A 57472-nucleotide genomic window follows, 5' to 3' on the forward strand; every position below is an offset into this window, starting at 1 on the left:
ATCTGCACTGGCGGATATGCCGGATCATACTTTTTTAGCCATCAATATCTCCCCTCAATGGTTGCAGTTGATGGAATCCCCGGAGCATGTCGTAACACTGGACCTGCTGAAGCAGGTTGGCGGTGACCCTGCTCGGGTGATAATTGAAATCACCTCGCTGGAAGGCGATATTGATCAGCTTCAGCGGTTGGTTGAACGTTACCGGGCTGAAGGCTTTCGCATTGCGGTGGATGATTTTGGCAGCGGTTTCTCACAACTGGATCGGGTTGCCCGGCTGCAGCCTGACATTATTAAGCTGGATACTTCACTGCTCAAAGATGGTGCGCTCGGCGAAAACGGCTACCCAATAGTGCAGAGTCTTGGTGAAATGGCATCCCGTCTAGGCTCCAAAGTGTTGTTTCAGGGTATTAGTACTAAGGAGGAGTATTTCCTCGCGTTGAGCTGTGGTGCTGTCTATACCCAGGGTGAATTGTTTGGTGCTGCCAGGCCTGAACCGGTCGCGATAGACAGCGTGACCACAACCGTACAGGAGTTGCTGGGCCATTATCGTGATATGGCGATCGAAGCGACATCCCGCAACCATTGGCGTGCCGAGCGGGTTAAGTCAGAGCTGCTTGCGCTGCGTGAACTGTTGAGAACAGCGCGCCAGGAAGCTGAACTGGTCAACTTTGTGCCAACCGATCTGCTGTTGCGGTTTTACATCTGTGACCGCAGTGGGAATCAGATTTCGCCCAACTATGAGAACAGTGAGCGTGGCTGGGTTATTGATGAAAAGCCTCAGGGCCTCAACTGGAGCTGGCGGCCCTATTTCTTTGAGTTACTGGGAGCCAATGACATTCAGCAGCGCTTGGTATTCTCTGAGCCGTATCAAGATATTCATACCGGCCAGCGGGCTCAAACTGCAGTGCTGTTTATCGATGAATCACGCATATTGTTGGCGGACCTGCTCAACGACAGTGGCAGTACAAATCTGTTCTCTGGTTTCAGTGGTATGCCGGCGAGTTGGATTCCAGAACTGGAATAGTAAGCAATAGACTGGCGAATGCCAGTCGCACTTAATCAGGGCGGGTTATCTGTCACCAGCTTCTGCAGTAACAGCGTATACTCTTTGCCCTTGTCTTCGACATGATGCAGCTTGATGATCTGATAGTTAAGCTCAGGGGCAAACCAGATCAGGGTTTTTCGATCACTGTCTTCATCATGAATTCTGTCAACACGGACCGCGTTGAACTTACCAATGGGTGCGGTGATAATTTCTTCGCCATTGACGGCAAAGCGGTATTGCTTGAGGTGACCGCCATCCGCCACATCAAATTCAAACTCGGTTTTCCCCTCGGCCAATAGCTGTTGCAGTAAAAGCTGGTAGCTCAACTTGTCCTGCACCTGATCACTGACGGGCATTTTCCAGGGTTTATTTTTGACGGTATTGGTGGCTTCTTGTTTGGCCCAGTCGAAGCTAATGTCGACTTTGCGCTTTTTGCCCAACACGCTGCGGCGGTATTGGTAATTCAGCGGCCGAATCCGTTGCTTGTGCCATTCAACCTGAGTGGTTTCTTCGATACCGGCCAGCAACGATGTGGCACTGGATTTAAACTGCCAGGTCGTTGCTGTTTGTTGTTTCAGGCTGCGCATGGTGGTGCCGCTCATCGCCAGACCGCCATTCCAGTCAATAGTGTAGTCAGCGACAAAGGGCTGCAGTACGGCAGGCAGAGGTGCAGCTGACAGCGATAGAGGCAGGTTGCACACTACCGCCAGTAGGGGGAGTAGAAGTATACGGCGCATAACATCCATTATATTTATCCGTTGGACAGTTGGTAGCCTTCAGCGGGCAAGCGGCGTTGGTCCAGCTCAATGCCTTCCGGTGTCCACTTTAACCGGTCAGCGCAGAACCATTCAACTGCTAGCGGGTAGATCTGGTGTTCTACCCGGTGCACTTTCTGCTGCAGGCTTTCTACCGTATCTTCCTTATCTATGCTGACCCTGCCCTGAACAGCCAGCGGGCCACCGTCCAACTCTTCGGTAACAAAGTGCACCGTACAGCCATGGTGCTGGTCACCAGCTTCCAGTGCCCGTTGATGGGTATGCAGGCCTTTATATTTTGGCAGCAATGAGGGATGAATATTAAATAACCGGCCTTCGTAATGACGGACAAATTGCGGCGTTAAAATACGCATAAAACCGGCCAGTACCACCAGGTCCGGCTGATGCCGATCAATTTCAGCGATCATCGCCTGATCGAAACTCAGACGGTCGACAAAGTTCTGGTGGTTGATGGCGACGGTATGAATGCCTGCTTTACGTGCACGCTGCAAGCCATAGGCATCTGCTTTGTTACTGAATACGGCGGCGATACGGCCGTTGATCCGACCGTTTGTCACCGCATCAATGATCGCCTGCAGGTTGCTGCCGCTGCCGGAGATCAGTACCACAATGTTTTTGCTCATGGAGGATCAGGTGTCCTATCCGACCAATTCCACTTGTTCTTCGTCAGGGGCAGCACTGGCGATATGGCCAATGATCCAAGCCTGCTCACCGGCTGCGTTCAGCAGTGTCAGTGCCGCATGTTTCTGCTCAGCAGGCACGCAGATAACCATGCCAACACCGCAGTTGAAAGTACGGTACATTTCACGGCTGTCGACATTGCCCTGTTCCTGTAGCCAGGTGAAGACAGCAGGCATCTGCCAAGAGTTAATATCAATGACCGCCTTAGCATTATCCGGTAGTACGCGGGGGATATTTTCCAGCAGGCCGCCACCCGTTATGTGAGACAGGGCGTTGACCTGGCATTCGCGGATTAGTTTCAGCAGCGGTTTAACGTAGATGCGGGTCGGTGCCATGAGTGCATCAGACAATGGCTGGCCGTCCAGATCACTGTCCAGGGCTGCGCCACTGACTTCAATTATTTTCCGAATCAGGGAGTAACCGTTGGAGTGTGGGCCGGAGGAGGCGAGACCGATCAGGGCATCCCCTACGGCGACCTTGCTGCCATCGATGATGTCGTCTTCTTCGACAATGCCGGTACAGAATCCGGCCAGATCGTAATCTTCACCTTCATACATGCCTGGCATCTCAGCGGTTTCACCGCCCACCAGTGCCGCGCCAGCTAATTCACAGCCCTGACCGATACCGCTGACTACATCCGCAGCGGTTTCGACATTCAGTTTGCCGGTGGCATAGTAATCCAGGAAGTAGAGTGGCTCAGCACCGGCAACGACCAGGTCGTTGACACACATGGCCACCAGATCGATACCGATGGTGTCATGCTTGCCCAGATCCATCGCCAGGCGCAGTTTGGTCCCAACACCATCTGTACCGGATACCAGCACGGGTTTACGGTAGCCTTCGGGAATCCGGCAGAGAGCGCCAAAGCCACCGAGACCGCCCATTACTTCGGGACGAGCAGTGCGCTTGGCAACACCTTTGATACGTTCAACCAGTGCATTGCCGGCATCAATATCAACGCCGGCATCCTTGTAGCTCAGCGAGCTGTTGTCAGAACCATTAGACATGGGTAAATAACCTTTAACCTGCAAGGGGAGGTGAGAAAATATTGCGCGTATTCTAACGGTTATGGCCAGTGAATACACGTCCAAATCTGTCTCATAAAAGTAAACAGGCACTGCGCCGCAGGTTGGATGTGGTAGAGTAGCCCTGACAGGCTGAAACTGACGGAGTGCAGGTGTCCGGGAGGTGTTCAGCCTTGAGGTAAACGGGCAGGATTGACCGGGTAAACAAGGAATTTGCATGAAAAAAAGATCCCTATTGTTCGCGTTGCTGGCACTGTGCCTGAGTAGCCTTGCTCAGGCGGGCATGGTTTCTCAACTCTATCAGGCCAAATTACTGGTGCCGGAACAGAACACCGCGCCGGAAGCCGGACACTTGCGCGAGGGGTTAAGTCAGGTGTTGGTGAAGGTATCCGGCCAGCGTGGCTTGCTGGGTAAACCGCTGTTGCAACAGCAGTTAGCGAGTGCGTCAGCCTACCTGGAGCGCTATGCCTACCAGACAACCACCCAAATCAGCCAGAATGAGCAAGGCACGCAACGGTTGCAGCAATTGACACTGGAGTTCTCGGCAGTGGCAGTGAACGACTTGCTGCAGCGGGCGGGCGTGGCATTGGTGGGCGAGCAGCGCCCCACGGTATTGTTGTGGCTGGCATCTGATCTCTATGGCAATCCTGAATTGATGGGGACTGACAGTCGTTACTATCCGACTCTGCAACAGGTGGCTGCTGAACGAGGGGTTCCTCTGCAGTTGCCGTTACTGGATTTGGAAGATCAGGCCAGCCTGCCGGTCAGTGATCTTTGGGGGTTGTTCGCCACTCCGGTCGAGGATGCGTCATTGCGTTATCTGCCCGATGTTGTGCTGGCTGCACGGCTACAGTATCAAGCTAATGGCAGCACTGAGCTTAGTTGGATACTGATTAACCGAGGCACCCCGCAGCGTCAGAGCACCAGTGGAACCCCGGAACAGGTACTATCGGAGATGCTGCAACAGACCGCCGATCAGTTATTTGCGCCGATGGCGCAGGCAGATTTGAGTTTTTATCAGTCCGGCGTCGCTTTGCAGGTGAGCAATGTATCAACTTTTGATGCGTATCTGAGGCTGGTAGATCTGTTGCAGAGCCTGCCATTAGTCAAGGCAGTGAACCCTGCTGAAATCGGCAGCGGCATGGTAACCCTGAGGTTGCAATTGGAAGGCAGTGAACAACAGTTACAGCAGGCGATCTCTCTCGACAGCCGGCTGGTTTTGCTGGATATCCTGCGCAACAGTGATGGTGCCCAAACTTACAGTTATCGCTGGCAGGAGTAGATGATGTTGCAGTATCAACATGGTTTTATGCTCGCTGTGGGACTGGTGGCTGCCGGCCTGATCTATCTGTTATCCCCTATTTTGACCCCTTTTTTGGTAGGCGCGTTACTGGCATATCTGGCTGACCCTGCAGCTGACCGACTAGAGGCAGTCGGTTGCAGCCGAACCAGTGCGGTGGTTGCGGTATTCATTGTGTTGACGTTGGTACTGGTCGGATTGGTGCTGGTGCTGTTACCGCAGCTAAGTTACCAGATTCGGGTACTCATCGAGCGGACGCCGCAACTGTTGCAGTTGTTCGAACAACAGGTTCTACCCTGGCTGGTCAGCAACTTTGGTGTTGATCCTGCGACTTTCCAGATTGCTACTTTGAGACAGATTCTGGTGGCAGAGTGGCAAACCACAGGAGACATACTGGCGCAGCTGCTGGCTCAGATCACTCGTTCAGGTATGGCCGTGGTTGCCTGGACGGCTAACTTGGTACTGATTCCGGTGGTGACCTTTTATCTGTTGCGTGACTGGGATGTGATGATGGAAAAAATTGGTCACCTGTTGCCGCGCAGTGTTGAGCCCCGCATAGCGCTTTGGGCCCGTGAATCTGATGAAGTACTCGGTGCTTTTATGAAAGGGCAGCTGCTGGTTATGGTGGCGCTGGGCACAGTTTATTCAATCGGTTTGTGGCTGGTAGGGCTTGATTTGGCGCTGTTGGTGGGTATGATCGCCGGCCTTGCCAGTATTGTGCCTTACATGGGTTTTATTATTGGCATCGTAGTGGCGGTAGCGGCGGCACTGATGCAGTTTCAGGACCCAACGGTGCTGGTATGGGTCGGCCTGGTATTTGTAATCGGTCAGATGCTGGAAGGCATGCTGTTGACACCCCTGCTGGTGGGCGACCGTATCGGTTTGCATCCGGTTGCCGTGATTTTCGCGATTATGGCCGGTGGTCAGTTGTTTGGTTTTGTCGGGGTATTGCTGGCACTGCCGGTGGCGGCGGTGATTATGGTGTTACTGAGACATCTGCATGATGACTACAAAAATAGCGCCCTGTATCACACAGCTTCAGGATCTGCCCAGCCCGACCTGGTGGTGCCTGGTACAGCACCGGATGAGCGTGTCATAGAAGAGCAGGTAGAACCGCAACGTGAAGTCGACTGAAACTCCATTTCAACTGCCACTGCATATCAGTCTGCGGGATGATGCTCGTTTTGCTAATTTCTGCGCCACTGGTAATGAGCTGGCCTGTAATCAGTTACAGCAGTCGGCCAGTGGTGAGGGTGAAACCTTTCTTTATCTTTGGGGTGGTCTGGGCTGTGGTTGCAGCCATTTGCTTCAGGCCAGCTGTCACCTTGCTGAGCCACTGGGCCGCAGTGCTGCTTATCTGCCGCTGGAAGAGCTAAGCGCACTGGGACCCGGAGTGCTGGAGGGGATGGAGCATCTCGATCTGGTGTGTATTGATCATCTGCAACACGTGGCAGGTGATCCGGCATGGGAGGAAGGCTTGTTTCACTTCTTTAACCGGATTCGGGAACAGGGTAATACCTTGTTAATTGCCGCCAATGCCGCCCCGCGCCAGTTAGCCATCAACTTACCGGATTTGGCATCCCGCCTGAGCTGGGGTGTGGTGTTTCAGTTACAGCCACTGGCGGACGAGGATAAACTTAGCGTGCTACAGCAGCGCGCGGCTGCCCGGGGTATGACCTTTTCTGATGATGTTGCACGCTACCTGCTGCATCATGCCAGCCGGGATATGAAGGACCTGTCGCTGTTAATTGATCAGCTGGATCAGGCTTCATTGAGTGCCAAGCGCAAAGTTACTATTCCCTTTGTCAAAGAAGTCACCGGACTGTAATCGGCGAAGACTGTCATTAAAAATTCATCTAAGTTGCTTTCAAATGCTAGCTTGTATCTGGATACTGCGGCCTGTCGCTAACCGCATCTATGAGGTGGCTATGAAAAACCGGCATATACCTGAGAAATACCTAAAAAAACTGAAATTAGAGGGTATTCTCATCGCAGAACCTGAAGTCCGTTTTACCCTGGCTTATCTGGATAAAAAGGATCGGCTGCTGGGGCGTGATTGGTACAAGGGCAGTCTGGTGCTGAGTGAAAAGCGCATAGTGCTGTTGTCCAAACAGGTCAAATTTCTGAATATCAAACGTAAGGATGAACGGTTTAGCCAGTTCCGTGTGAATGAAGACAATGCTGCTTGCCTGACACTCGTCTATACTGCCGGGCACGATGATCTGTCTAAGGCTGACGCAGCCAAGGTGGTGATTCAGGTATTTACCCCGCAAGCACCTGACCTGCTGCAACAGCTGAAGGATCGGGCGAAGTAATAGCCTTCGCTTTGGTTGAATTTGCTTACGTCCTGCCGCATTATGCCGTTTTTTAACGGACCTGCCTGTGTACCGAATTATTCAAGAAACTGCAGACTTCCTGGTGGTGGATAAAGCCCCCGGTGTCGCTATGCATAAAGATCAGGCAGAGTCTGGTCTGGTTATGCAGATCAAGGCTGATCTGGCATTGTCGGCATTACTGCCGGTACACCGGCTGGATAAGGTGACATCTGGAGTTTTATTGTTTGCCAAACACCCGCAAGCAGCATCGCTGCTGTCGCAACAGTTTGCCCGCCGTGAGGTGGAAAAATTTTATCTGGCAATTTCTGATCAGAAGCCCCGCCGTAAGCAGGGTTTGATTGTTGGTGATATGGAACGTAGCCGCCGGGGTGGCTGGAAGCTATTACGCAGTCGGGAAAATCCTGCCATTACGCAGTTTTTCAGTACCTCTTTATCTTCCGGCCTGCGCCTGTTTTTGCTTAAGCCCCATACCGGAAAAACGCACCAGTTACGGGTGGCTTTGAAAAGTGAAGGTGCGCCTATTTTGGGTGATTGGCAGTATCACTCTGCATCGCAGGGGATCGATAGAACCTATCTGCATGCCTACAGTCTGCAGTTTCACTGGGATGGACAACCGGTCACCGTATGCAGTCCGCCCAGTAATGGGCAATACTTTGATCAGTCTTGTCGGACGCTGATTGAACAGCATTATGCCCAGCCGTCAGCGCTGGACTGGCCGACCATACCGCGAGGACATTCATGACCATGACTGATGATAGCCGCGTTGAACGCGATTTTTACGCCCGGGATGCTGAAGAACAACAGGCGTTTTTGCAGCAGACTTGGTGTGATCACTGCCAGGGGGTGGATCTGGGGATGACCGATCCGGTTGAGTATGAGCAGAAACATACCATTTTTATTGAAGGGCGCTGCACGGGTTGCGGTCAGCCCGTGATCACTGAGCTGACCGATGAGTCGTTTTAGGAGCAGGTTTTGACGAGTGATTACGATAACCGCTTTGGCGGTATCCGTCGCCTCTATGGCAGTGACTGCACTGACTATTATCGTCAGGCGCATGTCTGTGTTATCGGTATTGGTGGTGTGGGTTCATGGGCAGCGGAAGCTCTGGCGCGTAGCGGTGTAGGACTGCTTACCCTGATCGATCTGGATGATATCTGTATCACCAATACCAATCGTCAGATACATGCACTGGATGGGACGATTGGCCGGCCAAAAACAGAGGTGATGGCAGAGCGTATTCGATTGATTAATCCGGCGTGTCAGGTGCATGAAGTTGAAGACTTTATCACCCGTGACAACCTCGCTGAATTGGTCGCCACCGGGTTTGATTATGTGATTGATGCGATCGACAGTGTGAGGGAAAAAGTCGCCTTGATCGCGCATTGTCGCTATCACAAGATTCCGTTGATTACCGTGGGTGGCGCCGGAGGCCAAATTGACCCCACCAAAATTGAGATTACTGACCTGAGTAAAACGCAACACGACCCACTGGCGGCCAAGGTGCGTTCGCTGTTACGCAGGGAGCACGGTTTCAGTAAGAGTGGTCGCAAGTTTGGGGTCGAATGTGTGTTTTCCCATGAACAACTGGTCTACCCGCAACCGGATGGCAGTGTCTGCCAGCAGAAAAGTCTCGAAGCGGGGCAGGTAAGGCTGGATTGTGCCGGTGGTTTTGGTGCCTCTACCTGCGTCACTGCCAGTTTTGGTTTTGCTGCCGCCGCTCGGGTACTGTTCAAATTGCAGCAAAAACAGTTACGTCAGCAACAACAGTCGCAGCAGCAGTAGCCCATGTCTGATAACACCCATCTGCCCGTGATTCCCGCCGTTATTCTTTCCGGTGGACTGTCGCGTCGTATGGGGGGGGTCGACAAGGCTTGGCTGCCGCTCAAAGGGCAACCCCTGATCAGTCATGTTCTGCAGCGGATCGAGCCACAGGTGCGCCGCTGTCTGATTAATGTGAATCGAAATCCCGAGTCATATCAGTCTTTGGGTTGGCCGGTAATCTCTGATCTGAATGATCAGTATGAGGGGCCACTCCAGGGGTTCGTCAGTGGTTTGATGCACACCGAAGAGCCCTGGGTGTTGTTTGCGCCCTGTGATATGCCGCAATTGCCCACTGACCTGCTTAGCCGCTTATGGCAGGCTTCAGGTCGTGAGCAGTGCTCTGTCGTCGTGGCGCATGATGGTGAACGGCTGCAGCCGGTCGTGGTGTTGTTACGGCGTGATGTACTGGCCAGTCTGCAACAGGCCTTGCACAATGGCGAGCGCAAAGTGGGGCGCTGGGTCATGGACCAACACCCGGCGGTGGTGGATTTTTCTGATCAGGCAGATGCTTTTATCAACCTTAATCGGCCTGAAGAGCTCGCCGCATTAGAGGGTTGAGGTTGCCTCAGGTTTGCCGGGGCAAGGCGATTGAAAGCATTGTCGTCAGCATTAATAAGCCAGCTGAGATCAGTAGGCAGGCTGCTAACCCCCAATATTGAAACACCACACCGGACAGTACGGTTCCCAGTAAGCGACCACCGGCATTCGCCATATAATAAAATCCCACATCCATCGACACGCCTTCGACACTGGCATAATCCACAATCAGGTAGCTGTGCAAGGCGCTGTTAATGGCAAAAACCAGCCCGAACAGTGCCAGACCACCAAGTAAGATCAGTTGCGGTTGCCAGTCCAATCCGATAGCAATCAGTAGCGGAACCAGACTCAGTACCGCAGCCCATAGAGTAGCGGCGCTGCCATCCGTTTTGCTACGTGAACCGAGCAGCCAAGGCGAGAGTGACTGCACCGCACCATAGGCAATGATCCACAATGCCAGAAAGCCACCCACCTGCCAGAAATCCCAGCCGAATGACTGGTGCAGGTAGATTGGCAGGGCGACTACAAACCAGACATCCCGCGCGGCAAACAGGCATAGCCGTGCTGCCGACAGTTGATTGATTGCCCGGCTTTTCGAGAATACCTCACGGAATTTGGGTTTGTTTTTGGCCTTGCCAAGATCCTGTTGTAACAGCAACAGACTGCCAAGCCACACCAGCATCAAACCGGTAAACATCAGCCATATTGCCCCATTAAAGCCTGCCAGTTGCAGCAGTAAAGCCCCCATAAAAAAACCGCAACCCTTCAGGGTATTTTTGGACCCGGTTAACACCGCCACCCACCGGAATAACTGGTTTTCTGCATTGCCAGCGAACAATTTAACGGCGCTTTTGGCGCTCATCTTATTCAGGTCTTTGGCGATCCCCGAGAGCGCCTGTGCTGCCATCACCCAGGCGACACTGAGCCAGGTGTTGGGCAGGGCGAGCATCAACAGCGCGAGCAGTTGCAGGCCAAGGCCAATATTCATGGTTCTGTTGAGTCCGATCCGGGCACCTAACCAGCCACCGACCAAATTGGTTACCACGCCGAAAAATTCATAAAACAGAAACAGCATGGCGATCTGCAAGGGGCTGTAACCCAACTGATGAAAGTGCAGCAGCACCAGCATCCGCAAGGCACCGTCGGTCAGGGTAAATGCCCAGTAATTTGCTGTCACCAAAAGATACTGACGCATTGCATGTGTGGTTCGTTGCAGCATGTTTAGGCCAGTTGGTCCAGATGGACGACTTTCCTCACCAGCTCAGCCGTACGGTTGGCATAGCCCCATTCATTGTCATACCAAGCGTAAATTTTGACCTGAGTGTTATTTACCACCATGGTGGACAGGGCATCGATAATGCTGGAGCGAGGATCCGTTTTGTAATCGATGGATACCAGCGGTCGCTCTTCGTAGCCCAGAATATCTTTGAGTTCGTTCTCCGCCGCTGCTTTAAACAGGGCGTTCACTTCTGCTGCGGTGGTGGCGCGTTCTACCTCAAAAACACAGTCGGTGATAGAGGCATTGGCCAGTGGCACCCGGATGGCATGACCATTCAGCTTGCCCGTCAGTTCAGGGAAAATATGCGTAATAGCAGTTGCTGAGCCGGTAGTGGTGGGGATCAGGCTCATGCCACAGGCGCGGGCGCGGCGCAGATCCTTATGTGGGGCATCGAGTATGGTCTGGGTATTAGTGATGTCATGGATCGTGGTCATGCTGCCGTGCCGGATACCCAGGTGCTGATGAATGACTTGCACCACTGGCGCAAGGCAGTTGGTGGTGCATGACGCCGCAGTCACAATGCGGTGCTGCGCGGGATCATAGAGGTCATCATTCACACCCATAACGATATTAAGTACGCCTTCCTCTTTGACGGGTGCAGTGACGACTACGCGCTGCACCCCTTGATCCAAATAAGCCTGCAGCAGTGCTTTGCTTTTCATCTTGCCTGAGGCTTCAATGACTAGGTCACAAGCGGACCAGTCACCTTCGGCAATGGTCGAGAACTGGCTGACCTGAATACGTTGCCCGGCTATCACCATATGGCTGTTTTCAGCCTCGGCTTCATGTTGCCAGCGGCCATGCACAGAATCGAAATTCAGCAGGTGTGCGAGGGTTGCGGCATCGCCTGCGGGGTCATTGATACTGACGATCTGCACATTGGTGTGGTCGAATAACGCCCGCATGGTTAAACGGCCCATTCGGCCGAAGCCGTTAATACCGACTTTTATGGTCATAGTGCTCTCCGTAATATGAGTGGTTATCGTTGGTAGCGATTATTTGGCATGGTGGCTGGCTCGGGTAAACCAGTGTTGGGTGCGGTTGGCAAACGCCACCAGTGACAGCATTACCGGCACCTCAACTAATACGCCAACCACGGTGGCCAGGGCAGCGCCTGAATGCAGGCCGAATAATGAGATCGCTACCGCGACTGCCAGCTCGAAGAAATTTGAAGTGCCGATCAGGCAAGCGGGTGCTGCTACCTGGTAGGGCAGGCGTAGCCAATAAGCGGCGGCATAAGCGATGACAAATATGCCATAGGTTTGTATCAGCAACGGTATTGCAATCAGCACAATGGTTTGTGGTTGACTGATAAGGGTACCTGCCTGAAAACCAAACAGCAGTATCACTGTTGCCAATAAGCCCAGTATTGACCAGGGTTTTAGCCGCTGCAGCAAGGCGTTCAGCTGCTGGTCATCACCACGGCGTTCCAAGTGACGGCGGGTCAAGACCCCGGCGGCCAGTGGCAGTACCACATACAGCAGCACCGACAAAAGCAGGGTTTGCCAGGGGACATGGATATCACTGACCCCTAGCAGGAATGCGGCGATGGGAGCAAAAGCAAAAACCATAATGATGTCGTTTACTGACACCTGAACCAGTGTGTAATTCGGATCGCCTTTGGTCAGCTGGCTCCAGACAAACACCATAGCGGTGCAGGGAGCAACGCCTAACAAAATCATACCAGCGATGTATTCACCGGCAGTTTGTGGATCTACCCAGCCGGCAAAAACGACTCTGAAAAACAACCAACCTAATGCTGCCATGGTGAAAGGTTTGATCAGCCAGTTTATCGTCAGAGTCAGGAATACCCCTTTAGGTTTTTTACCGACATCCTTGATGGCACTGAAATCGATCTGCACCATCATGGGATAGATCATGATCCAGATAAACAGCGCGACCACCAGGTTAACGTGGGCCACTTCTAAGCTGGCAACCGTGGCAAACAAACCAGGGATAAGGTTGCCCAGTATGACTCCGGTCAGGATGCAGAGTCCGACCCAAAGGGTCAGATAACGCTCGAAAATACCCATGAAAATCCCTCTGATCGTGCGCTTTTTTGTCTTGGTAAATTTTGTCTGATTAGTCGCAGCAATTAAGCTGTCTGGCAATTGCCTGTTGTTGCTGTAACCACTCGGAATGGTTCTGCGCCGCTGCAGCGATAACCTGTTTGCACCAGTCAGGTAGTGCTGGGTGCAGCCGGTAAAATACCCATTGCCCGCGTCGTTCATCTTGTAATAGCCCAGTAGTGCGTAGCAGAGCTAGATGCCGGGAGATTTTGGGTTGGCTTAACTGCAACCTTGCTGTCAGTTCACAGACGCATAATTCATCCAGCACGGATACCAGTAGTATCACCTGCAGGCGGGTGGCATCGGCCATGGCTTTAAAAAAAGGCACACTATCGTTCATGCAATATTCCAATATACGGATAACCATATATTAATCTATACAGGGTAGCAGACAAGTTTTTTTTGGCGTTATGTGGCGTGTTCTGTCCGGCGGGGTGACTGCGTAAGCGCTTGTGCCGGCAAGGTCGGTGGTACTCTACGTCGTCTGACTCAAGCAGTAGGCTGAATGCGGATAAAAAAACCCCTCACGGGGAGGGGCTAAAATGCGTTAACTCGTGGCGATGCCAGAGTTGAAGATGGGATGCAGATGAGCTCTTGGCCGCGTCATGTCCAGAACGGCCAAAGCTTAAGTGCAGTTTTAGTATCGAGTTTTTTTGTGCGCCGCAATATGAAACTTTTGTACTGAAAGCAGGGTAAGGGTTTATACCTTGGTATAACTCGATCAACCTGTATTTGTGTAAGGTTTACCGATGTATAAAAAATAAACAGGGTTTTCTATTCCTCGATGATCTGATCCCGTTGTAGCCGGAATGGGTGCCATGGATAGGTACCCAGAATCCTTACTTCTTTGGCAAAGAAGTCTAGTTCCTGCAGGGCATAGCGCATCGCTTTGTCATGGGGGTGGCCTTCCACATCCAAATGGAAGCTGGAAACCTGCATGGTATCTGACGCCATATAACTTTCCAGTTTCAACATATTAACCCCGTTGGTGGCAAAACCGCCCAGTGCTTTGTAGAGGGCAGCGGGGATGTTGCGCACCGTAAACAGCAGGGAGGTCATGAAACGGATATCCGTTTCTAATATCGGCATGTGGCTGTCACGCGCCAGAATCAGGAACCGAGTGGTATTGCCCGATTTATCCTGGAAGTTGTCGCGTAGAATTTTCAGGCCGTACAGCTCGGCTGCCAGGCTGGACGCAATCGCGGCCTGAGAGGTATTGCCGGACTGACTGAGTTGTTCTGCCGCACCGGCTGTATCCAGGCTGGCAACTGCGTCAAGGCCTAGCTCGGTAGTATGTTGCAGGCACTGCGCCAGGGCCTGGGGGTGAGATGACACTGATTCGATAGTCTGCAGCGTGCTGTCCGGCAGGCCGAGCAGGCAGTGGTTCACCGGCTCAAAATGCTCACCGACAATATGCAGTTTGCTTTGGGGCATCAGCCGATAGATCTCTTCAACCCGGCCCGCTGTAGAGTTTTCCAGCGGAATCATCGCCAGCCGTGCTTCACCCCGTTCTACCATAAACATGGCGTCGGAAAAGGTGTTGCAGGCGTATGGCTGCAGTTCCGGAAAAGCCGTGCGGCAGGATAGATGAGAGTATGCTCCGGGTACACCCTGATAAGCGATGATGGCTGGCAGATCGGTCATGGTCAGGTCTTCACAATTATTTAGGCGCCTATTATGGCACAGGCCTGTGGGATGGGGCGATATCTGGCTGTGGACGAAACGTTAACTCCGGTATAATGCTGCCTTCCCCGGCGACTGGATAACCCCGTCATGACACCGCAACGCTTGGAAACTTTGCGCCAGCTTCTGCAACGCCGCCAAATCGATTTCACACTGATTGCTGATCAGGTGAATAAACCGCGTAACCTGTCTGCTTTGATGCGTAATGCTGATGCGGTGGGTATGCACCTCATCCATACAGTGGTGCCAGAGGTCGGTTATCGCAATTATCGGGGCACAGCTTCAGGCAGCGATAGGTATGTAAAGTGTCAGCAACATGACACTTTTCAATCGGCCTATGACAGGATCAAGGCTCAGGGCATGACCTTGGTCGCGGCACATTTTTCGGAACGCGCCATTGCGTACCGATCGTTTGATTATACTCAGCCCTGCGCGCTGTTATTGGGGGCGGAGAAATTCGGTGTCAGTGAACGGGCAGCCGAGTTGGCGGATGTGCATGTGGTGATTCCTATGCTGGGTGCGGTACAGTCACTGAATGTATCCACAGCGGCAGGCATTATTCTGGCTGAAGCTCAGCACCAGCGCATGGTGGCAGGCTGCTATGACAGCCCCAGTTTATCGGATGATGAGATACAGCGTTGCCTGTTTGAATGGGATCACCGAGAACTGGCGCGTTTCTGTCGCCAGCATGAGCTGGCCTATCCACCCTACAATGCAGAGGGTGAATTGGTGGATGCGCCGCGCTGGCATCAGGCGGTACAGGCGGGGCAGGCTGCCCGGTTTGATTGGTCTCAAGAGCCAGTCTGAAACAACCTCCAATTGGGTGTCACTTAAGAAGGAAGTCACAATTGAATACGCATAAGGCGTTGTATGATTTTTTGATTGTCGGTGGTGGCATTCTCGGGCTTGCCACGGCCTGGCAGTTGCAACAGCGCTATCCCGATCGCTCTGTTCTGTTGCTGGAAAAAGAAGCGGCGTTAGCCAGCCACCAGACCGGTCGCAATTCCGGTGTTATTCATGCCGGCGTTTATTATGCCCCAGGTAGCTTGAAAGCGCGCTTCTGCAAACAGGGTAATGCGGAAACCAAAGCCTTCTGTCGTGAGCATCAGATTCCGTTTGATGAATGCGGTAAATTGCTGGTGGCAACCACGGCTGATGAGCTGCAACGGATGCAGGTGTTGCAACAGCGTTGTCACGACAATGACATTGCCATCGAAGTATTGGACCAGCAGGGCCTTGCTGCCCGGGAGCCCAACGTCACCGGGCTGGGGGCGATCTTTGTGCCCTCTACCGGCATTGTTGATTACCGCACAATCACCGAAAAACTGGCGGAACTGTTCTGTGCCGCTGGTGGTACCATTGAATATGGTAAACAAGTGGCACGGTTAGAGCAGTTTCATGACCGTATCACGGCGTATTGCGGTAATGAACGCTATCAGGCGCGTTATATGGTGGCCTGTGCCGGACTGCATTCTGATCGGCTGGTCAGTATGTTGGGACAAAAACCTGAGTTTCGTATTATTCCGTTTCGGGGTGAGTATTACCGCCTGGCAGAACAGCATAACCAGATCGTTAACCATCTGATCTATCCGATACCAAACCCCGCGTTGCCGTTTCTGGGAGTACACCTAACCCGTATGATTGATGGCAGTGTTACGGTGGGGCCTAATGCGGTGCTGGCGCTGCATCGGGAAGGTTATCGGCGGGGGCAGTTTGAGTTGTCCGAGGCGCTGAGAATTCTGACCTATCCCGGTACCCTGCGCCTGGTGCTGAAGCATTTCAGAACCAGTATGGCTGAGTTGAAAAACTCCCTGTCCCGGCGGGGGTATCTCAGTCTGGTGCATAAATATTGTCCGCAACTGACGCTGGATGACCTGCAACCCTATCCGGCCGGTATTCGTGCCCAGGCAGTACGCATGGATGGTACGCCGGTGGATGACTTTCTGTTTACTGAAACAGCGCGGGCATTAGTGGTGTGTAATGCCCCTTCACCGGCGGCTACATCGGCCTTGCCAATTGGGCGGCATATCATTGAGCGGCTGGAAAAGTTGGTGGAGTTTTCACGCGGGCCATAGGTTGATAAAAAAAACCAATCACCTTGCTTAAAACTATCAATTTCTTAAATTCAATAAATTATTTTAATCTCTCTTCTGTCGAAACGATTCATAGCGCTCACAGGAGAGAGAAACATGTCACAGTCTTTAATCAACACGGAAATCAAACCTTTCAACGCGTCTGCATTTAAACGTGGCGAGTTCATCGAAGTCTCTGATGAAAATCTGAAAGGTAAATGGTCAGTTGTGTTCTTTTATCCCGCCGATTTCACTTTTGTTTGCCCAACTGAGCTGGGTGATCTGGCCGACAATTACGCCGAGTTTCAGAAAATGGGTGTAGAAATTTACTCAGTATCCACTGACACCCACTTCACCCACAAAGCGTGGCACGACACTTCCGACACTATCGGTAAAATCGAGTACACCATGATCGGTGATCCGACCGGCACCATTACCCGCAACTTCGGTGCCATGCGTGAAGATCAGGGTCTGGCTAATCGTGCCACCTTTGTGATTGATCCTGACGGTATCATCCAGGCCGTAGAAGTGACTGCAGAAGGTATTGGTCGTGAAGCCAATGATCTGATTCGCAAACTGAAAGCGGCTCAGTATGTGGCAGCTCATCCAGGTGAAGTCTGTCCGGCCAAGTGGAAAGAGGGCGAAGCGACTCTGGCGCCTTCCCTGGATTTGGTTGGCAAAATCTGATCTCCAGCAAGCAACAAACCTGGCCCCGGGCACGGGGCCTTTTTTTGACCGGTAACGACTCAGGATTTGATCATGTTAGATAATACTTTGAAGCAACAGCTGGACACATACCTGCAGAAAATCGTTAATCCGATAGAGGTTACCGTGTCGAGCCATGACAGTAATAAAGGGCAGGAGCTGCAGGCACTGGCAACAGATATTGCAGGCCTGAGCGATAAGATTTCCCTGCAGGTGGATGAACAATCACAGGGCCGGGCGCCACAGATGGCGATTGCTCCCCAGGGGGAAGTGTCCAGAATCGCTTTTGCCGGTATTCCGATGGGGCATGAATTTACGTCGCTGGTACTGGCACTGTTGCAGTCCGGTGGTCATCCATCTAAAGAGAAAGCGGAAACCATCGAGCAGATCCAAAGTTTGCAGGGTGAGTTGAAGTTTGAAACCTATATTTCACTGTCTTGCCAGAACTGCCCGGACGTGGTGCAGGCGCTGAATTTAATGGCGATATTAAATCCCAATATTAGCCACACCATGATTGACGGTGCCCTGTTTCAGGATGAGGTGTCAGAACGCAATATTATGGCGGTACCGTCTGTATACCTGAATGGTGAGCTGTTCGGTCAGGGCCGTATGAGTTTGGCGGAAATTCTGAATAAGCTGGACAGTGGTGGCGCCGACCAACAGGCGGCGGCACTGGCAGCAAAAGCACCCTATGACGTGCTGGTGGTCGGCGGTGGCCCTGCCGGGGCAGCTGCCGCCATCTATGCGGCGCGCAAGGGTATTCGTACCGGTATTGTGGCAGAGCGTTTTGGTGGCCAGGTGATGGATACCATGGCGATCGAAAACTTTATCTCAGTTAAGGCAACTGAAGGCCCGAAACTGGTGGCAGGATTGGAGCAGCACGTTCTGGATTACGATGTTGATCTGGTCAACGGCCAGCGGGCAACAGGACTGACGCAGGGGGACCTGTTGGAGGTTGCTTTGGCAAGCGGGGCCAGTCTGAAAAGCCGTGCTGTTATTCTAGCGACCGGAGCACGCTGGCGCGAGATGAATGTACCGGGAGAACAGGAGTATCGTGGTAAGGGCGTGGCTTACTGCCCGCACTGTGATGGTCCGTTATTTAAAGGCAAAAAGGTAGCGGTGATCGGTGGGGGCAACTCCGGTATCGAAGCAGCGATTGATCTGGCCGGCCTGGTTGAGCATGTCACCGTGCTGGAGTTCAGTGACCAGTTACGGGCTGATGCAGTATTGCTGCGCAAAGCCCGTTCCATGGCCAATATCAGTATCATTAAACAGGCCCAGACCACCGAAGTCCTGGGTGATGGTCAGCGGGTGACCGGGTTGCAATATACCGACCGCAACAGTGGTGAATCACATTCACTGCAGCTGGCGGGTGTGTTTGTCCAGATCGGTCTGGTACCGAATACTGAATGGCTCAAGGATACCCTGGAGCTGTCTGAGTATGGTGAGATTGAGATCGATAGCCGGGGTCAGACTTCCTTGCCGGGGGTATTTGCGGCAGGGGATGTGACAACCGTGCCTTATAAACAGATTATTATTGCGATGGGGGCGGGAGCCACGTCGTCCCTGGCGGCGTTTGACCACCTGATTCGCAGTTCTGTCGATGAGACGCAAGAGGCAGCAGCTTAACCGACCAACCCGGCTCTAGCCGGGTTTTCTTGTTGTTATCTAAGACTTTCTCCTAAACGGCACTATCACGGGACTTCCCGGCACTAAGGTTCTGGACAGTTCACGCGTGTTTCATCTAGGCTAGAGCTAAAACCGGCCTGACGGCGTGTCTGACGCCCGGCTATTCAGTTCGAACACCGGAGGCACTCGCCGATGACGCTGTCAAAGCAGCTACTGTTGCTCATCTCGCTGATTTTTTTGGCTATTTTCTCGGTCAACTACATCACCAGTATCAACAATATACGTGAGTATCTGCAGGTTGAGTCAGAAGTCCACGCGCAGGATACCGCTACGTCGATGGGACTGTCTCTGAGCCCTTATATTCTGGATGAAACAGATCCGATTCTGGAAACCATGGTCAACACCATTTTTGACCGTGGTTACTATCTGGAAATTTTACTGGAGAGTAACAAAGGCAAGGAGTTGGTGCGTAAAACGAACCCCAAATCCTTTGCTGAAGTGCCCGAATGGTTTACCAACCTGTTACCGATGACCACCGCCACAGCGCAATCTGATATCGATGCAGGCTGGATACCCGGTGGCACCATTTATGTCACCATTCATCCTGGCTTTGGTTACCTTAAACTCTGGCAGCAGGCCAAGCGGAGTCTGGCTTATTCTGCCATTGCTTTTGCCGTGTCAGTGTTACTGTTGATTATTATGCTGCGCTGGGTGCTTAGCCCGTTATCCCGCATCAGCAAACAGGCACGTAATATTGCCGATGGTAAATTTGAAACCATTGATAACCTGCCCTGGACCACAGAAATTCGCTATGTGGCGGAGTCGATGAACTTGATGTCGGGCAAGATCGAGAAAGTCATCACCAACCTTAATAGCCGGCTGGAAGAAACCGGAAAACGGCTCCGGGTGGATGATCTTACCGGCCTTGAAACCCGCAGTACCTTTGAAACCGAAATGAAAGAGCGGTTTATCAGCAGAGGGCAGGGGCATATCTTCCTGGTTCGTATTGCTGACCTGGGTGGTTTTGCCAGCACCCGTAGCTCGGGTCAGGTTGATGATTTTATTCGCGAGTTTGTTGATGCGGTGCGCCATGGACTGACGGATGCTGGTGTTAGCGGTGACTGTCTGTATCGTATTGTCGGCGCAGAATTTATCTTAATTGCCGACTGTGCTGATCAGGCAGCAGCAGAAGGGCTGTGTCAGAAAATTCTGGCGCGGATGGAACAGCTGGGCAGTCGCTATGATAAAGCCGATGTGGCACATATGGGTGGCGTGGCCTTTGATCCACACAGTACTACAGCTGCCATGGTGGCTGCAGCAACCGAGGCGTATGAAAAAGCATTGCTGATCGGTGCCAACAGCTTTGCCATCAATCAGGATAGCGGCAATGCCCGCGGCCTGGATGAGTGGAAAGCGCTGGTGAGTAAGGTGATCAGTGAGCGGCGCATCGAGATTGAATATGCGCAACAGGCATACTCGCTAGCTGACGGTAGCACTGACCAGTTAGTGCTGGAAGAGGCGATGTCCAGCGTGCAGGATGACAATGGTCAGGCACTGCCGATTGGTACATTTGTGTCAGTTGCAGAAACGTTGGGTGAAATCGTTACCTTTGACATGTTTGTGGTGCGCACGGTACTGGAGCAGATCCGTTCGCGGCAGATACAGCATAGGGTGGCGGTCAACCTGTCGTTTACCACCCTGTCTAACAACAATTTCCGCTCAGAGTTGTACCGCTTGCTGCAGGACAATGCAGATATTGCCGGCAATCTGGTGTTCAGTATTACTGCATATGCCGCAACTAAGGATCTGACAGCCTTCAAATCCTTTATCGACTTTGCGCATCGTAGCGGTGCGAAAGTGATTCTGAAACGTTTCGAAAGTCGCTTTATATCGCTGGATACCATTAAAGAATATCAGCTTGATTATATCCGTCTGGCTCGAGCTTACACTGAACAGATCAGTCGAGATCCGGAAAAACGTAGTTGGGTTGAAGCGTTGAAAGAGTTGGGCGAATTGCTGAATATTGAGATTGTTGCCGAGGCGGTTGAGACAGACGCGGATTATCAAACCGTCAAGGAAATTGGCATTACTGCGGCCAGCCGATGAGGAAACAATCCATGTGGCGACGGTATCATCGGCTATTCAGAGCTGCCTTTGGCGCAGCCCTGCTGGCTGCTGTGCCGCTGGTGCAGGCGGGAAACCTGGTTAACTTTAGCGAGGGTTTGCTGTACCGGGTCGAGAAAAAATTTGGCCAGACGGCAGTATTGCGGCTTAACGCGCTGGCCAAACTGGTGCGTGAAAACGCTGACCTCAGCGAACTGGACAAAGTTCGGGAGGTGAATGATTTCTTCAACCTCGTGCCTTACTACACTGATTTACAGCACTGGGGCGTTAGCGATTACTGGGCGACGCCGTTTGAAAAGCTCACCACTTTTGGCGGCGATTGTGAAGATTATGCTATCGCCAAATATTTCACCCTGCGTGAGCTGGGTATTGGTGATAAAAAACTGCGCATTACCTATGTTAAAGCACTTAACTGGAATGAAGCACATATGGTGCTTACCTATTATCCGGTTGAAAATGAAATTCCGCTGGTTCTGGATAACTTGAACCCGGAACTTCTGCCAGCGAGCAAACGTCGGGATCTGGTGCCGGTATACAGTTTCAACGGTGATGGTTTGTGGCTGGCAAAAGGGCGTGGTACCGGTAAACGTGTGGGGGGCTCCAGTCGGCTTAAACTGTGGAAAGACCTGCAATCACGTATGGCGAAATAGTGCGGCTGATTTACGCCGAATCGATGTTGCCTGGCGCTGGCAGTACTTTGTTGCGGCCACTCTCTTTTGCTTTGTACAGCAGGTCATCGGCCCTGGCGATTAAGTAAGACTCCCGTTCACTTTCAATGTACTGAGCGACGCCGAAACTGGCGGTTACCGGGAAATGGTGACTGAACTCGTGGTTTTCTATCAGGCTGCGTAGCTTCTCAGCCAGGGTCACTGCCTCCACGAGCGTGGTTTCCGGTAAAATCACCAGGAACTCCTCACCCCCCCAACGGCCAACCATATCGACCAAGCGGGTTGAATCTGTCAGTAGTCGGGCAATGTCCTGCAATACCCGGTCACCCGTGGTATGCCCCTGAGTATCATTAATCAATTTAAATCGATCAATATCCAGCAGCAGCACAGAAAAGGGTCGCTGGTAGCGGTTGGTCAAAGCAATATTGCGCTGTAATTCATGCTCCAGCGCCTGGCGGTTGGCCACTTGTGTCAGGTGGTCTGTGCTGGCGAGAGCTTCCAAGTGCTGATTAAGTAACGCCAGGGTCGCGTTCTTTTGTTGCAGTTCCTGCGTTGCCTGGCGGCGCTGTTGCCACAGCAGGCCAATATACAGTGCTGCCAGTGTTGCCATTACCAGTGTCAGACTGAATATGCGCCACATATGAGCCTGCAGTGGCTGATGCTTCGCTGCTATCGCGTTTTGCGGTATATACCGCACGACGTACCAGTGGTTGAACTCACTGCGTAGTGGCAGGTAATCACTGGCGATCCGCTCTAGGGGTTTAAAGCGGTTTGTGGTTAGCAAACCATCAGGCAGCTTGATTGGTGTGTCTGCCTTGCTGTCTTGCACTTGCTGCCACAGGTGGGAGAAATCCTCCTTGATACCGGAAAATTTGGCCTCGGGAAATAAAAATTGCCAGTCACGTTTGGGGTCCGGGCCCTTGAGCCAGCCGCCGTCCTGAGTTACTAACCAGAGGTCACTGGCTCCGAAACTGGAGATACGCTGGAACAGGTCTCTGCCATCATAGTGAATGACCACAATACCCAGGACTTCGTTGTGCGGGCCATGCAGTGCCGCGGCAAAACGCACAGTGGGCTGGTAAGGCTGAATAAGCTCACCGAATGCGGCGTCCAGGTCAAAACGTGACAGGTAGATTTCGCCGGGTGCAAGGTTCAGAGCTTGCTGAACGTAATATTGGCCGCTTTTGTTTTCCAGCATGCTCGAAGGAACGATGCGCGCTTTGCCATTATTGTATTCGGTGCGTGAGGTTTCCTGGCCTGTCGGCGCGATCAAGCTGATTTGGGTGTAAAGGCCGGCACGAGAGTGCAGCAAACGCAGAAACAGTTCTTCAATCAGTTGCTGCCGGGTGCCGCTGGCTTGCTGTTGCTGATACATGTCGCTGAGGTGTGCCGTTAGAAACTGAACATCCTTGGCTGCCCAACGCATCCGTTTACCCAGGGCAATGCTGACATTTCTAATAATCAGCGTTGATTCCGCCGCGGTCAAGTGGTCTATTTCAGCGACTTCCTGTTTATAAATATACCAATTGGCCAGCGATAACATACCGGCCAAAATCAACCAGCTGATGATAAAGTAACGGTGTAGAAACAACCGAGTAATGTAAGCAAAAAGGCTGGTAACCTGTGCCATTCAGTATGCCTGACCGATAACAAAGAGCGGATACCGCATTACAACATAAAAGGCCGGTTTAATCAGGTCTTAAGGGGTGTTTTGTGTTTTGCTTTGCAGGAAAAGAATAAATCGTTGCCAGGATTTACGGTCTGCATCCGCCCGGTATCGCGATGAACCAAATACAGTGAATGCATGGGGTGCCGCACTGTAGGTGATCATTTCGTGGCTTACTCTCGCTTGTTCTAGTTCTTCTGCCAGGTCGGCAAATTGTTGTAGGGTGATATTGCCATCGGCGCTGCCATGAAAGATGATGATAGGCCCTTGCGACTGTTGATAGTTCTGTCCTTCCGGTGTGGTGAGGCCGCCGTGAAACGAGGCAAACCCCTGTAATGTTTCCCCTGACCGCGCCAGCTCCAGCACAGCGGCACCACCAAAGCAGTAGCCTATAGCCACGGCATTGTTGCGATTGCCCCCCAGGGTTGCCGCCGTGGTGAGGGCTGCCTGCATCAGCCGCCGCATTTTCTGGCGATCTTTATATAGCTCCCCGGTATGTTGTCGCCGATCTTCAACGCGTTCTGGCCGAATGCCCTTACCAAACAGGTCGGCGGCAAAGACCGCATAGCCCAGGGTATTGAGCATCTGTGCGCGGCGAACTTCGTAATCGGTCAGACCATCCCAGTCATGTAATAACAGCACCAACGGTGATTCTGCTGTTGCCGAGAGAAAATAACCCTCATAGACGTCATCGTCGACTAGGTATTCAACAGTTTTTGCCTGTAGCTGCCATGAAACAAGCAGGGTAGCGATCAGCGTAAAGATACGCATGCTGGTCCTCCTAATCCTACGGTTGGGTGTATGAGTATAGTGGATCAGCGCCTGGCAGCACTGTCGTTGGGCTGCGGTTTACCCGGATGGGTGTCGGTTAGGTCAGGTATGGCCAGCTGTAAGTTGGCTGCGGGGCGCATGGCTTTCCAGAACGCTTTTGCCCAATAGGGGTTATCCAGTCGGCTGAGCATAACGCCGCGACTGGTAGAAGCATGCAGGAACACCTGATCTTGCAGATAGACGCCGACATGACGTTGACGCCGCCAGCCGGTACGGAAAAAAACCAGGTCACCGCTGGTCAGTAGATGCGGTTTGATCTGCCAGCCTGTCCGGGCCTGATCTTGAGTGGTACGGGGTAGTTGCAGATTAAACAGTTTGGCAAAGGTTAGTTGCATAAAGCCGGAACAGTCGACACCTTGCTTGCTCTGTCCACCCAGACGATACGGCGCTCCCCGCCACTGTTCAAAATGAGCCACCAGTGCACTATGAATATCCGGCGCTTGCGAGGTTGGGAATATGCTAGGCTGAGGTTTGGCTTCTGAGGCAGCCGATGAAGCAGTTACACTCTGCTCTGCTACTTCGGGTAGTTTGGATTGGATCGAGGTGGCGCAGCCGGATAAACCCACCAGGAACAGGGTACACAATAGCCCTGTTGTCAGCCTATATGCCGGTCGAATGACAGGGGGTTGAGGGTTGCGCAGCACTTAAGTTTCCACCAAACATGACATTGCCATCTACAGTTACTATAAAGAGCGTAACAAGGGAAGAGAGGCTGAAAAAATCAGCGGTATATTGGCATTCCCTCTGTGGTTCGCCTATCATCCGCTCGCCTTCTGTCACTCCTGCTGTGTTACACAGTTTCAAGCGTTAGAGTTTTGTTAATGAAAGAAAATTTTGCTGTTGGTCAACGTTGGTTCAGCCATGCTGAAGCGGAACTTGGGCTGGGAATTGTGACGGAGATAGCTTCGCGGCGGGTTGAAATCTTTTTCCCTGCCATAGAGGAACAGCGCATATATGCTGAAAAAAATGCTCCGCTGAGCCGCATTATCTACCCCATCGGTGACTGGATTACCGACCAGGATGGCTTGTCCCTGCAGGTAGTCGAACATGAGTGGGTTGCAGACTGTGTGCTTTATCATGGTGAGACAGACAACGGCGAAATTCAGTCGATTCATGAATGTAGTCTCGAAAGCCAGGTCCATTTCAGTAAACCATATGAACGCTTGTTTGCCGGGCAGATTGATAAGCTGCGTCACTTTGAACTGCGTCTGGAAACGCTGGACCTGCAGTATGAACATCAGCAATCCGCTGCTTATGGCTTGATTGGTCCTCGGGTACAGGGCTTGCCGCATCAATTCTATATCGCCCGGGAAGTGGGTAGCCGAATTGCTCCCAGGGTCTTGTTGGCGGATGAGGTGGGTCTGGGTAAAACCATAGAAGCTGGTCTGATTATCCATCAGCAACTGATTTCAGGGTTGGCCAGCCGGGTGCTGATTGTTGTGCCCGACAGTCTGGTATTGCAGTGGCTGGTAGAGATGCTGCGCCGTTTCAATCTGCGCTTTAGCCTAATGGATGCAGCACGCTGTGAGGCTGAAAGCGGCAACCCGTTTAGTAATGAACAGCGGGTGCTTATTCCTTTGTCGCTGTTAACCAGAGATGACCAGTTATTGCAGCAGGCAGAAGCTGCGGGTTGGGATCTTATGGTGGTGGATGAAGCGCATCACCTGGGTTGGAGTGAGGCTGGTGCCAGCCATGCCTACCGCTGTATAGAGCGCTTATCACAGCAGATCCGCGGTCTGCTGTTGCTGACGGCGACCCCGGAGCAGCTTGGGGTGGCAGCACATTTCTCCCGACTGCGGTTACTCGATCCGGAGCGATACCATGACTTGCAGCAGTTTTTGCTAGATGAACAGCAGTATGGCCAGATAAGCCATTTGATTGAGCGTCTATTAGCTGAGGACAGTGGCCATCAGGCACTGCAGGATCAAGCATTCTGTCTGGCGCTGGCTGAGCGTTTGGGTGATGCGCATTTGCAGCAACTGCAACAAGCGGCGGCTGAGCCAGAAACGTTGCAGCTTGAGGTAAAACAGACGGTTCAGCAACTGCTGGATCAGCATGGCACTGGACGGGTACTTTTCCGTAATACCCGTGAGGGTGTGCAGGGCTTTCCTAACCGTGAACTTAAGCCCCACCCGTTGCCAGCCCCACAGGGTTTTCAGTCACATGCGCAACAGGCCAGCATTGATCAGCTGTTACACCCAGAATTGTTGTTGGGTGAAAACTGGGTCGCTGAAGATCCCAGGACGGATTGGCTGGTGAAGTGGCTGCAGGTACATCGCAGTGAGAAAGTTCTGTTGATCTGTGCCAAAGCGGAGACTGCAGCGGCGCTGGAGAAACAGCTGCGCCTGTATCAAGGTGTCAGGACCGCGTTATTCCATGAGGGCATGAGCCTGCTGGAGCGTGATCGCGCGGCTGCATATTTTGCGGAAACAGAGCACGGAGCCCAGATCCTGCTCTGTTCTGAAATCGGTAGTGAAGGCCGCAACTTTCAGTTTGCCCACAATATGGTGATGTTTGACCTGCCGCTTAACTCTGATCTGCTTGAACAGCGTATCGGCCGGTTAGATCGTATCGGTCAACGCCATGATGTGCTCATTCACGTTCCCTATTTTGAGCAGAGTGCGCAGCAGGTGCTACTGAACTGGTATCACCAGGGGCTGAACGCATTTGAACGGGTCTGCCCGGATGGCCAGATATTGCTGCAGCAATTTGCTGATGCGCTACAGAGTGCCATGCAATCCCCTGGAGACAATGCCATTGTCGATGCGCTGCTGGCGCAAACACGTGATGCCCACACTGAACTGAAAGCAACCATGCAACAAGGACGTGACCGGCTGCTGGAACTGAACTCCTGTGATGCAGATGCTGCAGCTGAGGTGCTGGACGCTGTAGAAGCTGCATCGCAACCCTCCCGCATGGCCGGGTACATGTCGCGGATATTTGATCATTTTGGTGTTGAACAGGAAAGCTACGGCAGTCATGGTCTGGTGTTGCACCCCGGTGATCACATGATCTGTCACAACTTTCCCGGCCTGTCCGAAGATGGTGCTACTGTGACGTTTCAGCGCAATGAAGCCCTGTCCCGAGAGGACCTGCAATACCTGACCGTTGAGCACCCGATGGTGGCTGGTGCCATGGAGATGATGTTACAGGGCGGATACGGTAACGCTACGATTTGTACCATGAAACTGCCCCCGCTGAAGGAGGGTAGTTTATTGGTTGAGGCGGTATTTAGCTTACACCTGCCAGCGCGACGGGGCTTGCAGTTACACCGTTATTTGCCAGCCGCTACGGTGCGTAAGGTGATTGACAGTAACGGCAATGATCTCAGTCAAATCATCACATTGGCGCATTTTCAGGCACTGGCAAAACCGGTGGGTAAAAATCTGGGACTGAAGCTGATCTCACACGCACGTGCTGAGATTCAGGCACTGGCACATCAATTAGAAGCTGGTATTGGGCCAGAACAGCAGGCCTTATTGACTGCCGCCATTCAACAGGCTGAGACTGAACTGCAAGCTGAGGTTGAACGGCTGCGACAACTGGCGCGAGTGAATCCGAATATCCGGGATCAAGAAATCGAGGACCTAGCCGACTTCCAACAACAGGTAATGGAAGCATTACAAAACGCCAGCCTGGAGATGGATACCATCAGAATTGCTGTCGTGACCCATGACGGCTAAGCAACCTTCTGCTTAAATTCATACCATTCGTGTTTGCACTTCCGGGGGAAGTTTCATGATAGACAGTCTAATGCGTGCCCTTGGCTGTAAAACGGCCAAGCGTCAGTTTACTTTGGTGTATGGCCTGATTTTTTTGCTGGCGGTTGCATCCGGGATTTCGCTGTATATGAGTCTGGCGGTCGATCCGCAAAGCATCAACATGGCGGGCCGGCAACGCATGTTGAGCCAGAAAGTGGCGAAAGAGGCCTTGCAGGTGCGCGCAGATGTTGAGCAGCTCGCGACCTTGCAAAAAACCATCTCGTTATTCGAGGCCAGTCATGAGCGTCTGCTCAATGGCGATCCGGAAACCGGTATGACGCCTATTAGTAATTCTCAAGTGCGGGCTCAGTTGGAGCATGTTTGGGGCTTATGGCAGGAATACCGCGTCTCGGTTGACCAGTATGTCGCAACCGGCGATCACTCGGCGTTAGTGGCATTGACGCAGCAGTCACCCCAGGTGCTGAAAAATATGAATCAGGCCGTGGTGATGTTAACCGAGCAGTCTAAGCAACGTGCGACGCATCAGCTGATTTTTGCGTTGCTCTGTATTGTCGGCACCCTGCTGTTAATTGTCATCTCCTATAAAGGGACGGTGCAGCTACTGATGCAGAATATCCGGCGTATGCAGCTGCGGATGAATGAAGTCGGTGAGGGTGATTTTTCCCACCGGTTTCAGTTGACCCATAGCGATAATGAAATTGGCCAGATGTATCAGGCGTATAACCTGATGTTGGAACATATCGGTACAGTGCTGCAGCAGGTGCAACGGGTGGCCCGGAACACCGAACGCCATGTGCAGAATGTGGTACATGCGATTGGTGATACTGAACGCGGCGTAAATCTGCAGTATCAGGATATCGAACAGGTCGCCACAGCAATGACCGAGATGAGTTCGACGGTGCAGGAGGTAGCCTCTAACGCAGTGTCAGCTGAGCGTTCTGCTGGCGATGCCGATCGTCATGCCAAATCCAGTGGTGGCATCGTTGGCGAAGCGCAGGACCAGGCGGAACAGATGGTCGCTAAGCTGCAGGATACGGCACGCATCATTCAGGCGCTGGAGGAAGAAACCCTGGCGGTGGGTAATGTGACTTCGGTGATCAATGGCATTGCCGAGCAAACTAATCTGCTGGCCCTGAACGCAGCCATCGAAGCGGCACGTGCCGGTGATCATGGCCGCGGTTTTGCGGTGGTGGCTGATGAGGTCAGAACCCTGTCCCAGCGTACCCAGCAATCTACCAAGGAGATTCAGGGCATCATTGAACGGTTGCAGAAGCAAGCAGAGGGTGCTGTCCAATCCATGTCTTTGAGCACCGATATTGCCCAGCGCAGTAGTGAGCTGGCAAAAACAGCGGCCGGCTCTCTGTCGCATATTATTGAATCTGCAGAAGCCATATCTTCGATGAACACCATGATTTCCACCGCCACTGAAGAACAGAGCAGTGTGGCGACTGAGATTGATAGTCGGGTGGTGAGTATTTCCGATGTGGCGCGTCAGACGCGGGATGACACCCAGCGGGTGGTGGGTGCGACGGATCAGATTCGTCAGGAGATTCATGACCTGAACCAACTGGTGGCCCGCTTTAAGCTCTAATTTATATACCAGCAGCACCGCAGGCGTAAGGCTGCGGTGCTGTAATGGTTATTGACGAATCCCTTCAATGTTCAGCGTGAGGTAAACCGTTTCAGCAGCGGGTCCCAGGTTGAATGTCAGACCAAAATCTTTTGGTTTAATTTCAGCGATACCACTGAATCCGGCACGATAACCGCCCCAGGGATCAGCACCTTCACCGACTTTATCCACCTCAATTTCAATCGCTTTGGTAGTGCCATACAGCGTCAGCATGCCTTTCATCACACCGCCGCCGTCGGTATCAGGGGAAAAGCTGCTGCTGACAAAGGAAGCGTCGGGAAACTTGTCAGTATTCAGGTATTTTTCACCCCGCAGGTGTTTATCTCGCTCAGCATGATTAGAGTCGATGGAGGTTACATCAATGTCGACGTTAACAGAGGCATTCTCCGGCTGAGCGGCATCGTAATCAAACGAGCCAGAAAAACTATTAAAACGGCCTAATAACCAACTGGTGCCGAGGTGGCTGATACGGAACTGGATAGAGGCATGCGCACCCTTGGTATCAATCAGATATTCAGCTGCATTAGCAGTTGTTGCTGTCATCAGTGCAGCGAGACTGGCTGCTGCCAATAAGTTACGTTTCTTCATTACTGTCCCTCGTTATTTGCCTAACATACGTTTCAGGGTGTTATCCCGATCGATAAAGTGGTGTTTTAGCGCTGCCAGCATATGTCCGCTGGCCAGCCCTAGAATCAGGGTGGCAGCGATAAAATGTATTTCGCCTGCATACTCTTCCATATCCTGTACGGTCAGGGGTAGCGCTGGAATGGCAATATCGCCCGGCAGAATCAGGGGTTTGCCTTCCGCAGTGACAATCAGATAGCCGCTGATCACCGTTACCAATAACAGCAGGTAGAGACCGAGATGGGTCAGTTTGGCTGCCCACTGCTGGAGACCAGGTGATGCTAACGGCTCAGGTGCTGGAGTAATGACCCGTACGACCAGCCGGCCCAGCAGCAATAGTGCGATCATAACCCCTAATGCTTTGTGCCATTGAGGCACAGTCAGATACTGCGGATCGTAGTAATCCAGCGCTTCAATATACAGCCCCAGTGGATACAGAATAACGACTCCAATTGCCACCAGCCAATGCATAACGATAGTCAGCAGACCATAGCGGTGGGGGGTATTCAAAAGAGGTGGTTTTCCGGCCATAAGTGTTTATCCATCAAGGTGATACAGTAGTATATACATAGCCAATATTGCGACGCAGCACGCTTTACCCATCTTTACACATCGATTTGCGGCTACAGTGATTTGCATACGATTTGAGTGCTGTTATACTGCGCCCCTGCCTGCAAACAGTCGTTTTTCAGGCAAGGTTTGGACACTGCTCCAGCCACGTTATGGTGGTTCTGCCGGTCCTTCCGCAATGATACATCGTGAACCTGGTCAGGCCCGGAAGGGAGCAGCCACAACGATCGACTCATGTGCCGGAATGTGGCTGGTGGGGCCACCCCCAGTTTTTCCGATATGCTTCATTCTGTTTATAGTACTCAGCTGTTTCTGCTGCGGTGCCTATCTGTTTATTTGCATTGATCTGAGCAACCCATTACCTCGTAACAGCACAGAGGGAGTTGCCTGCTATGTCAAAAAATATCTGGATTAATTTGATCGGTTTCCAGCTGGCCTGGTGGCTCTGCGTGCTGCTGGGTAATACTGCAGTGTTATGGGTGCTGGTGTTGCTGGTGTTGCATATTCAGTTCCATCCTCAACCAGTGCTGGAAATCAGGATTATATTACTGAGTGCCGGATGTGGGATTATCGTTGATAGTTTGCTAACGCTGGTTGGGGTTTTTCAGTTTACTGATGCTGACTGGATCCTGCCATTATGGTTGGTTGTGTTGTGGCTGGCCTTCTGTACCACGCTCCGGCAGGGGTTAAGTTGGTTTCAGCGGCATTATTGGCTGGCATCTGGTTTAGGGGGGGGCTCTGCGGCCTTGACCTATCTGGGCGCAGCCCGGCTGGGTGCGGTACAGTTGGGGTTGCCTGAGTGGCAGGTGTTTATTTTATTGGTCTTGATCTGGTCGGCCTTGTTTCCACTGTTGTTGTGGATCAGTCAATTTACGGAGCGTCGGTATGTTTGTCAGGCATCCTAGGCTATTTCTGGTCATGCTTTTTATAACCACGCTGTCTGCCGCTCAGGAGCGGCAGCCTCCGGTTTGGCCAGAGGTTGGCCGGGTACAGCTAGAGGTGCTCTGGTTCGATATTTATGAAGCCTCATTATTTGCTCCGAACGCTAAGTTCAGCGGCTTTAGCGCGCCATTATTGCTTCAGGTGGAGTATCTGCGTGATTTTAAAGCCGAAATGATTGTGCAAGAGACCGATAAGCAGCTTAAACCCTTCGCCAGTCAGGAGCAGCGCCAGCGTTGGTTACCCCAGCTCAGTGAGCTATGGCCGGACATTCGTCAGGGGGATCAGCTGGCCTTTGAGATTGCTGCTGATGGTCACGGCCATTTCTACTTTAACCGGCGCTGGTTGGGGCATATATCAGAGCCCGAATTTGTTGAAGCTTTTGTCAAAATCTGGCTGTCTCCCGATGGGGAATATCCTGCCCTGGCAAGCCAATTGAGGGGAGAGCAGTAATGAAATATTTCAGTCTGATCTGCTGGGTGTTGTTAGCGGGTTGTGCAGCGAACCTTGAGGATTACCAAGGCGAGCAGCCGGAATTAGTATTGAGCGAGTTTTTTAATGGCCACCTTGAAGCCCATGGCATGGTGCAGGACAGTTCGGGCAAGGTGGTCCGGCGTTTTCGGGCTGACTTACTTGGACACTGGCAGGGTGAGTTAGGTGTGCTGGATGAGCAGTTTTATTTTGCCGATGGTGAGCAGCAAAGCCGCTGTTGGCAGCTGCAGCGTGAGGCGGATAAGTATCGGGGACAGGCTGCTGATGTAGTCGGTACGGCAGTAGGCCAGGTAGCGGGTAATGCATTGCACTGGAACTACCAGCTCAAAGTGCCGGTTGATGGTACTGAGTGGGTACTGACCCTGGATGACTGGATGTACCAATTGGATCAGGCGCACCTGATGAACCGGACCGGGATGTATAAATTTGGCATCAAGGTGGGAGAGATCACGCTATTTATTCGCAAAGTCTCGCACACTGCACACCGGCCATTAACTGCTGGCTGCCACTTGGGTGAGGTGGCTGCATGAACCTGCCCTGGCAACGGGTCTGGATTACCGGAGCCGGTCGCGGAATCGGTCGGGCGCTGGCAAGGTTGTTGGCCGAGCAAGGGGCACAGGTATATGTATCGTCACGCACGTTGCCTGAACTGCAGGCGCTGGCTGAGGAGTGCCAGGGTTTGGCTGGCAGGATAGTGCCAGTCGCTATGGATATAACCGACTTGGAACAGGTGCGTGAGTGCTGGCGTCAGTGGCAAACGAATCAGGGTCCCCCTGAACTGGTGGTGCTTAATGCGGGGACGCATCAGCCGGTTTCTGCACAGCAGTTTTCTGCGGATATCTGCCAAAACCTCTGGCGCGTGAACCTGCAGGGTACAGTCAATTGCCTGGAACCGGCATTACAACAGATGTTAGCTGATCAACGCGGGCAGATTGCCGTCATGGCCTCTGTGGCGGGTTACAGAGGGCTGCCTACCGCATCTGTGTATGGTGCCAGCAAGGCTGCGTTGATCAATATGTGTGAGGCGTTGCGCCTGGATCTGACGGGCAGTGGTGTGAAACTGCAAGTGATTAATCCGGGCTTTGTGCGCACGCCATTGACCGACCAGAACCGCTTCCCAATGCCATGCCTGATGGAACCGGAGGTGGCAGCTCAGCGCATATTAAAAGGCTTATTAAGCAACCGGTTTGAGATAACCTTTCCACGCCGGTTTACATACTGTCTGAAACTGTTACGTTTATTGCCTTACCGACTCTATCTGGGCCTAATTGCTCGGACGGTGGTGCCCGAAAAGCCTGCACAGAGACATAACAATGAATCCACAGGATAACTGGTTGCAGCACTACGCTGATCTGTTACAAACCTTATCGGTGGCAAATCTGCAGGAATTAAGAGAGATAGCGGCCGAGGGTATCTGTTTTCGTGATCCGTTTAACGACATTCGTAATCGCGATGATTACATTGCCTTGATGGCAGATATGTTTGACCGTCTTGATCAGGTTGAGTTTGATGTGCATCAGGTGGTGCAGCAAGAGAATCAGGGGTATCTGTTCTGGACCTTTTCTGCCACTAGTCGCCTGACCGGACAGGTGTCGGTACAGGGGACCAGCCGAGTCGAAACAAATGCGGCGGGCCTGATATGTTTGCATGAAGACTACTGGGACGGTTCACGGTTGATGCAGACCCTACCGGTGATAGGTCGCATCATTGCCTGGTTGCGTCATAAGCTGGCCTGCCCGGCTTAATGTGATTCGTCTTGAAAGACTCTTGCTGTTTTTACCTACCGTACTTTTTACCTACCGTACTTTTTACCTACCGTACTCTTTACCTTGTTAACGTCTGCAATATAGGCGTTTTTGTCTATCCCCGTTGTACGCCGCGTGTAGTGTTTTCACGAGGTAATATCGTACGAACTTCGAATTCCTCCGTTCGGAATTCGTACGTTTCCCCTGATTATGAATAAGCTGTTTGATAATTTTATTATTTAAATCAACACTTTAATCCCATTCAAGTCATTTGGCACAGTAGTTGCGATATCTCACCTGCTAATGAAACCCAGAAGGACGAAAGTGCTTCATAGCGGTTTTTTTCATTAGAGCCTGAACACTAGACCAAATAACAAGTAGAAATTGTGGGATGTTATAGTGAAAAAAAAAAATAATATGATGGTCGGGGCCGTTCTCGCGGGTGCCGGTCTGTTAATGGGGTCAGCAGCGACTGCTGGTGAAGGAGACTACAGTATCAACTTCGGTGGGTACTTAAGAGCTCAAACTGCAATGTTCCTGGAGGATCAGGAGGAAACAGAAGGAGATGATACCGGTGATCTGGGTATGGCGCGCATGTCGCTTCAGCTCGAAATGGATGCCAAAACCGGTAACCTGGCCTGGAAAGCAATAGGTCGGATCGATAAAGAGCATCAGACCAGTTATCTGGATGATCTTGAAGATATGACCCGAGTTCAGTCTCCGGGCGGCTCAGCAACCACAGAAGACTATCTGGACCAGTTCCAGACCGACAGCTTCGAAGATTTCCTGCGTGAATTTTATGTCGATTTCTCCTTGGGAGATCGGGTCGATGTGCGTCTGGGTCGTCAGCAGCTAGTGTGGGGCGAAAGTGACTTCTTTCAGGCGATGGACCTGATTCATGGTTACGATTACCGCAAACGCCTGTTCTTCGAAAACAATGAAGACTGGCGCAAACCGCTGACGCTAGCCAACTTCAATATTGATGTCAGTGAGCTGGATGGCAGCCTGAACCTATTTGTACGTCCCGGTGGTATTGACCGGGATGAAGATATGGGCAGCAACTTCAATCTAGAAGGCGGTCGATGGATTCCCCACCCCTACCGTGGTGTCGATTTCACAGCGTTCACTGACTACAACACTGATCATAAAGATGGCGACTGGGATGACACCACATATGGTATCCGCTGGAATGGCTTTGCCGGTTCAGTGGGCTACTCATTCGCTTATCTGAAAACGTTTAATCCACAGCCGATCATGAACCCTGCAGCGAATTCAGTTGTGCCGGGTTTGTTTGGTGTGACCTCAATGCAGTCTTACGGTGAGCTGGCCACCAATCAGGTACTGGGTGACTGGGTATTTCCTGAAATTGATGTGTTTGGCCTGACCGTGAATGGTTACAGCGTGACGCTCGACTCGACCCTGAGCGCCGAATTCGCCTTCATTCCCGATAAGCCATACAACTTCGGTAACCTGCAGTCGTCGCTGCCTGGCTGGGGTGGGGTAATTGAAAAAGACACCTTGGTCACCATGCTGCGGCTGGATAAAGAGCTGCGGTTGATGGATTGGCTGGGTACTAACCGTCCTTCTCTGAGCAGCATTCAGTTGTTTGATACCTGGATTATGGATTACGACAAGGATGATGAGATTGTCGAGTTTGCATCTTTTGGTGCGCGCAAGAAAGAGCACACCACTTACCTGACCTTGTTCACCCTGCTGAACTTCAAACGTGACACCATCAACCCGTCCTTCGTGATTGGTACGGACCTGAGTAATGGCGGTGGCTTCGCGATCCCTGCAATTGAGTTCGTGTTCGGTGATGACTGGCGTCTGAAAGCTGAGGCAGACCTGTGGTGGAACGATGGTGATAAAAAGCACGTTGCTCCTGGCGAAGTTGGCCTGCGTAACCCGCTGGGTACCAGTGAAAACTCGGCATCACTCTTCGACTGGTTTAGTGATGATAACCAGTTGGTCTTCTCATTAACCCGCCAATTCTAATAAAACGAGGCAAATGGAATGAATATGACATCATTAAAACAAGTGTCAGCCGCGGCACTGTTCTTGTGGGCTGCATCCAGCCCTCTCCATGCAGCTGGAGAGATGGCTGCAGGAACCGTAATTTCAAAGGATAACTTTGAAACGGTGAAGGATATGTTGTTCGAAGGGAAACGAGTCGGCGACATGATTCCTGAGCGTATGCAATGGATGATCAAAGAACGTGGTTTGACCATGAAGATCCGTCACTCTGAAAAGATCGAGATGGACCCGAAATACATGGAAGCCACTCAGCAGGGAAAGGGTAAGGTCAAGTTTGATCCTGCTACCCGTCAGGTATCCGGCTGGAACTCAGGTATGTTCTTTGACCCCCAGGAAATTGATGCAAAGGATCCCTATGCCGGGGATAAGATTATCTGGAATCTGCGTTCACCTACCTACGGTGCAACCATGGACTTGCGAGATATCTCCTTTGTATTTATCGATGGTGAAAAAGGCGTAGAACGTGTTCAGCGCTGGTGGTCACGTCGTTACTACATGGAAGGGCGCCTGGATGGTGGTCCAACCACAGAGGGTGATGGCGATATCATGCAGAAAACCATTCTGGTGGCACAAAGCCCGCAGGATATCAAAGGGCTGGGTACTTTCTCTATTCGTTACAACGATCCAAGTGCAGCTAAGCCAGATGATACCTGGGCATACCTGAAGTCCGTTCGTCGTGCTCGCCGTCTTACAGGTAGTGCCTGGATGGACCCAATTGGCGGGACGGTACAGCTGTACGATGATTGGGATATCTGGGATGCGATCCCTACTAAATACCAGTCTACCAAGTTGCTGGAAACACGTTGGGTGTTTGCTATTGCCCACAGCCCCGAGCTGAGTGTCGATAAATCGAAAGAAGGTTCCTTGGAAGAGTTCCCAAGTGTTGCGTTGGGTGAAGCACCATACTATTACCCCGCCAAACACATCGAGTGGGAGCCTCGCGAAGTGTTTGTCGTAGAGGGTACGCCGCCGGAAGGTCATCCATACAGCAAGAAAATCGTGTATATGGAAAAAGACTGGCCACGCCCATATCTGGGAGAAGCCTATGACCAGAATGGTAAGTTCTGGAAATTCTTTATCTTCCAGAACCGTCCGGACATTGGCGATGACGGCTATAAGGCAGTCATGCCTGTCGTGGGGCATGTTATTGACTACAAAGCTAACTATTCAACTACCTGGTCTTCAAATATGAAGTCTAACCCAGAGGGTGTTGAAGAAGCCGATGTAAGCTTAAAACAACTGCTTAAGATAGCGAAATAAAGCGTAATTATATGCATCAAACTTCCTCTTAACTTTTGCTGTTAAGTAGTGTGAAAACGCTACTTAACAGTTTTCTTCATGGGTTGATGACATGTCAGTAAATTATTGCATTGACAGAGCGCCTGTTGCTGAAAAGGCGTCAATAAATATAAAAAAATCAGTAATCTCTGTTGTGCCTTGGGCTATTGTAGGTGCGTTGTTGTGGGCAGGTATTTTTGTAAAACCGACTGTGGCAATTGAAGAGGTTATTAAACCTGCGATTGAAGCAAGGGATAAAATATATGGACTTCACTTAATCGATAGCAACAATATTTGGTTATGTGGCAATTATGGAAAAATACTTAAATCTGATAATGCAGGACAATCTTGGGTCATACAAAAATCAAATACACAACAACATCTGCAGGATATTGCAGCCTGGGATGAAAGTAGGGCAATTGCAGTAGGCAATGAAGGTGTTCTGCTGATGACAGAAGACAGTGGCAACACTTGGATTGAAATGAATGTACCAAAAACGGAGGTGGCCGATAAATTGATCCGCGTGCATACCTACCCAGAAGGTGAAGCTTGGGCGGTGGGTGAATACGGCAAAATCCTTAAATCCACAGATTACGGTAATAGCTGGACGCAAGCCAAAGAAGAAGAAGACGTAATACTCAATGATATCATCAAGATAGGTGATGATAAGGTTATTGTTGTTGGCGAATTTGGCAAGATTTTTATGAGTCTTGATGATGGCCAAAGTTGGTCGGAAATTGACAAGCAGATAGAGCAGCAAAACAGTTTAATGGCCATTGAATTCGCCAATGAACTTGAGGGGCTGGCGGTGGGCTTGGATGGTCTGATGCTGGCAACACACGATGGTGGGTTGAGTTGGGATCAACCGGCAAACAGCAACGGTGAACTAAAAGAACACCTGATGGATGTTATCTGGGATCGTCACAGGCAAGTATGGTTTGTGGTCGGTAATAAAGGCATCTGGCTGGAGGCCAATCAAGACTTTTCAGCAGTGACAACCGGCTTGTTTGATAAAGTAGATCTGTCATGGCACACGGAAATCGAAAAAATCGATAATGGCTACATTACAGTAGGCGCCAATGTAGGTCAGTACAATCCAGAATCAAAAATATTTACAAAAACTGGCAGTGAACTGGTGCGGTGACGAAAATGGATAAATTTGCGCTTGCGTGTATAAATAAAAGAAGAATCGTATTGGCAGTGATATTTTTAGTAACACTAATTATGTCATACCCTGCTTTAAAAATTGATGTGAAAACAGTTTTTGAAGATCTGCAGCCTTCTTCTCACGAATATATTAAAACTCACGAAGAATTTAAGAATACTTTTGGTGGTACAAATATCATCAGCTTTATGGTGGTGGCGAAAGAGGGCGATATTTTTTCAATGGATGTGCTGGAAAAAGTCCAGGGCATCACTCAGGGTCTGTTGAAAATTGATGCAATCAATGAATTTCAGATTTATTCCATCGCAGGCAAAAAACTTAAAGAAGTTAAGGCCTCCACAGAAGGTATCGAAAGTAGGCCCTATATGTGGCCTAACCTTCCTAAGGATCAGCAGGAAATAGAGGAACTGAAGAGCGCGATTCTGAAGAACCCTCTGGTTTATGGGCCTTATGTTTCTAAGGACCTGACGGCTACCCTGGTCACGGTGGATTTTTTTGATGACCTGTTGAACTACAACCTGGCCTATGATCAGGCGTATCAGCTGGCGAAGCAGTATGAAGATGATAATGTCGAGATCAGTGTTGTCGGCAACCCTATCCTGTATGGCTGGGTGAATCACTATCTGCCAGAAACCATGAATCTGGTATTGATGGGCCTGGCGATTTTCCTAGTACTGCTGTTTGCCATTAACCGTACCTGGCGGGGCACACTACTGCCGCTGCTCTCAGGTGCCGTCAGTGCTATCTGGGCGCTCGGTGTTTCAGACCTGCTGGGTATTCATTTTGATCCCCTGGTTGTCGTGATCGCCATGCTTATTACCGCCAGGGCGGTATCGCACTCGGTGCAGATGGTCACCCGCTTCCATGAGGAGATAGATCTATTAGGTGAGAATGTCTGCTCAAGAAGAGCGGCCAGTGTCACCTTGCGTGATCTGTTGCGGCCGGGTTTGTTGGGGATCGCTACTGATGCCGGGTGTGTGGCGGTGGTTGCCATCAGTCCTATACCACTGCTGCAAAAACTGGTGGTGTTGGCGGTTGTCTGGGTATCTACGGTTGCAGTGAGCTCGGTTATCTTGACTCCAGTACTGCTGTCCTGGGTGAAAAAACCAAACTCCTATGCGCATGGCCTGAACCTGGATTTGAAGTTAATTCGGCCCTTGTTGAACCTTTGTGTCAAAGTGGTGGAAACTCGTGCGCGCTACGTGGTTGTGATGATTGCCGGCTCCATGTTCCTGGTATGTGGTTACTACTCATTGGGTTTGAAAGTGGGCGATGCCAATCCCGGAAGTCCTATTCTGTGGCCGGCATCTGAATACAATCTGGACTCCTCTAAAATCAACGAAAAGTTCCCCGGTGCTGATCGTATGTTTGTGGTGGTCGGCGGTGAACACCAGAATCAGGCCAAAGAGGTTGAAGTATTAGATACCATGCTGCGCTTTCAGACCTACATGGAAGCTCAGAAGGAGATTGGCGGCACCCTGTCTATAGCGGATATTTTGCCTGAAGTGAATAAAACCCTGCGAGAGGGCAATACCCGTTATCAGGAGCTTGGTAGTGACAGTCTGGTCAACGGTGAGTTGATGTATATGTTCGAAAACGCAGCGGAGCCTGGAGACCTTGACCGGTTTGTTGATACCGATCGGAAAAATGCGTCTATTACCCTGTTTTTCACCGACCGTAAGGGTGAGACAATCCAGACGGCCATAGCGCGCATTAATCAGTTTATTGCTGAAAACCCCATTGTAGAAAAGGCAAACATTCACCTGGCCGGTGGTGTAATCGGGGTGATTGCTGCGGTGAATGAGGTGATTCTGTCCGGGCAGATTCAGTCGATTGCATTGGCACTCTTTATTCTGGTGATTATGTGTATTGTGGTGTATCGCTCCAGTATCGCCGGCATGTTCTTTATGGTGCCGGTGATTCTATCCAATCTGGTGACGTTTGCATTTATGTCATGGCAGGGCATAGGTATGAATATTAACACCGTGCCGGTGGCTGCCCTGGGTATTGGTCTGGGGGTAGATTATGCACTCTACATTTGTGACCGGATTAAGAGTGAATATGAAAAGGGTAATTCCTATCTGGATTCAATCGCTACCTCGCTGCATTGTGCCGGTCGTGGGGTGTTAGTCACCGCACTGGTACTGATCGCGAGTGTCTGTGTCTGGTTTTATTCATCGCTGCGTTTTCAGGCAGAGATGGGATTGTTGATAGGTATCTGGTTATCGGTCTCTGCGTTGAGCGCCTTGTTCCTGATGCCATCCTTGGCTTATATTTTTAAACCCAAATTTATCTTTAACGATAAACATTGATCCCCAGCACAAAGCCACCTGATGCCAGGTGGCTTTTTTCTTGTTCTCTTAATTTCATACCCTTCCCGAATCAGTTGCTAAAGGTTTGGTTGTAAATCACTGCTTTGGTCTAATCTTAGTGCACATGGTTAGACAAATTGTGCAGCTATCACTTAACGCCAACAGCGGGTCTGCAATAATCTGTATACTATTGATTAAATACAACAATCAGTTCTTTAGTAGTAAGTTTATCTGTTTTTTTAGTTGCTACTTAGTGCGCTTATTGAGAATGAAAATATTGGTCTTTGGTATTAGCTAATTCATATAACTGGCCAGTATGTTTTTTCTGGTTTTATTTTATGCTGTCTAGACAGAGACAGTTCGTCATGACGTGGGAGAGTATCCAGCACAAGCGGTTCGTAGATCTGACTGCCAGTGCTACAAGCAAGGCAAAAAACTGGATTGTGTCGCGGCGATGTGTCTTTGTAGATACATCTGTTGGCCGCAAGGGGGTTGAGAAACCTTTGGCTGAATCATCAGCCCCCATTAATATCGCAGCCGGTTATTAGGAACTCAAAAAAATAATAACAAGAGGTTAGCACTGTGGTTAGCTACAAAGTTGCTGATATCTGTACCAGCTCTTCTGTGTACACCCAGAGAGAGATCGATAAGGCTTGGGACCGGTTTCTATGTGATGGATTACAGGATGGGCGATTTCATGTCCGTTCTAGTATTTTCAATTCCTGGCGTCGCTGCCAGTCCACCGGAGTTGACCCAAGTATTCAGGCTGCTCCCCGCATTGCTTCGGAAGGTAAGCTGCACCAGACTAAAATTAAAAACAAAGACCTGTTGGCCTGTGCTCAGTCAACTATAGATCAAGCGCGTTTATTGTTGGATGACCTGGAAACGGTGTTGTTTATCACTGACAGAAATGCGCTCAATCTGGAAATTGTTGGCGACCCTCGAACGTTGGAAGATGCCTGGGACGTGGGATTGATGCCCGGTGGCGGTTGGCTGGAAGGCATGTCAGGGTCTAATGCGGTGGGCACCGCCATTGAAACCAATATGCCGACACAGGTGCATGGCGTAGAACATTATTGTGAGGGGTTTAAACCCTGGAGCTGTACCGCCACCTGTATCTACGATCCTTATGATGGCCAGCGTATTGGCGTGATTGATGTTTCTGGTCTGACCAAAACTTTTGACCGTTTCCATATTCCTTTGGTGGTGTCTTGGGCAAATGTCATTCAGGCGCAGTTAGCAATGCTGAATTCCGAAAGGTGGGCGACGCTCGAAGATGCACTATCGGCGGATAGCCGTTACGCCAGTAAAGGCGATTTTTTACTGTGTGACAGCCAGGGACGATTTATCCGTACCAATAATAATGCCAGCAAGGTTATAAAACGGTACTTCCCGGATTTTTCACCAACATCACCTTTTCGATTGCAGCTTGATCAGTTTGGTAGCGAGAAAAATGAGCTTGCCACCATACCGTCAGACTGGTTACGAGAAGAGTGGGTGCAACCGGTAAAAAGTCATAAAGAGGGCGGTGAAATAGTGGGTTTTAAGATCAATTTCCCCGGCCGTGGGCAGAGTGGCACCGCTAAATCCTCTTCTGTTTTTGGCAGTGATATCAATAGAACGCCAGCGGGCTCTCAGTTGGTCATGCCGGTGCTTAACCCAGATGTATCCAAGGAAGCGGCCAAAGCTAAAATGGCTGCAAAAACCCCGTTGCCTATTTTGTTGCTGGGGGACACGGGTTCAGGTAAGGAGTTCTTTGCTAAAGCGATACACTCAGAAACTAAAAATCCGCACGGTCCGTTTGTTGATCTTAACTGTGGTTCCTTCTCCCGCGATCTCTTGAACAGTGAGCTGTTTGGTCATGTCGAGGGTGCATTTACCGGTGCCAAGAAAGGCGGCATGATTGGCAAGATCGAAGCAGCCAATGGCGGTACGTTGTTCCTTGATGAAATTGGCGAAATGCCACTTGAAATACAGCCACTGTTTTTGCGGGTATTGCAGGAAAAACAGATTTACAGGGTCGGTGATGTTACCGCACGTCCTGTGGACTTTAAGTTGGTGGCGGCAACCAATATCGACCTGAAAAAAGCAGTCGCAGAGGGTCGCTTCAGAAAAGATCTTTATTACCGCATTTCCAGCGTAGTCGTGGAGCTTAAACCACTGTCTGAAAGAAAAGCAGAAATCCCTGAGCTGGTTGAATCGATTTTGCAGCGAATCAGTGAAGATCATCAGATTGAGTGTAAACAGATTTCAGATGGCCTGATGAAGGCGCTTGTTGCGATGGAATGGCCGGGAAATATCCGCGAGCTTTCTAACGTACTCGAATTTATGAGTTTCATGTCTGCCAATACACTACTGGAGGCATCCGACCTTCCGGAAGAGTACTTGCAGCCATCTGCTGATAGCACTAAAACCGATGAGCATATGCTGACAAATACTACGATTAGTCTGGAAGAGGCGGAAAAGTTGGCGATTAAGTCTGCGATTGAAAATACAGACAGTAACCTTACGCAGGCGGCGAAGCAGCTCGGGATTGCGAAAAGTACGCTGTATCAGAAAATAAAAAAATACGCCATTGCCTGCTGAGTACTTGAGGCTTCAAGGCTTGGTCAGGGTGGTTGGGATGGCAAGATTATGCGGTGAGGAGTCTCCCTCTCTGGCGTTGCATTTCTGATCACTATCCGTTCCCTGTATTGGCTTTGCCTTACGGTTTTTTCAGTTGTACTCTTTCACCTCGAAGCAAACATTGGGTGCTGCTGTTCCGGTAGCCTCTCACCCGTTTTAGCCCAGCGTGCGTTCTTATCCACGGGTGACTGAACAATCAGGAGTTATGGCATGAGTCACAAACGTGACGTACCTTTTCAACCACTCAATATTGCAGTGCTGACGGTGTCTGATACCCGTACTTCTGCAAATGATACTTCGGGTGATGCATTACAAAACCGGCTGGAAGAGGCGGGGCATTATCTGGCTGCGCGAACTATTCGGCAGGATGATATTTATCAGTTGCGGGCAATCGTCTCTCAGTGGATAGCTGAGACCGGGATTCAGGTTGTTTTGGTCACAGGAGGCACAGGCTTCACCGCTCGTGACTCGACTCCTGAAGCACTAAGCCCACTGTTTGATAAAACCGTCGAGGGTTTTGGTGAACTGTTTCGGCAGATCTCTTATGCGGAAATTGGTACCTCAACTGTACAATCCAGGGCGCTTGCGGGAGTGGCTAATCGTACGTTGATTTTTGCCATGCCGGGTTCAACCAATGCGTGTTGTACCGCCTGGGATAAGATTATTTGTGAACAACTTGATGCCCGCCATAAACCCTGTAATTTTGTGCAGATGGTGATGCCGGATGTGGCTGAACAGTGTGGGAGCCGGGGATGAAACCGGCTGACTGTGACAGTTCGGGTTTAATCCCCGTAAAGCAGGCCCTGGCGCATTTATTGGCGGATGCGCCCCGGGTGGGTGAGATCGAGCGGGTTGCACTGCAGGACGCTGGCAACCGGGTACTGGCTGTTGATCTGGTCTCTGCGATTGCTGTGCCGCCCGCCGATAATAGCGCGATGGATGGCTATGCGGTGTGCGTCGCTGATCTGCCTGATGATCTGTGCTTGCCAGTCAGTCAACGCATCGCTGCTGGTCAGCAGCCGCAGCCATTGGCTAAGGGCACGGCCGCTCGAATTTTTACGGGTTCCGAAATTCCACCGGGCGCTGACGCTGTCGTCATGCAGGAGCAGTGTCAGGCTGAGGGTGACAGGGTCCGTTTGCAGCAACGGCCACCGCAGGGCAATAACATTCGACCCGCCGGTCAGGATATTCAGCCGGGTCAGCCTATTGTGTCAGCGGGTACCCGGCTCGATGGCAGGCATCTTGGTGTCATCGCGTCAGTGGGGACTGCTGAGGTCGAGGTTTACCGTCGGTTGCGGGTGACGCTTCTGACGACTGGGGATGAGCTAGTGATGCCGGGCCAGCCTTGTGCAGGTGGCCAGATCTATAACTCCAATTACTTTTCCCTGCAGGGTTTGCTGCAACCTTTGGCTGTCGAGGTGCGTTATCCTGGTATCGTGCCTGACAGTGCTGACGCTACCAGAAACGCATTGGCAGAGGCCGCCGAAAATTCTGATCTGATTATTACCAGTGGTGGTGTGTCCGTCGGTGAAGAAGATCATGTGAAAGCTGCCGTTGAAGCGTTGGGCCATCTGGATTTGTGGCGGCTGGCCATTAAACCGGGTAAGCCACTGGCGTATGGCCGGGTAGGGCAGACGCCACTGCTTGGCTTGCCGGGTAACCCGGCGGCGGTGCTGGTGACATTTTTACTGCTGGCCAGGCCCTATTTGCTCACTCAGCAAGGCGTTAAAGAGATAGCAACACTGTCGATTGCCGTTAAAAGTAACTTTTCCCGTGAGCGAACGATTGTGCGTGATGAATATCTTCGGGCCTGTTTGCAGCAGCAAGACGGTGAATGCTACGCCGGGCCGATAGATAACCAAAGCTCGGGGGTGCTGAGTTCATCGCTACTGGCAGACGGGCTGCTATGCTTGCCAGCGCACCAGCCAGTGGCAAAAGGGCAGATGCTGCGTTTCTACCCCTTTGCATCACTGTTGGCTTAGGCCTGGTCAGTCAAAGTCCTGCTGTTCCATCCAGGGGATGATCCGCTCAAATGCCCGTTCGATATTCTCGATTGAGGTGGAATAGCTTAACCGCAGGGCATTAGTACAACTACTGCCAAAGGTTTCTCCCGGAATGGTGCAGACCCCGGTTTCCTTCAGCAGACGCAGTGCCACACTGGTGCCGTTGGCACCTTCCGGTAAGGATGGAAATAGATAAAACGCACCCTCGGGCACATAACCGGTCAGGTGGGGCGTTTGTTCCACCAGGTTGACCAGCCGGTTCCGTCGGCGGGTGTATTCTTCCTGCATCCCGACAATAAAGTCGTTGCCCCCATGCAATGCTGCTACGCCAGCCCACTGACAGGGCGTATTGGCAACTGTGGTGGTGAACATATGATAACGGCGCAGTTTTTTAATCGCGCCCTGACTGGCGATAAGCCAACCTATGCGCATGCCCGCCATGCTGTAGGTTTTGGAAAAACTGCTCACCACCATGACATGGTCCAGGTCGCTGCAGCAGCTCAGCACTGAGGGGTACGTCTTGCCATCATATATCAGGTGGTCATACACCTCGTCGCTGATAATTTGAATACCCCTGTAGGCGGCCTCTTCGACAATAGCCTCTATGGTTTCCTTGGGGTACACCGTGCCGGTCGGGTTACTGGGAGAGTTAAGCACAATGCCGTAAGTGTGGGGTTCGATGGCATCAATGACTTCTTGTGGGTCTAACTGGTGGTTATGTTCAGCGCGGGTTGCAACCTCAGTGACTTCGCCGCCGTTCATGCGAATAAGCGGCGCATAGAGCATGAAGGAGGGGTCGGGCACAATAAAGTGTCGCCCTGGCGCGGCGACCGCGGTCAGCGCCAGATAAATAGCTTCGGTGGCGCCGGTGGTGATCAGAATATTTTCCGGGGTGAGTTCCCGTTGATAGCGATTACCATAATAGATGGCCAGCGATTCCAGCAGCTCGGGCATACCTGCGTCCAGGGTGTAACCGGTTTGGCCATGTTCGAGAGCTTTGATCGTTGCATCGATGACATTTTTCGGAGTTGGCAGGTCGGGTTGGCCAATAGACAGATGAATCACATCGTCCATCTCTGCGGCCATGTTTACCATACGGCGGATCCCCGGAATCGGGATCGCCATAAGGGCTGGATTCCAGATTGGATCTTCCGATTCGTACAGGTCTATATCCATGCTGCTCAGTGATGGCATATCAAGTCTCCTTAACCAAACAGGGATGGGCGTTGGTCGGTGAGAGGCCGGGCTTGCTGGTAGGCATGACCCGCCTTGAGCACCAATGCATCATTAAACCGAGCCCCAACTAGTTGCAGTCCGATTGGCAACCCCTGACTGTCAAAACCACAAGGTACTGACAGGCCGGGTTGTCCGGTCATATTGAATGGGTAGGTAAATGGCGTCCAGGTGGGCCACCGGGTATTCGGCCAGTCGACCGGTACTTCGCGTCCCGCCTTGAAGGCGGTCAGGGGCAGGGTGGGTGTTAACAGCAGGTCATAGCGCTGATGGAAATTGGCCATGCGCTCACGCAGTTTCATCATTTCATTCACAGCACCCATATAATCCAGCATGCTGAGCTTACCGGCCTTTTCTGCCACTTTAACCAACTCGGGGTCCATTAGTGACCGTTTCCGGCTGCCAAGGTCGCGCATCGCATTGGCTGCACCGCCATAAAACAGGTGGCCAAAAGCCGCCAAGGGGTCGCCAAAACCGGGATCAACCCTGACCACGTCTGCCCCCAATTCTTTAAATACTTCAGCAGCGGCTGCGACTGCCTGTTCAATATCGGGGTCTACATCGACATATCCGAGATTAGGACTGTACGCTATTTTCAGCCCTTTCAGGTCACCCCCCAGGTTGGCGAGATAATCAATACCACGTCGTGGTATGGCATGGGTATCCCGATGGTCGGCTTCGGTCAGGACATTCATCATCAACGCGCAGTCTTCTACCGTCCAGGTCATTGGGCCGGCATGGGCCAGGGTGCCAAACGGGCTGGCGGGCCAATGGGGGACTTCACCAAATGAGGGTTTAAGACCCACCACGCCACAAAAAGCTGCGGGTATGCGAATGGAGCCACCAGCATCGGTACCCAGTGCCAGGGGTGCCATGCCTAGTGCGACAGCAACACCACTACCACCGCTGGAACCACCAGACGTTTTGTCCGGATTCCAAGGGTTACTGGTTATGCCATCGACGGGGTTATCGGTTACCCCCTTCCAGCCAAATTCTGGCGTTGTGGTTTTACCAATGGGGATATAGCCGTTGCGCTGCAGGGCGGCTGTCGCCGGTGAGGCTTTGTTCAGCGTGCTGTTAGCGTCGATGGTTTTAGACCCCTTAATGGTCGGCCACATCGGGGTGAGGAAAACATCTTTCACCGCGACCGGTACGCCATCGAGCAGACCTTGAGTGGCATTGTTCTGATAGCGCAGTTCAGACGCTTTCGCCAGGGCCAGGCTGGTGTCAGGATCTACCAGGCAAAAACCGTTAACCTGACTGTCCAGCCGCTCAATCTGTTCGAGCATTGCCCGGGTTACATCCACCGGCGATAACTGTTTTGCTTTATAGTGTTGCAGTAGTTCTGTAGCGGTCATTCGCAACAATTCATGACTCATGGACGACTCCTTACTGACAAGGCAGATAAACAGGTTTCCTGATCTATAGCAGCGTGCCTTTCAAGCTATTGGCGCAGCACGCGCATTTACCGGGTGACCGGATTAAGCAAAACCTCCCCCTTCTGCCAGCGTGAAAAGTTTTCGACAAATTGCTGGCCCAATGCTTCGCGCCAGCCAATAAAATCACCCGCCATATGTGCTGAAATCATCACATTGGGCTTGGCCCACAGCGGGTGCTCGGCAGGTAAGGGTTCTTCCTCTAACACGTCCAGTGCTGCCCCTGCTAACTGCCCGCTATCGAGTGCTTGCATTAATGCATCGGTGCAAACAATCGGGCCTCGGCCGACGTTGATCAGATAGGCGCCGGGTTTGATGGCAGCAAACATTGCGTTATCAAACAGTCCTTCCGTGGTGGGTGTTAGTGGCGCGGTAATCACCACAAAGTCAGCCTGGGGCAAGAGCTCCGGCAGTGACGCTTGTGCATGAATGCTGGTGAAGCCGGTTGCTGCTCGTGCTGAGCGGGCAACCCCGGTTACTTGCATGCCCATGGTGCTGAGTAACTGACCTACATCAGTACCGATCGAACCGGCCCCCACAATCAAGACCTGTTGCTGCCGTAACAGCCTGGTTTCCCGGTGTCGCCACTGAGCCTGTTGTTGGTAGTGCAGGTTGCCAAGGAAATCTTTGCTAAACATCAAGACCGCGCCCAAGACATATTCTGCGATGCCTCTATTGAATATACCCTGGGCATTGCTGATGGCGATCTCGCTGTGCCAAAGCGCCGCAAAGCGCAGAGTATCGATACCGGCACTGGTGGCGTGAACCCAGCGTATCGTCGTGCTGTCCGGCCAGCACTCTTCGAGAATGCTGGAGCGGAAATCGGTTACTACCAGAATATCTGCAGTGCGCAGTCCGGCACGCAGGGACTCCGGTTCACTGACATACTTCAGCGTTACGGTATCAGGTAACTGTTCCAGGCCGGGTAATGTGGCCTCTTCAGGTGCAGTGAGCACCAGTATTTCCGTCATAGGCTGCTGTTCACCTCGGTTAAGGCGGCTGTGAACCGGGTTAAGCCGTCATCGATCTCTTCAGCTGTCACAATCAGAGGCGGTAGCCAGCGAACGACCTGACCGTGGGTGCCACAACGCAGTAACAGCAGACCGCGGCGTTCACAGGCTTCCGTCAGTTTGGCCGCCAGGTCGGGTCGGAGAGTGGTACGGTTTTCCGCCACTTCTAGTCCGAGCATCAGTCCCTTACCGCGCAGGTCATCCAGCCAAGGTGTGTTATCAACCAGTTGCTGCAGCCCTTGGCGTAACTGGATACCGCGTTGCTCGGCATTGGCCACCAGATTTTCTTCGTGCATCACTTTAAGTGTGCCCAGGGCAGCGGCACAGGCAACCGCATTGGCGCCGTAAGTACCACCCTGAGAACCGGGACGACCTTTGGCCATCAGGCTGGCGGATGCGGCAATTGCCGATAATGGAAAGCCGCTGGCAAGCCCTTTGGCAGTGATCAGAATATCGGGCTGCACGCCAAAGTGCTCCAGGCTCCAGAAGCGTCCGCTGCGGCCATAACCGGCCTGAATTTCGTCACAGATCAACAGAATATTATGCTTGCGGCAGCGTTCCTCTAATCCCTGCATGAAGGCTTGCGTAGCCGGGTAATAACCGTACTCACCCTGTATGGGTTCGATAATCATTGCGGCGGTGTCATCTGGTGCAGATTGGGTAACCAACAGTTCATCCAGTTCTGCCAGACAGAAAGCCGTGGCCTGTTCGGCATCCCAACCGTACCGGTACAGGTGGGGGAAAGGGGCAAATACCACACCTGCCATCATTGGATGGAAACCGGTGCGCACTTTAGTACCCGAGCTGGTCAGTGATGCAGCACCCATGGTGCGGCCATGAAAACCGCCGTGAAAACAGATGATATTACTGCGGCCGGTTGCGTGGCGTGCCAGACGCAGTGCCGTTTCAACCGCTTCGGAACCTGAGTTACTAAAAGCGACAGAGTTTAGGTCGCCTGGAGTCATCTCTGCCAGTTGGTCACTCAGATCCAGCATCGGTTGATGACTTACGGTGGTGTACTGCGCATGGACAACTTTGTCGAGTTGGGCTTTGGCTGCCGTGATAACGGTCGGGTGACAGTGGCCGGTGCTGGTGACACCAATGCCAGAGGTGAAATCGAGATAGGCCTGGTTGTCGCTGTCGAACAGCCAGCAGCCTTTACCGTGATCGACATGGAGGTGACTGGCTTGTTGCAGCAGCGGTGACAAATGGCTCATAGCGAGACTCCTGTTGTGTTGGATGGGGCTGACTGGGACCGACCGGGAGTCCCGGTGTCACAGTTTCCGGATGAGGTCCGGGTCTGCCTGTTGTGGTGTTCCTCCGTTACTCTTCATCTGTGGTTACAGGCGTTCAATGATCGCCTGAGTGACTGCTGCACCTGTGGTTTCCGGTGCCGTTTTTATCTGTTCTGTAACCGCATGTTCCAATGCAATAGCAGCTTGATGTAACCCCAGCGATCTAAGCAGCATGACGGTTGTCAGTAGCATGGCGCTGGGGTTCGCAATCCCCTGACCAGCAATGTCTGGTGCACTCCCGTGGGTTGGCTCAAACAGTGCCGGTAATCCATCTTGCTCCGGGTTGATGTTACAAGATGGTGCAAACCCCAACCCACCAGAGAGCACAGCGGCCAGGTCGGTTAAGATGTCCCCATGCAAGTTGCTGGCCACCACGACGTCGAATTGCCAGGGGCTCTGGACAAACTTCATACAGGCGGCGTCGACCAGTTCATGATGGGTAGCGATATCGGGATTTTCTTCAGCCAACTCGGCAAACACTTCGGTATACATTTCGCCCCAGGCCGGCTGGGCATTACGCTTAGTAATAAGGCAGACCTGGGCAGCATGATTGCCGCCTCTGTCACAGGGAAAAGACTTCTCTTCTGCCTGTTTTTGCCGCTGTTCCATACGTTCTCGGGCACGCTGGAAAGCGTGCCGTATCAGGCGTTTGGTTGCTTTTCGACTGAAGACTTCCAGCTGGGTGGCAATCTCATCATCGCTACCGGGACGCAAGCGACCACCTTGGTTGACATACTCCCCTTCGCTGTTCTCGCGAATGACCAGCATATCGACCTCACGGGCGCGCGGGTCAGCTAAGTAGCAGGGCGCACCGGGAAGCAGCCGAGCGGGCCGTTCGCAGGCCCAGAGATCTAAGCCTTTACGCATCTGAAGCAGAGGGGCAAGTGAAATACCATCTGGCAGGCGGTAGCGGTCGTGATCGGATGTGGGGCCAGGGTCGCCCAACGCGCCCAAAAGCAGGGCATCAAATTGTTGCAGCTGCTGCATGGCATCGTCCGGCATCATGGTACCGTGCTGCTGATGCCAGGCAGTACTGGGCCAGGGCAGGGTCTGCCACTTTAATGGCAGGTCAAATTTTTGTGTGAGTGCGGCAAGAACTTGCTCAGCCGCGGCAGTGACTTCAACACCAATACCATCGCCGGGTAATAGGGCCAATTGATAAGTCATAAATTAGGCTCCTCCCATGCAGAGGTATTTGCTTTCCTCGTACTCTGCCATGCCCTCGCGGGCACCTTCCCGACCCAGACCGGATTCTTTTACCCCGCCAAAGGGCGCGGAGGGGTTGGAAATAATGCCTTCATTAATGCCGACCATGCCGTACTCAAGCGCATCGGCAACCCGCCAGACCCGATGGATATTCTGACTGTAAAAATAAGCGGCGAGGCCGTAGGGTGTGTCGTTAGCCAGTTGGATGGCTTGGGCTTCGTTATCAAATCGGATGATGCCGGCTAGAGGGCCAAAGGTCTCTTCCTGGCAGATCTGCATGTCCGGGTTGATACCGGTTAACAGTACCGGAGCAACAAAGTTACCCTGGGCGTCATGGGGTTCAGGGCCAAATACCCGTGTCGCACCCTGTTGTATGGCATTGCTGTAGTGCTGTTGCACTTTCTCGACTGCCGCCCGGTTGATCAGTGCAGATTGGGTTGTGCCTTCGGCAAAGCCATCACCCAGCTGTAACTTGGACATGGCGTCCGCCAGTTTGCTGACAAAGGCGTCATGCACGCCGTCTTGCACTAGAAAACGGTTGGCACAGACACAGGTTTGTCCGGTATTGCGGAATTTTGAGGCCATCGCGCCGGCTACGGCCTGATCCAGGTCGGCATCGTCGAACACAATAAAGGGCGCATTACCGCCCAGTTCCAGAGAGACTTTCTGGATATGCTCGGCGCACTGCGCCATGAGTTTGCGACCAACTGCAGTAGAGCCAGTAAAGCTAAGTTTGCGTACGGTCGGGCTACTGGTCAGGGTTTGACCAATGATAACCGGGTTGCCGGTGATAACGTTGAAGACTCCGGCGGGGATACCCGCTTGCTGGCTTAAATGCGCCAGCGCCAGCGCAGTGTAAGGTGTGGCTTCTGCCGGTTTAACCACCATAGAACAGCCGGCCGCCAGTGCAGCACCTGCTTTGCGGGTAATCATGGCCGCAGGGAAGTTCCAGGGGGTGATGGCAGCACTGACTCCCACCGGCTGACGGGTAACAATGATATGTTGGTCTGGGGTGCTGCCGGGTATGGTGTCGCCATATGCACGGCGGGCTTCTTCGGCAAACCAGCGCAGGAATGATGCGGCATACAGCACTTCGCCCTTGGCCTCTGCCAGCGGTTTGCCCTGTTCCAGGGTCATCAGTGTGGCCAGGTCATCACTGTGATCCAGCATCAGCTGATACCAGCGATAAAGGTGATCGCTTCGGGTGGTGGCACTGGTGCGTCGCCACTGCTGAAATCCTTCAGCGGCTGCCGCGATGGCATGTTGCGTATCACTCGCATCGAAGTCAGGGATATTGCCAATGATCTCGCCACTGGCGGGGTTGTCTACTTCCAGTTTGGCTCCTGAAGTGGCGGCGACCCATTCGCCTCCAACGTAGCAGTTCTGATGAAACAGTTCGGCCGACTGCAGCGGAAGCTGGGACATAGCAAACTCCTTATTCGGGCAACGAAAAAATACCTCCGTGGGGTATATGCCCTCTACCTTAGCAGACAAAAACCGGCGTTGTGTTTAAAGCGCTGGAGAATTATCAAATTTGTACGCTGGCGCACAAATGTACAGTGGGCCTTTAAGAGGGAGTCGACCCCACTGAGAAACTGCCGCATAATCGTTTTTTGTGTTTGGATTAGGGGACGATATGGAGTTTCAGATTGAATACTGGCACTGGGCCGTGTTTGGCATGTTGTTGATGCTGGCCGAGATACTGATACCGAGTTTTACCATCTTCTGGTTTGGGCTGGGGGGGCTGCTGATGTCCCTGTTGCTGATTCTGATGCCAGGCCTGGGAGTGAGTAGTCAACTGGTCATATGGGTGGTGGTATCATCACTGTTCGCCTTGGCCTGGTTTATGGTATTCAAACCCTTGATGAAAGACCGTACCAAGGCAGGTATTGCCCGTGAGGCAATTGTCGGTGAAACCGGACAGGTGATCCGGCTGCCTGGAGCCAATGGTCGTGGCAGGGTGCGCTTTACTACACCGGTGCTGGGTGATGATGAATGGGATTTTATCTGTGATCAGGATGTCTCCCTGGGAGACCGGGTGGCCATCAGAGAGATGTCGGGTAATACCCTGATTGTGGACAAACGCTAAGCTTCTGTAAGAGGACATAAAGATGTTGATCGAAGGATTGAGTATGGCGCTGGTGTTTGCAGTGCTGGTGATTATCACGCTGTTTATGGGGGTGAAAATTGTCCCGCAGGGCAGCAAACATGTGGTGCAGCGGTTGGGGAAATATCATCGCACCCTTGGCCCTGGCCTGAAATTTATCATCCCCTATATTGATACCGTTCCCTATAAAGTCACCACCAAGGATATCGTGCTTGATATTCCGTCGCAGGAGGTGATTACTCTGGACAATGCAGTGATCATCGCTAACGCCGTGGCCTATATGAATATCATTTCGCCAGAAAAAGCGGTGTATGGGGTCGATAATTACAATATCGCCATTCAGAACCTGGTGCAGACCTCGTTGCGTTCTATTATCGGTGAGATGAATCTGGATCAAGCCCTGTCTAACCGTGATCAGATCAAGGCCAAGCTGAAGGGCGCGATTTCTGATGATATCGCCGATTGGGGTATCACCATGAAAACCGTTGAGATTCAGGATATCAATCCATCTCAAACCATGCAGATGGCGATGGAAGAGCAGGCGGCGGCCGAGCGGCAGCGAAGAGCGACCGTAACCCGTGCCGATGGTGAAAAAGCAGCGGCAATTCTTGAAGCAGAAGGTCGGTTGGAAGCCTCGCGGCGTGATGCTGAAGCCAAAGTGGTGTTGGCGGAGGCCAGTCAGGCGGCAATTGAGAAAGTCACTATGGCGATTCAGGGTAATGAGCTGCCGGTGGTTTACCTGATCGGTGAGAAATATGTCGATGCTATTAAGGATATGGCAGTGAGTGAAAACAGCAAAACCGTACTGTTGCCGGGGGATATTCCAGCGGCGGTGCGGGGCATTCTGGGTGGGATGGGGCGCTGATCAGCGCCCTCGTTTAATATCTGGTTATGCTTGATTCATAGAATCCGCCCTTCGGGGCTTTCAGTTCGGTACGTATAAGCTATGTATATTCTTGGATATGGTTTATGGCCGACGTTGTGCAGTTTGCTCTATTTACGGCGATAGGAAAAGGACGTACTTATCATCTGCCATGCCTAATAAGTAAAGGCACGGACATCTAAACCGCTGCTTCGCTCTGGCTTTGCTACCGGTTCTTCAGGCGTTAAATTTCTATGCATCTATCAAGCAGTCTGCATTAATATCTGCCAACCTGGGTGTACCGGCCAGTGCCATGGTCACTTCCAGCTCTTCCCGCAGTAGGCGCAACATATGGGCTACGCCCAGGGCGCCTGCCACGGCCAGGGCAAATACCTGAGGTCGGCCAATCAACACCGCGTTGGCACCTAGGGCCAGAGCTTTGAAAATATCGGTGCCGCGCTCGATACCGCCATCCAGCAGGATGGCATATTTCTCTCCCACACACTCCCGGATTTTGGGTAACACATCCAGCGCTGCAGGCACGCAGTCCAGTGTTCGTCCACCATGGTTAGAAATGACGATACCGTCGATCCCCATCTGTTTTGCCTGTACCGCATCATCAGGATGCAGCACTCCTTTCAGGATCACCGGTAAGCGGGTGTGCTGCAGTAGCCAGTTGATGTCACTCCAGGTCGGGGCTTCGCTCATCATGCCCTGAAACACTATGCTCTGTTCCGGCTCCAGTACCTTGCGGGGTAGCGGTGGACGGTCTATCAGATTTACAGCACTGATTTGCGGTGGCAGTTCGAATCCGGCACGTTGGGCACGGTTGCGGATGCCGTGAAGTGGTGCATCGACCGTTACCATCAGATGACTATAACCCGCTGCTTCTGCCCGGCGCACCAGACTCAGGGTGAAGTCCCGGTCCTGTTGAAAATACAGCTGGAACCATTTGGGGCCTTCCAGTGTGGCGGCCAATTGTTCCATGGAGGTGGATGCCAGTGTACTGACTACCATCCCCGTATCCAGCGCATTTGCGGCCCGCGCCGTGGCCATTTCGCCTTCCGGGTGAGCCAGGTGCTGAAAGGCTACCGGTGCCAGTAATACCGGATAACGCAGGGTTTGGCCTAATAACTCGGATCGTGTGCTGCCTTCGGTCATATGGCGCAAGATACGAGGTTGAATCAGGTGTTGCTCAAAGCTGTTACGGTTGCGTTTCAGGCTGATCTCGTCCGCACCACCTCCGGCGATGTATTCATAGATATCATGGGGCAGGTGCTGACGGGCATAGTGGCGGTAGTCAGCCAGACTCACCAGGTCAGAAGGGATGCTTTGCAGAGCCGGGGCAGGGTGTGACATGGAGCACTCCATTAGGTGTCGGCCAGTTGGCGTAGTAATTTGTGGTAGACCTGGGTCAGGTCAAGCACAGGTTTAGCGTCCTGACCAAGGTCTGTTGTCAAGCTGCGTATGGTGTTGTCGAGCTGGTAGAGTGCTTGACGCTGTTCATGCTGGCGCACCATGCTTTGTATCCAGAAAAATGCTGCCAATCTTTGTCCCCTTGTTACCGGCGTGATCCGGTGCAGGCTGGTGGAGGGGTAGAGCACCATATCGCCGGCATCCAGCTTGATGCGCTGGGTGTCATATTGGTCTTCAATTTCTAGTTCGCCGCCCTCATATTCGTTCTGTTCCGCCAGAAACAGGGTGGCAGAGAGGTCGGTTCTTAACCGGGTTGCACTGCCTGGGATCAAACGAATGGCGTTATCAACATGCAGGCCGTAGGTTTCTCCCTGCCGGTAGCGGTTAAACATGGGTGGCAGGATTTTCAGGGGTAATGCGGCCGCGACAAACTCGGGCTGGCGTGCCAAGGCAGCCAGAATAAAGTCTGCTAATTGTTGGGTGAGTGGATCATCCTGATCGAGTTGCTGGTTGTGTTTGTTGCCAATGGCCTGTGTCCCGGCGGTATTACGCCCGTCCTGCCAGTTGGCCTGATCCATGTGCTGACGCATCTGTTTAACCTGATCGAGGTTCAGCACTTGGGGAATGACAATGATCATGTTCGTTCCTGCAAAAGCTGCGGAGGGAAAGTCCCTCCGCAGTATGAGCTTAAAAACGGTAGCTGAGTGTCACGTTGGCACTGCGGGCATCACCCAGATAGACGATGCTGCCACCACGGTAGATAGCGGTGTAGTACTCCTTGTCGGCCACATTCTGCACATTGGCACGCAGTGACAAGTCCGGCTGGATCTGCCACAGGGCAAACAGGTCAACCACGGAATAGCCTGGTGCGCGGATGTTCAGGCTGGCACCGGTATCCGGCTGGCCGCCAAACATTTCGCTGGCATAGGTCAGGTTACCGCCAAAGGCAAAGTCAGAGGTCAGCTGGTATTTCAGCTGCAGGCTGGCGCTTTTCTCAGCAAAGTTGGCTTTGGGCAAGCCGATGATGTCAGGGTTATAAGATTCCAGCGTCTCTGAGTTCATCAGCGCGATACCAAATTGCCCGCTGAGTTTATCGGTTAGGTTACCCGATAGGCCGAGTTCGATACCTTCCACCCGGTTTTTGCCGGTGTTGAGGGTACCGCCGGTTGAGTATGAATCGGAGCCGCCCTCGATGACATCATCCTTGGTGGTCTGGAATACCGCAGCCGTCAGTAGCAGCTGCTCGTCCATTAGGTTCCATTTGGTGCCCAGCTCCCAGTTGGTAGACTGCTCCGGTTCCGCATGGGCATAGTTACCATCGCTGTCGACACACAGACCGCCGTAGCCACAGCTGGACCCGGCATCGGCTTCACCACCGTTGATATTGGAGGAGGTGCTCCAGCTGGCGTAAACATTACCGTTTGCCCAGGGTGAGAACACCACCCCCAGATGACCGTTCCAGAATCCATCGCTGAAGGCGTAGTTGGCTTCAGGAATAATGGTGCCGCGAAGCTCCCGTTC

At 52.1% G+C, this 57472-nt stretch carries 53 protein-coding genes and 1 other RNA gene (2 of these 54 only partly in view); 32 read left to right on the top strand and 22 right to left on the bottom strand.

Annotation, left to right across the window (positions count from 1 at the left end; genetic code table 11):
• Positions 1-1024: the 3' portion of an EAL domain-containing protein gene (locus ACFVYJ_RS01710; protein WP_419414453.1), read on the top strand. The gene continues 194 nt to the left of window position 1, outside the view; only the last 1024 of its 1218 coding nucleotides appear in the window; its start codon lies beyond the left edge, outside the window; its stop codon occupies positions 1022-1024.
• Positions 1025-1059: 35 nt separating this feature from the next.
• Here the strand turns inward: ACFVYJ_RS01710 and ACFVYJ_RS01715 are convergent, their stop codons facing one another.
• From ACFVYJ_RS01715 to purM, 3 genes are read right to left on the bottom strand one after another with little or no spacing between them, the layout of a single operon-like run.
• Positions 1060-1791 carry a DUF3108 domain-containing protein gene (locus ACFVYJ_RS01715; protein WP_419414454.1) on the bottom strand — a complete coding sequence of 244 codons (732 nt, stop codon included), beginning with the start codon at positions 1789-1791 and terminating at the stop codon, positions 1060-1062.
• Between the two features lie 5 nt (positions 1792-1796).
• Positions 1797-2444 (bottom strand): phosphoribosylglycinamide formyltransferase, encoded by a 648-nt coding sequence (gene purN / locus ACFVYJ_RS01720; protein ID WP_419414455.1) that lies wholly within the window; start codon positions 2442-2444, stop codon positions 1797-1799.
• Between the two features lie 15 nt (positions 2445-2459).
• Positions 2460-3509 carry a phosphoribosylformylglycinamidine cyclo-ligase gene (gene purM, locus ACFVYJ_RS01725; RefSeq protein ID WP_419414456.1) on the bottom strand — a complete coding sequence of 350 codons (1050 nt, stop codon included), beginning with the start codon at positions 3507-3509 and terminating at the stop codon, positions 2460-2462.
• 235 nt (positions 3510-3744) lie between these two features.
• Between purM and ACFVYJ_RS01730 the strand changes: the two genes are divergently transcribed.
• The 8 genes from ACFVYJ_RS01730 (at position 3745) to mobA (ending at position 9542) form a co-directional block, all read left to right on the top strand.
• Entirely contained in the window at positions 3745-4809 is a 1065-nt protein-coding gene (locus ACFVYJ_RS01730) for a DUF2066 domain-containing protein (RefSeq protein ID WP_419414457.1), read from the top strand.
• 3 nt (positions 4810-4812) lie between these two features.
• Positions 4813-5961: an AI-2E family transporter gene (locus ACFVYJ_RS01735; protein ID WP_419414458.1), complete on the top strand. Its 1149-nt coding sequence runs from the start codon at positions 4813-4815 to the stop codon at positions 5959-5961.
• On the top strand, positions 5948-6655 hold the full coding sequence (hda, locus tag ACFVYJ_RS01740) for a DnaA regulatory inactivator Hda (protein ID WP_419414459.1): 708 nt from the start codon (positions 5948-5950) through the stop codon (positions 6653-6655). Before ACFVYJ_RS01735 ends, hda begins: the two co-directional genes overlap by 14 nt.
• Positions 6656-6755: 100 nt before the next feature.
• Complete coding sequence (locus ACFVYJ_RS01745; protein ID WP_419414460.1) at positions 6756-7142, top strand: hypothetical protein; 387 nt, start codon at positions 6756-6758, stop codon at positions 7140-7142.
• A 67-nt stretch (positions 7143-7209) separates the two neighbouring features.
• Complete coding sequence (locus ACFVYJ_RS01750; RefSeq protein WP_419414461.1) at positions 7210-7905, top strand: TIGR01621 family pseudouridine synthase; 696 nt, start codon at positions 7210-7212, stop codon at positions 7903-7905.
• Entirely contained in the window at positions 7902-8126 is a 225-nt protein-coding gene (locus ACFVYJ_RS01755; protein WP_419414462.1) for a hypothetical protein, read from the top strand. The genes ACFVYJ_RS01750 and ACFVYJ_RS01755 overlap by 4 nt, the downstream gene beginning before the upstream one ends.
• Before the next feature lie 9 nt (positions 8127-8135).
• Entirely contained in the window at positions 8136-8945 is an 810-nt protein-coding gene (gene tcdA / locus ACFVYJ_RS01760; RefSeq protein WP_419414463.1) for a tRNA cyclic N6-threonylcarbamoyladenosine(37) synthase TcdA, read from the top strand.
• A 3-nt stretch (positions 8946-8948) separates the two neighbouring features.
• Entirely contained in the window at positions 8949-9542 is a 594-nt protein-coding gene (mobA, locus tag ACFVYJ_RS01765; protein ID WP_419414464.1) for a molybdenum cofactor guanylyltransferase MobA, read from the top strand.
• Positions 9543-9549: 7 nt separating this feature from the next.
• Here the strand turns inward: mobA and arsJ are convergent, their stop codons facing one another.
• From arsJ to ACFVYJ_RS01790, 5 genes are all read right to left on the bottom strand, one after another.
• Complete coding sequence (gene arsJ, locus ACFVYJ_RS01770; RefSeq protein ID WP_419414465.1) at positions 9550-10716, bottom strand: organoarsenical effux MFS transporter ArsJ; 1167 nt, start codon at positions 10714-10716, stop codon at positions 9550-9552.
• A 26-nt stretch (positions 10717-10742) separates the two neighbouring features.
• Positions 10743-11756: an ArsJ-associated glyceraldehyde-3-phosphate dehydrogenase gene (locus ACFVYJ_RS01775; RefSeq protein ID WP_419414466.1), complete on the bottom strand. Its 1014-nt coding sequence runs from the start codon at positions 11754-11756 to the stop codon at positions 10743-10745.
• A 39-nt stretch (positions 11757-11795) separates the two neighbouring features.
• Positions 11796-12833: an ACR3 family arsenite efflux transporter gene (arsB, locus tag ACFVYJ_RS01780; RefSeq protein ID WP_419414467.1), complete on the bottom strand. Its 1038-nt coding sequence runs from the start codon at positions 12831-12833 to the stop codon at positions 11796-11798.
• A 49-nt stretch (positions 12834-12882) separates the two neighbouring features.
• Positions 12883-13209, bottom strand: a complete 327-nt coding sequence (locus ACFVYJ_RS01785; protein WP_419414468.1) for a metalloregulator ArsR/SmtB family transcription factor — start codon at positions 13207-13209, stop codon at positions 12883-12885.
• 434 nt (positions 13210-13643) lie between these two features.
• Positions 13644-14513: a prephenate dehydratase gene (locus ACFVYJ_RS01790; protein ID WP_419414469.1), complete on the bottom strand. Its 870-nt coding sequence runs from the start codon at positions 14511-14513 to the stop codon at positions 13644-13646.
• A gap of 129 nt (positions 14514-14642) precedes the next feature.
• Here ACFVYJ_RS01790 and trmH point away from each other — a divergent pair, with 129 nt between their 5' ends.
• The 6 genes from trmH (at position 14643) to ACFVYJ_RS01820 (ending at position 21732) form a co-directional block, all read left to right on the top strand.
• On the top strand, positions 14643-15359 hold the full coding sequence (gene trmH / locus ACFVYJ_RS01795; RefSeq protein ID WP_419414470.1) for a tRNA (guanosine(18)-2'-O)-methyltransferase TrmH: 717 nt from the start codon (positions 14643-14645) through the stop codon (positions 15357-15359).
• A 41-nt stretch (positions 15360-15400) separates the two neighbouring features.
• Complete coding sequence (gene lhgO / locus ACFVYJ_RS01800; protein WP_419414471.1) at positions 15401-16627, top strand: L-2-hydroxyglutarate oxidase; 1227 nt, start codon at positions 15401-15403, stop codon at positions 16625-16627.
• A gap of 114 nt (positions 16628-16741) precedes the next feature.
• Entirely contained in the window at positions 16742-17311 is a 570-nt protein-coding gene (ahpC, locus tag ACFVYJ_RS01805) for an alkyl hydroperoxide reductase subunit C (RefSeq protein ID WP_419414472.1), read from the top strand.
• Positions 17312-17383: 72 nt separating this feature from the next.
• Entirely contained in the window at positions 17384-18958 is a 1575-nt protein-coding gene (gene ahpF, locus ACFVYJ_RS01810; protein WP_419414473.1) for an alkyl hydroperoxide reductase subunit F, read from the top strand.
• 192 nt (positions 18959-19150) lie between these two features.
• On the top strand, positions 19151-21064 hold the full coding sequence (locus tag ACFVYJ_RS01815) for a bifunctional diguanylate cyclase/phosphodiesterase (RefSeq protein WP_419414474.1): 1914 nt from the start codon (positions 19151-19153) through the stop codon (positions 21062-21064).
• An 11-nt stretch (positions 21065-21075) separates the two neighbouring features.
• Entirely contained in the window at positions 21076-21732 is a 657-nt protein-coding gene (locus ACFVYJ_RS01820; protein WP_419414475.1) for a transglutaminase-like cysteine peptidase, read from the top strand.
• A gap of 10 nt (positions 21733-21742) precedes the next feature.
• Here ACFVYJ_RS01820 and ACFVYJ_RS01825 read toward each other — a convergent pair whose 3' ends face one another.
• From ACFVYJ_RS01825 to ACFVYJ_RS01835, 3 genes are all read right to left on the bottom strand, one after another.
• Positions 21743-23380 carry a GGDEF domain-containing protein gene (locus ACFVYJ_RS01825; RefSeq protein WP_419414476.1) on the bottom strand — a complete coding sequence of 546 codons (1638 nt, stop codon included), beginning with the start codon at positions 23378-23380 and terminating at the stop codon, positions 21743-21745.
• 69 nt (positions 23381-23449) lie between these two features.
• Positions 23450-24187, bottom strand: a complete 738-nt coding sequence (locus tag ACFVYJ_RS01830; RefSeq protein WP_419414477.1) for a dienelactone hydrolase family protein — start codon at positions 24185-24187, stop codon at positions 23450-23452.
• A 44-nt stretch (positions 24188-24231) separates the two neighbouring features.
• On the bottom strand, positions 24232-24891 hold the full coding sequence (locus ACFVYJ_RS01835) for an NlpC/P60 family protein (RefSeq protein WP_419414478.1): 660 nt from the start codon (positions 24889-24891) through the stop codon (positions 24232-24234).
• Between the two features lie 177 nt (positions 24892-25068).
• Here ACFVYJ_RS01835 and rapA point away from each other — a divergent pair, with 177 nt between their 5' ends.
• Positions 25069-27930, top strand: coding sequence for an RNA polymerase-associated protein RapA (gene rapA, locus ACFVYJ_RS01840; protein WP_419414479.1), 2862 nt, complete (start codon positions 25069-25071; stop codon positions 27928-27930).
• Between the two features lie 55 nt (positions 27931-27985).
• Positions 27986-29560 (top strand): methyl-accepting chemotaxis protein, encoded by a 1575-nt coding sequence (locus ACFVYJ_RS01845; protein ID WP_419414480.1) that lies wholly within the window; start codon positions 27986-27988, stop codon positions 29558-29560.
• A gap of 48 nt (positions 29561-29608) precedes the next feature.
• Here ACFVYJ_RS01845 and ACFVYJ_RS01850 read toward each other — a convergent pair whose 3' ends face one another.
• Positions 29609-30187, bottom strand: a complete 579-nt coding sequence (locus ACFVYJ_RS01850) for a YceI family protein (protein WP_419414481.1) — start codon at positions 30185-30187, stop codon at positions 29609-29611.
• 12 nt (positions 30188-30199) lie between these two features.
• A complete protein-coding gene (locus ACFVYJ_RS01855; protein ID WP_419414482.1) occupies positions 30200-30754 on the bottom strand; it encodes a cytochrome b in 555 nt (184 codons plus the stop codon).
• A gap of 201 nt (positions 30755-30955) precedes the next feature.
• Here ACFVYJ_RS01855 and ffs point away from each other — a divergent pair.
• The 13 genes from ffs to ACFVYJ_RS01920 all read left to right on the top strand — a co-directional run bounded on the left by ffs (position 30956) and on the right by ACFVYJ_RS01920 (position 45365).
• An RNA gene (ffs, locus tag ACFVYJ_RS01860) (signal recognition particle sRNA small type) lies at positions 30956-31052 on the top strand.
• Positions 31053-31185: 133 nt separating this feature from the next.
• Positions 31186-31698, top strand: coding sequence for a DUF2878 domain-containing protein (locus ACFVYJ_RS01865; protein WP_419414483.1), 513 nt, complete (start codon positions 31186-31188; stop codon positions 31696-31698).
• A 13-nt stretch (positions 31699-31711) separates the two neighbouring features.
• A complete protein-coding gene (locus ACFVYJ_RS01870; protein ID WP_419414484.1) occupies positions 31712-32185 on the top strand; it encodes a chalcone isomerase family protein in 474 nt (157 codons plus the stop codon).
• Entirely contained in the window at positions 32185-32754 is a 570-nt protein-coding gene (locus ACFVYJ_RS01875; protein WP_419414485.1) for a DUF3833 domain-containing protein, read from the top strand. The genes ACFVYJ_RS01870 and ACFVYJ_RS01875 overlap by 1 nt, the downstream gene beginning before the upstream one ends.
• On the top strand, positions 32751-33554 hold the full coding sequence (locus ACFVYJ_RS01880; protein WP_419414486.1) for an SDR family NAD(P)-dependent oxidoreductase: 804 nt from the start codon (positions 32751-32753) through the stop codon (positions 33552-33554). Before ACFVYJ_RS01875 ends, ACFVYJ_RS01880 begins: the two co-directional genes overlap by 4 nt.
• Positions 33538-33969, top strand: coding sequence for a nuclear transport factor 2 family protein (locus ACFVYJ_RS01885; RefSeq protein ID WP_419414487.1), 432 nt, complete (start codon positions 33538-33540; stop codon positions 33967-33969). Before ACFVYJ_RS01880 ends, ACFVYJ_RS01885 begins: the two co-directional genes overlap by 17 nt.
• Before the next feature lie 399 nt (positions 33970-34368).
• Entirely contained in the window at positions 34369-35964 is a 1596-nt protein-coding gene (locus ACFVYJ_RS01890) for a DUF1302 family protein (RefSeq protein ID WP_419414488.1), read from the top strand.
• A 24-nt stretch (positions 35965-35988) separates the two neighbouring features.
• On the top strand, positions 35989-37263 hold the full coding sequence (locus tag ACFVYJ_RS01895) for a DUF1329 domain-containing protein (RefSeq protein WP_419414489.1): 1275 nt from the start codon (positions 35989-35991) through the stop codon (positions 37261-37263).
• A gap of 91 nt (positions 37264-37354) precedes the next feature.
• Entirely contained in the window at positions 37355-38425 is a 1071-nt protein-coding gene (locus ACFVYJ_RS01900; protein WP_419414490.1) for a WD40/YVTN/BNR-like repeat-containing protein, read from the top strand.
• Positions 38426-38505: 80 nt separating this feature from the next.
• On the top strand, positions 38506-40758 hold the full coding sequence (locus ACFVYJ_RS01905; RefSeq protein ID WP_419414491.1) for an efflux RND transporter permease subunit: 2253 nt from the start codon (positions 38506-38508) through the stop codon (positions 40756-40758).
• Between the two features lie 582 nt (positions 40759-41340).
• Positions 41341-43344, top strand: a complete 2004-nt coding sequence (locus ACFVYJ_RS01910) for a sigma-54-dependent Fis family transcriptional regulator (RefSeq protein ID WP_419414492.1) — start codon at positions 41341-41343, stop codon at positions 43342-43344.
• A 249-nt stretch (positions 43345-43593) separates the two neighbouring features.
• Positions 43594-44139: a molybdenum cofactor biosynthesis protein B gene (moaB, locus tag ACFVYJ_RS01915; RefSeq protein ID WP_419414493.1), complete on the top strand. Its 546-nt coding sequence runs from the start codon at positions 43594-43596 to the stop codon at positions 44137-44139.
• Positions 44136-45365 carry a molybdopterin molybdotransferase MoeA gene (locus tag ACFVYJ_RS01920; protein WP_419414494.1) on the top strand — a complete coding sequence of 410 codons (1230 nt, stop codon included), beginning with the start codon at positions 44136-44138 and terminating at the stop codon, positions 45363-45365. The genes moaB and ACFVYJ_RS01920 overlap by 4 nt, the downstream gene beginning before the upstream one ends.
• 6 nt (positions 45366-45371) lie before the next feature.
• On the opposite strand, the gene ACFVYJ_RS01925 is transcribed toward ACFVYJ_RS01920, so the two are convergent.
• The 6 genes from ACFVYJ_RS01925 to ACFVYJ_RS01950 form a co-directional block, all read right to left on the bottom strand.
• On the bottom strand, positions 45372-46580 hold the full coding sequence (locus ACFVYJ_RS01925; RefSeq protein ID WP_419414495.1) for a pyridoxal phosphate-dependent aminotransferase: 1209 nt from the start codon (positions 46578-46580) through the stop codon (positions 45372-45374).
• Between the two features lie 11 nt (positions 46581-46591).
• Positions 46592-47998 (bottom strand): amidase, encoded by a 1407-nt coding sequence (locus ACFVYJ_RS01930; protein ID WP_419414496.1) that lies wholly within the window; start codon positions 47996-47998, stop codon positions 46592-46594.
• 86 nt (positions 47999-48084) lie between these two features.
• Entirely contained in the window at positions 48085-49026 is a 942-nt protein-coding gene (locus ACFVYJ_RS01935) for a D-2-hydroxyacid dehydrogenase (RefSeq protein WP_419414497.1), read from the bottom strand.
• Entirely contained in the window at positions 49023-50282 is a 1260-nt protein-coding gene (locus tag ACFVYJ_RS01940; protein ID WP_419414498.1) for an aspartate aminotransferase family protein, read from the bottom strand. Before ACFVYJ_RS01940 ends, ACFVYJ_RS01935 begins: the two co-directional genes overlap by 4 nt.
• Positions 50283-50405: 123 nt before the next feature.
• Entirely contained in the window at positions 50406-51527 is a 1122-nt protein-coding gene (locus ACFVYJ_RS01945) for an isocitrate/isopropylmalate dehydrogenase family protein (RefSeq protein WP_419414499.1), read from the bottom strand.
• A gap of 3 nt (positions 51528-51530) precedes the next feature.
• Positions 51531-52991, bottom strand: coding sequence for an NAD-dependent succinate-semialdehyde dehydrogenase (locus ACFVYJ_RS01950; protein ID WP_419414500.1), 1461 nt, complete (start codon positions 52989-52991; stop codon positions 51531-51533).
• Positions 52992-53202: 211 nt separating this feature from the next.
• Here ACFVYJ_RS01950 and ACFVYJ_RS01955 point away from each other — a divergent pair, with 211 nt between their 5' ends.
• Positions 53203-53655 carry an NfeD family protein gene (locus ACFVYJ_RS01955; protein WP_419414501.1) on the top strand — a complete coding sequence of 151 codons (453 nt, stop codon included), beginning with the start codon at positions 53203-53205 and terminating at the stop codon, positions 53653-53655.
• Positions 53656-53677: 22 nt separating this feature from the next.
• On the top strand, positions 53678-54538 hold the full coding sequence (locus ACFVYJ_RS01960; protein ID WP_419414502.1) for an SPFH domain-containing protein: 861 nt from the start codon (positions 53678-53680) through the stop codon (positions 54536-54538).
• A 249-nt stretch (positions 54539-54787) separates the two neighbouring features.
• Here ACFVYJ_RS01960 and ACFVYJ_RS01965 read toward each other — a convergent pair whose 3' ends face one another.
• The 3 genes in view from ACFVYJ_RS01965 to ACFVYJ_RS01975 are tightly spaced (at most 49 nt apart) and all read right to left on the bottom strand, a layout consistent with a single transcriptional unit that may run on beyond the window.
• Positions 54788-55894: an alpha-hydroxy acid oxidase gene (locus ACFVYJ_RS01965; protein ID WP_419414503.1), complete on the bottom strand. Its 1107-nt coding sequence runs from the start codon at positions 55892-55894 to the stop codon at positions 54788-54790.
• A gap of 11 nt (positions 55895-55905) precedes the next feature.
• Entirely contained in the window at positions 55906-56589 is a 684-nt protein-coding gene (locus ACFVYJ_RS01970) for a Fe2+-dependent dioxygenase (protein ID WP_419414504.1), read from the bottom strand.
• Positions 56590-56638: 49 nt separating this feature from the next.
• Positions 56639-57472: the 3' end of a TonB-dependent receptor gene (locus ACFVYJ_RS01975; protein ID WP_419414505.1), read on the bottom strand. Its footprint extends 1404 nt past the window's final position; only the last 834 of its 2238 coding nucleotides appear in the window; the start codon falls outside the window, past its right edge; its stop codon occupies positions 56639-56641.

The organism is Pontibacter sp. JAM-7 (assembly GCF_048548695.2).
Lineage (GTDB): Bacteria > Pseudomonadota > Gammaproteobacteria > Pseudomonadales > Balneatricaceae > Neptuniibacter.

Coding starts and splice junctions, on each gene's coding strand:
- ACFVYJ_RS01715 (WP_419414454.1), bottom strand. CDS start 1,791: ATGGATGTTATGCGCCGTATACTTCTACTCCCCCTACTGGCGGTAGTG.
- purN (WP_419414455.1), bottom strand. CDS start 2,444: ATGAGCAAAAACATTGTGGTACTGATCTCCGGCAGCGGCAGCAACCTG.
- purM (WP_419414456.1), bottom strand. CDS start 3,509: ATGTCTAATGGTTCTGACAACAGCTCGCTGAGCTACAAGGATGCCGGC.
- ACFVYJ_RS01730 (WP_419414457.1), top strand. CDS start 3,745: ATGAAAAAAAGATCCCTATTGTTCGCGTTGCTGGCACTGTGCCTGAGT.
- ACFVYJ_RS01735 (WP_419414458.1), top strand. CDS start 4,813: ATGTTGCAGTATCAACATGGTTTTATGCTCGCTGTGGGACTGGTGGCT.
- ACFVYJ_RS01745 (WP_419414460.1), top strand. CDS start 6,756: ATGAAAAACCGGCATATACCTGAGAAATACCTAAAAAAACTGAAATTA.
- ACFVYJ_RS01755 (WP_419414462.1), top strand. CDS start 7,902: ATGACCATGACTGATGATAGCCGCGTTGAACGCGATTTTTACGCCCGG.
- mobA (WP_419414464.1), top strand. CDS start 8,949: ATGTCTGATAACACCCATCTGCCCGTGATTCCCGCCGTTATTCTTTCC.
- arsJ (WP_419414465.1), bottom strand. CDS start 10,716: ATGCGTCAGTATCTTTTGGTGACAGCAAATTACTGGGCATTTACCCTG.
- ACFVYJ_RS01775 (WP_419414466.1), bottom strand. CDS start 11,756: ATGACCATAAAAGTCGGTATTAACGGCTTCGGCCGAATGGGCCGTTTA.
- arsB (WP_419414467.1), bottom strand. CDS start 12,833: ATGGGTATTTTCGAGCGTTATCTGACCCTTTGGGTCGGACTCTGCATC.
- ACFVYJ_RS01785 (WP_419414468.1), bottom strand. CDS start 13,209: ATGAACGATAGTGTGCCTTTTTTTAAAGCCATGGCCGATGCCACCCGC.
- ACFVYJ_RS01790 (WP_419414469.1), bottom strand. CDS start 14,513: ATGACCGATCTGCCAGCCATCATCGCTTATCAGGGTGTACCCGGAGCA.
- trmH (WP_419414470.1), top strand. CDS start 14,643: ATGACACCGCAACGCTTGGAAACTTTGCGCCAGCTTCTGCAACGCCGC.
- ahpC (WP_419414472.1), top strand. CDS start 16,742: ATGTCACAGTCTTTAATCAACACGGAAATCAAACCTTTCAACGCGTCT.
- ahpF (WP_419414473.1), top strand. CDS start 17,384: ATGTTAGATAATACTTTGAAGCAACAGCTGGACACATACCTGCAGAAA.
- ACFVYJ_RS01815 (WP_419414474.1), top strand. CDS start 19,151: ATGACGCTGTCAAAGCAGCTACTGTTGCTCATCTCGCTGATTTTTTTG.
- ACFVYJ_RS01820 (WP_419414475.1), top strand. CDS start 21,076: ATGTGGCGACGGTATCATCGGCTATTCAGAGCTGCCTTTGGCGCAGCC.
- ACFVYJ_RS01825 (WP_419414476.1), bottom strand. CDS start 23,380: ATGGCACAGGTTACCAGCCTTTTTGCTTACATTACTCGGTTGTTTCTA.
- ACFVYJ_RS01830 (WP_419414477.1), bottom strand. CDS start 24,187: ATGCGTATCTTTACGCTGATCGCTACCCTGCTTGTTTCATGGCAGCTA.
- rapA (WP_419414479.1), top strand. CDS start 25,069: ATGAAAGAAAATTTTGCTGTTGGTCAACGTTGGTTCAGCCATGCTGAA.
- ACFVYJ_RS01845 (WP_419414480.1), top strand. CDS start 27,986: ATGATAGACAGTCTAATGCGTGCCCTTGGCTGTAAAACGGCCAAGCGT.
- ACFVYJ_RS01850 (WP_419414481.1), bottom strand. CDS start 30,187: ATGAAGAAACGTAACTTATTGGCAGCAGCCAGTCTCGCTGCACTGATG.
- ACFVYJ_RS01855 (WP_419414482.1), bottom strand. CDS start 30,754: ATGGCCGGAAAACCACCTCTTTTGAATACCCCCCACCGCTATGGTCTG.
- ACFVYJ_RS01865 (WP_419414483.1), top strand. CDS start 31,186: ATGTCAAAAAATATCTGGATTAATTTGATCGGTTTCCAGCTGGCCTGG.
- ACFVYJ_RS01870 (WP_419414484.1), top strand. CDS start 31,712: ATGCTTTTTATAACCACGCTGTCTGCCGCTCAGGAGCGGCAGCCTCCG.
- ACFVYJ_RS01875 (WP_419414485.1), top strand. CDS start 32,185: ATGAAATATTTCAGTCTGATCTGCTGGGTGTTGTTAGCGGGTTGTGCA.
- ACFVYJ_RS01880 (WP_419414486.1), top strand. CDS start 32,751: ATGAACCTGCCCTGGCAACGGGTCTGGATTACCGGAGCCGGTCGCGGA.
- ACFVYJ_RS01885 (WP_419414487.1), top strand. CDS start 33,538: ATGAATCCACAGGATAACTGGTTGCAGCACTACGCTGATCTGTTACAA.
- ACFVYJ_RS01895 (WP_419414489.1), top strand. CDS start 35,989: ATGACATCATTAAAACAAGTGTCAGCCGCGGCACTGTTCTTGTGGGCT.
- ACFVYJ_RS01900 (WP_419414490.1), top strand. CDS start 37,355: ATGTCAGTAAATTATTGCATTGACAGAGCGCCTGTTGCTGAAAAGGCG.
- ACFVYJ_RS01905 (WP_419414491.1), top strand. CDS start 38,506: ATGTCATACCCTGCTTTAAAAATTGATGTGAAAACAGTTTTTGAAGAT.
- moaB (WP_419414493.1), top strand. CDS start 43,594: ATGAGTCACAAACGTGACGTACCTTTTCAACCACTCAATATTGCAGTG.
- ACFVYJ_RS01920 (WP_419414494.1), top strand. CDS start 44,136: ATGAAACCGGCTGACTGTGACAGTTCGGGTTTAATCCCCGTAAAGCAG.
- ACFVYJ_RS01925 (WP_419414495.1), bottom strand. CDS start 46,580: ATGCCATCACTGAGCAGCATGGATATAGACCTGTACGAATCGGAAGAT.
- ACFVYJ_RS01930 (WP_419414496.1), bottom strand. CDS start 47,998: ATGAGTCATGAATTGTTGCGAATGACCGCTACAGAACTACTGCAACAC.
- ACFVYJ_RS01935 (WP_419414497.1), bottom strand. CDS start 49,026: ATGACGGAAATACTGGTGCTCACTGCACCTGAAGAGGCCACATTACCC.
- ACFVYJ_RS01940 (WP_419414498.1), bottom strand. CDS start 50,282: ATGAGCCATTTGTCACCGCTGCTGCAACAAGCCAGTCACCTCCATGTC.
- ACFVYJ_RS01945 (WP_419414499.1), bottom strand. CDS start 51,527: ATGACTTATCAATTGGCCCTATTACCCGGCGATGGTATTGGTGTTGAA.
- ACFVYJ_RS01950 (WP_419414500.1), bottom strand. CDS start 52,991: ATGTCCCAGCTTCCGCTGCAGTCGGCCGAACTGTTTCATCAGAACTGC.
- ACFVYJ_RS01955 (WP_419414501.1), top strand. CDS start 53,203: ATGGAGTTTCAGATTGAATACTGGCACTGGGCCGTGTTTGGCATGTTG.
- ACFVYJ_RS01960 (WP_419414502.1), top strand. CDS start 53,678: ATGTTGATCGAAGGATTGAGTATGGCGCTGGTGTTTGCAGTGCTGGTG.
- ACFVYJ_RS01965 (WP_419414503.1), bottom strand. CDS start 55,894: ATGTCACACCCTGCCCCGGCTCTGCAAAGCATCCCTTCTGACCTGGTG.
- ACFVYJ_RS01970 (WP_419414504.1), bottom strand. CDS start 56,589: ATGATCATTGTCATTCCCCAAGTGCTGAACCTCGATCAGGTTAAACAG.